Genomic DNA, 57671 nt, shown 5'->3' on the forward strand with positions numbered 1-57671 from the left:
TAAACCGGCAGGACGCCGGTTTAGCCGCGACGGGGCAGGGACGCCCCGTCGCGGCGGCCCGCTTCGTGCTGCCTGCGTTCGGGCACACCGAGCCTAAGCGAGGTGCCGAGTGGTGGGGCAAGAGCGTTTTGCTTACTTTTGCGCTTTTCAAAAGTGAGCCGCTGTAAGAGCGGAACCCATATCAGCAACAACCCAAATAACGGATATGTACTCAACCCCTCAGAGACCCCAAGTCAACCACAGCATTGACCACCCTAGGTACGCCGCAACATCAACGCCGCCACCGCACACGCCGCCAACGCCACACACGCCAGAAAGAACGCATCACTGTAGGCCATCAAAAACGCCTGGTGACGAACACTCTGGTCCAACAGGTTCAACACCACTTGGTGATCCGGCAACTGCTCCTGCAGCACCCCACCATCGGGCAAACGCGCTTGCAGGGCCGGGTCAAACAGCGTCACCGACTCGCCAATGCGCGCCGAATGCACCTTCTCGCGCACCACCACCAATTGCGCCAGCAGCGCTGTACCCACCGCCCCCCCCAGGTTACGCAGCATCGAAAACACCGCCGACGCCGACCCGGCCTGCGCCTTGGCCAGCCCGTGCACCGCCAGCACCGACAACGCCACCATGATCAGCGGCTGCCCCATGCCCCGTACCACGATCGAAGGCACGATCACATTGCTCGCGCTGTCCGCCGACAGGTGCGCCCCCATCCAGCACCCCAGGGCCATGATCGCAAACCCCGAGGCCACCAGCATCTTGGCACTGACCCACTTCATCAGGCGCGGCAGAAACGGCGCCATGATCAGTTGCACCATCCCATACGCGATCAGGCTCACGCCGATTTCGCTGGCGTTGTAGTGCTGCAACTGCGACAGGTAATTGGGCACCAAAAACACCAGGCCATAGGTGCTGGCGCCGAAGATAAACATCGCCACGCTGGCCACGCCAAAGTTGTAGTGCCCCAACAGCCGCAGGTTGATAAAGCTGTGGGCGCCCCACAACTGGCGTGCCACAAAACCGATCAAGCCAACCACCGCCAGCAGCGTCATCCATACGATAAAGTTCGAACCGAACCAGTCCTTGCGCCCGCCCTCCTCCAGCACGATCTGCAACGCACCCAGGCCCAGCACCATGCAGCCGATGCCCAGCCAGTCGCCCTGGCGCAACAGGCCCAGTTGCATCGGCTGGCGGTCGATGGACCAGGCCACCGCCGCCAGCAACGCGATCCCCGGGAACAGTTGCAGGTAGAAGATCCAGCGCCAGGAATAAGCGTCGGTCAGCCAGCCGCCAATCGACGGCCCGGCGGCCTGGGCAACGCTGTTGGCCAGGCTGAACAAGGCCATGCCCAAGGGGATCTTGCTGGCCGGCAGTTCGGTGATGATCAGCTGGAATGACAGCGGAATCAGCACCGCCCCGGCCGCGCCTTGCACCACCCGGATCAGGATCATCACTTGCAGGTTCGGCGACAGTGAGCACGCCACCGAGGCCACCAGGAATATCCCCGAGCCCCACAGCATCACCCGGCGCAGGGAGAACACCTGCACCAGCCACGCCGTGAGGGGAATCATGATGATTTCGGCCACCAGGTAGGCGGTGGAAATCCACGAGCCTTCCTCGAAGGTTGCCCCCAGTGCGCCTTCGATTTCCGGCAGTGCGGCGCTGGTGACGTGCACGTTCATCCCGGCCATGAAGCAGCCGAACAGCCCGCCGATCACCGCGACCCAGGCGCGAAACGACACACGCCCTTCAGCCTCCATGAACGTGCTCCTGGCGGGCGGCCGGGCGGGTGTTCACCGTGGCAATCACCGACATGCCCGGCAGCACCCGCGCCTCGCCGGGCTCCAGGCGGATCTTCACCGGGAACCGCTGGACGACCTTGGTGAAGTTGCCGGTGGCGTTGTCCGGCGGCAACAGCGCGAACACCGCGCCGGAGCCGGGGGCGATGCTTTCCACCTGGCCGTGCCAGTGCGCGCCGGAAAAGCTGTCGACGGCGATCTCCACCGGCTGCCCGGGCGCCATGTGCTGCAACTGGGTTTCCTTGTAGTTGGCAATCACATACGCCTGCTCCACCGGCACCACCGCCAACAGCGGCAGGCCGGGCATCACGTATTGCTGGCGCCGCACCTTGCGCTGGCCCACCACACCGTCAAACGGCGCGCGGATCTCGGTGTCCTTCAGCGCATTACGGGCCAGGGCCAGGTTGGACTCGGCTTCGCCAACGCGCGCCTGATACTCAAGGATCTGCGCCTGGGCCTGTTGCCGACGCGCCTGCAAGACCTGCAACTGCGCCTGCTGGCGCGCTACCTGGGCGTTCGCTTGCGCCATCGCCGCCTGGGCCTTCGCCTGGCTGGCGCTGACGGTTTCCAGGTGCTGGGCGCTGGCCACCTGTTGCGCGACCAATTCACGATAACGCTGGTAATCGAGCCTCGCGCGCCGGGCTTCGGCCTCGCCACTGCTCAAGGCGGCCCGCGCCTGGGTGATGCGTTGCTGCTGCTCGCTCATTTGCGCGTCGAGGGTTTTCACCGAGGCCTGTTGTGCAGTAGCGGCTGCCTGCGCCTGTTGCAGTTGCGCCTGGGCGCTGTTGAGGCGCTCGGTGAAATCTCGGTCGTCGATACGCACCAACACATCTCCCGCCTTGACCGGCTGGTTGTCTTCCACCAGCACCTGGGCCACATACCCGGCGATCCGTGGGCTGATGGCGACCCAATCGGCACGCACATAGGCGTCGTCGGTTTCTTCGAGAAAGCGCCCCCACTGCCACCAATACCCGGCAAAGGCGGCGAGCCCTACCAGCGTAGCGAGAGAGGCAGTGGTCACCAGGGCGCGACGATGACGTTGCATAACGGTCAGGCGAATAGGTTCAACAGCCTGGTTCATGGTGTGGCTCCATTGACAGCGACAGATAAGGGGGCGGTTGGATCGTCACGCTGCCAGCCGCCACCGAGGGCCTGGAACAGGTCGATCTGGCGGTTGATCAAACGCAGGTCGGACTCGGCCACGCGGGCTTCAAGGCCCACCAGGCTGCGTTCGCTGTCCAGCAGTTGCAGGGCATCCAGCGCGCCGGCGTGGTAGCCGCGGGACGCCAGGTCAAAGGCGCGACGGTTGTTGTCCAGGGCAGCGGCCAGCGCCTGGCGACGCTGCTGCTCGCCCTTGTACAAGGCCATGGCCTGCTCCACCTGCTTCAGCGCGTTGAGCACCGTACCGTCAAACCGTGCCAGGGCCTGGCGCGCTTCGGCCTGGCTTTGCTTGACCCGCGCCTTGGCGATCTGCCGATTGGGAAAGCGCCAGGACACCAACGGGCCGACGGAATAAACGGTCGCGTAATGGTCACCCAGTTTGCCCAGGCTGCTGGCAGACGAACCGAGCATCGCACCGAAGGTAATCCGCGGATAAAGCTCGGCACGGGACAAGCCCACCGTCGATGTGGCTGAGCGCAACTGGCCCTCGGCGCGGCGGATATCCGGCCGCCGTTGCACCAGCGCCCAGCCCTCGCCCACCGGCAACGGCGCCTGCAGTTGCGGGCTTTGGGCGCAGCTGTGAGGCGTGACCTGCTCCGGCGGCAACCCGCTGAGCACGGCCAACTCATACAAGGCACTGCTGCGCCGGGCCGTGAACATCGGCAACGGCGCGCGGGTTTCTTGCAGCAGGCCTTGCAGGCGACTCAAGTCCAGCTCCGTCGCCGCGCCGGCTTTTTGCAGCTTTTGCGTGACCGCGACGCTTTGCTCCAGCAACTGCACCGAGTGCGACTGCACCTGTTCCTGCAAGCCGTAGACGCAGGCCTGGGCATAGGCACGTGCGATCTGCGCGGCCACCGTCACCCGCAACTCGTCTTCCAGCGCCCGCGCCACTTGGGCATCGGCCCGGGCCGCGGCAATGCGGTAACGCACCTCGCCCCACAGGTCGAGGGTGTAGCTCAGGGAAAATTCGGGGGTGTGGCTCCATTCCGCACCGGCATGGCCGTGGGTGGCCTGGGCCAGGGTCTGGTCATCCCGGCTGCGACCGTAGGCCAGGCCATAGTCCAGCGACGTAGACGGCAGGCGCTCGCCGTCCACCTGTTCCAGCCGCGCCAGCAACGCGTCGACGTGGGCGGCCGCGGCTTCCAGGTCTTTGTTCTGGCGCAGGGCGCGCGCCACCAGAGCGTCCAACTGCGGGTCGCGGTACAGCTGCCACCAACGGGCAGGCAGCGGCTCGGCCGATTCGGCGGAAAGCTGCGGCGCAGGCGTCGCCGTGACCGTCGACGGCTCGCCGGGCACGCCACTGCACCCGGCCAGCACGCTCAACAGGGCGATGGGTATCCATGGATGAAAGGAAGGGCTGTGCATCACAAGGCTCGCTCAAGAAGGAGCCTTGCAGGTTAGGCAGGTGGCCTGTCCGGTTCGCCCGCGTCAGGGCCATGTATCGTCGCTAAACGGACAACAACGTTACATGACGCAACACTACGCCCCCGGCCGGAAATGACTCGGCGGATAACCCAGCGACCGACGAAACATCGCACTGAACGCACTCGGGCTCTGATACCCATGCTCCAGTGCCACCTCCAGGATCGACACGCCCTGGGCCAGTAGCTTCAAACTCAAGGCCAAGCGGGCACGCTTGCGCCATTCGCCAAAGCTCATGCCCAACTCGCGCTGGAACACCCGGCTCAGGGTGCGGGCGCTCATGTTCAGGCTGTCGGCCCAGGATTCCAGGCTGCTGTCGTCGGAGGGGTTGCGGATGAAATGGGTGCACAGCCGGGCCAGCCGCGCCTCGCCGGGCACCGGCACGTGCATCGCCACCACCGGCGCGGCGAGCAGCTCCATGCGGATCAACTCGACCATGGCCTGCAGGCGCGGGCTGCTGTGCCCGGCGATCAGGGTCGCGGCGACGATCAGCTCCCGCAGCAACGCCGACACTTCGATCACCTGGCAGGTACGCCCCAATCCCGGCTCCGCCTCGGGCATCAGGAACAGCGTGCGCATATGCACTTCGCCGGCCATGCGGATTTCGTGCGGGGTGCCGGCGGGCACCCACAGCGCATGCCCGGACGGCACCAGCCAACTGCCCTGGGCGGTGCTGACCACCATCACCCCGGACACCCCGTGGATCAGTTGCGCCTGGGCGTGGCAATGGGGATGCACCACGTCGTCGTTGCGGTAGTTGTCGGCATAGGCTTCAAGCCACGGGCGGGGTTGGCTGTTCATCGGCTCAGGTCTCGCGTCAATCAGGCATTGATTCTAGCGAAAAGCCCTGTGGCGAAAACGATAGATATAGACAGCCATCGTCGCATTTCAGACAGCCGGTGAACTTGTGGCCCACGCCATCAGTCAGCTGATTGGACACTCTGAAAAAGGTTGGGTGGGCGATGCGTATTTCGTTGGAGCAACAAGTGGCGCTGGTGACAGGCGCCAGTTCCGGAATCGGCGCGGGGGCCGCCAAGGCCCTGGCCGAGGCCGGAGCCGCGGTGGTGCTGAACTACAACGCCCAGGCGGCGCCGGCTGAAGCCTTGGCAGCGCAGATCAATGCCAACGGTGGCCGGGCGATTGCGATTGGTGCCGACGTGTCGAAAGAGGCCGATGTGGAACGGCTGTTTGCGCAAACCCTGGAAGCATTCGGGCACCTGGACATTCTGGTGGCCAACTCGGGCATGCAAAAAGACGCCGCCGCCGTCGACATGAGCCTCGACGACTGGAACGCGGTAATCGGCGTCAACCTCACCGGCCAGTTCCTCTGCGCCCGCGCGGCCCTGCGTATCTTCAATCGCCAGGGCATCCGCGAAGGGGTTTCCCGGGCCGCCGGAAAAATCATCCACATGAGTTCGGTGCACCAGGTGATTCCCTGGGCCGGGCACGTGAATTACGCCGCGTCCAAGGGCGGCGTGGAAATGCTGATGCGCACCCTGGCCCAGGAAGTCAGCCAACAGCGCATCCGCATCAACGGCGTGGCGCCGGGGGCGATTCGCACGGCCATCAACCGCGCCGCCACCGAAGGCGCGGCGGAGGTGGAGCTGCTCAAACTGATTCCCTATGGCCGCGTGGGTGACGTCGAAGACGTGGCCAATGCGGTGGTGTGGCTGGCCAGTGATGCCTCCGACTACGTGGTGGGCAGCACCTTGTTTATTGATGGCGGCATGAGCCTTTATCCGGAGTTTCGTGGCAATGGTTGATCTGAAAAACGAACCACAAAGTGCTATCGATGCCCACGGCATCATTGGCGACATGCGCAGTGCGGCGCTGGTGAACGACAAGGGCAGCATCGATTTTTTCTGCTGGCCGGAGTTCGACAGCCCGTCGATCTTTTGCTCGCTGCTGGACTCCCCCGCCGCCGGGATTTTCCAGCTCACGCCAGACCTGCCCGACGCCCGCCGCGAGCAGATCTACCTGCCGGACACCAACGTGCTGCAAACCCGCTGGTTGAGCGATGAGGCGGTGGTGGAAGTCACCGATTTCCTGACCATCAGCGAAGACGTCGACGACCTGCCGATCCTGATCCGCCGCGTGCGGGTGGTCAGCGGCAAGGCGACCCTTCACCTGCGCTGCGCGGTGCGGCATGACTACGCACGCGCCCAGACCCGCGCCACCCTGGATGACGCTGACGTGCGCTTTGAAGCCGACGGCCAACCCGGCCTGCGCCTGGCCGGCAGCCACGCCATGCAGCTCGAGGGCGACGCCGCCATCGCGACCTTTGACCTGGGCCAGGAAGAAGGCGCCGAATTTGTCCTCGGCGGCCTGGACGATGCCCGGGTGAAAAACGACTGTACCGACCTGTGCCTGGAACGCACCCTGAAATTCTGGCGCGGCTGGATAGCCCAGTCCAACTACCGTGGACGCTGGCGCGAGATGGTCAATCGCTCGGCCCTCGCCCTGAAGCTCCTGACCTCGCGCAAACACGGCGCCATCCTTGCCGCCGCCACCTTCGGCCTGCCGGAAACCCCTGGCGGCGAACGCAACTGGGACTACCGCTACACCTGGATCCGCGACGCCTCGTTTACCGTCTACGCCTTTATGCGCCTGGGGTTTATCGAGGAGGCCAACGGCTACATGCGCTGGTTGAAAGGCCGCGTGGGCGACTGCTGCGACCAGCCGATGAAAATCAACATCCTGTACGGCATCGACGGCCGCCAGGAACTGCCGGAAACCGAACTGAGCCACCTCAGCGGCCACGGCGGCGCGCAACCAGTGCGCATCGGCAACGAGGCCTACGACCAGGTGCAACTGGATATCTACGGCGAGCTGATGGACGCGGTGTACCTGGTCAACAAATACGGTGAAGCCATCTCCCACGAGGGCTGGAAACACACGGTGGAAGTGGCGGATCAGGTCTGCGAAACCTGGAACCACAAAGACGTTGGCATTTGGGAAATGCGCGGCGAGCAGCATCATTTTCTGCATTCACGGCTGATGTGCTGGGTGGCCCTGGACCGGGCGATTCGCCTGGCGTCCAAGCGTTCGCTGCCGGCACCGTTTGCCCGCTGGGACCAGACCCGCCAGGCAATCTACGCAGACATCTGGAGCAATTTCTGGAACGAAGAACGCGGGCACTTTGTGCAGCATATCGGCAGCACCGCGCTGGATGGCTCGATGTTGTTGATGCCTTTGGTGCGCTTCGTTGCCGCAACGGACCCGCGCTGGTTATCGACGCTTGAAGCCATCCAGAAAAGCCTGGTACGTGACGGCATGGTGTACCGCTACCGCAACGACGACAGCCAGATCGACGGCCTGCAAGGCACCGAAGGCGCGTTTGCCGCGTGTTCGTTCTGGTACGTGGAATGCCTGGCCCGGGCCGGGCAAGTGGAGAAGGCGCACCTGGAGTTTGAACAGCTGCTGCGCTATGCCAACCCGCTGGGGTTATATGCCGAAGAGTTTGATAACCAGGCACGGCACTTGGGGAACACACCACAGGCGTTGAGCCATTTGGCGCTGATCAGCGCGGCGACCTTCCTGGACCGCAAGTTGAGCGGAGAGAAAACGGTTTGGCAGCCGTAAGGCCGTACCCCCTCTGACCACAAATGAGTAACCCTGTGGGAGCTGGCTTGCCTGCGATGGCGGTGTTTCAGTTATTGATGCATGAGCTGATCCAACGCTATCGCAGGCAAGCCAGCTCCCACGAGGACCGCACCAGACTTGGAGGCCAAGTATTCCCGATGCACAATGCGTAGCCCTTCGATCCATGCCAGGACTCCAATGCGCCAGGTTCTACTGATCATCGACGTACAACCCTCCTTCGCTCCGCCCGACTGGCTGGTGGACGGCATCAACGCCCTGCTGGGCCGGATGCCGTCAGTGGCCACCGTCGAACGCCACGACGAAAGCATCACCCCGTTCGCCCGCCAACTCGGCTGGCAGCCAGCGCCCGACGACAACAGCCTGATTGCCGCCGACTATGTCTTCATCAAACACGGCTACGCCCCCACGCCTGAAACCATCAGCCACCTGAAAAGCCTCGCGCCGGAGCGGGTACTGGTGTGCGGCATCCAGACCGACACCTGTGTATTGGCGGCCGGGTTTGCGTTGTTTGATGCCGGCTTGCAACCCACACTGATCAGCGATTTGACCGTGGGTTCGTCGCTGGACCGTTCGGGAAAACTGGGGGCGGATTTGTGGCGGCATCACTTCAAGCACATCGTCACCCTCGCAGAAATTTAACCCGCCCCCCACTGTGGCGAGGGAGCTTGCTCCCGCTGGGGCGCGAAGCGGCCCCAAACGACTCACCGCCATCTCACAGCAAGAGTACAACCAACAGAACCTGGGGCTGCTGCGCAGCCCAGCGGGAGCAAGCTCCCTCGCCACAGGTTATTTGGCAAAAATCACAAGATATGTGTATATCGATCCTGACGTTACAGCCCCCCTCAATATTCAAGGAAGGAATATGACCCAGCGCATACAACAAAGCATCGACGCAGCCCCACGACCCAACCTGAGCTGGACCGAGACGTGGGAAAGCCACGACAAAGGCTTAATCAAATGCTGGGAAGTTGGCCGACAATTGGCGAAAAAACGCCCCGACCTTTCCCAGGCTTGCCTGGCTGGCGAGCTACCGTCACTTGGGTGGAAAGGTGGTGTCAGTCGCAGCCTGAAAAAGCTCGAAAAATTCGGCTCATTCAACTATTTGGCACAGTGGCAAGGCCTTCGCGGGGAGAACCTTGACGTCGATCCGACTGTGGAAACAGTGATGACCTGTTCACGCACCCACATGATCGTGACCTTCACTCCAGACAAGACAAAGTATTTTAACCAGGCCACTGAAACCGAAGAGTAAGGAGCAAGGACGCATGAATGATCTTCATCAGGAATTCGAACGCAGTCACTTCTTCCACAAGGCGCGAATGGATCGACGCTGTGCCGACGCATTACTTGGCGTCACCGCCGGATTGGTCGCCGACGGGAACATCAATCAGTTGGAAGCCGAGTTTCTTAAGAACTGGATAGAAACCCACCTGCTCCAACTGGAGGACCCGGTGGTAAACATTCTTTATCAGCGCCTTGCCAGCATGCTGAGTGACGGCGTTCTGGACGCGGAAGAATCCGCAGAACTGTTAGAAATGCTGCATCAGTTTTCCGGCGTCTCGGTGGGATCACCTCAACGCCCCTCTGCTGTCACCAGCCTTCCGCTGAACAATCCGGCGCCGACACTGGAGTGGCAGGGCCGGACCTTTTTGTTTACCGGTGTCATGGCGTATGGGCCCCGCAAGGAATGTGAGTCGCTGGTCGTCGAACGCGGCGGCCTTATCGGCAACTCGGTCAGCAAGAAGGTTCATTTCCTCGTGGTCGGGAGTGTTGGCAACGAACAGTGGCTGCATAGCTCATATGGCACGAAGATCAAAAAAGCCGTCGAGCTGAGAAATAGCGGCATTCCGATCGCGATCATCAGTGAAAGCCATTGGCAGCAGGTACTGTTCGGTTGACTCCCATCATCTCCATCCTGATTCACGTCCCTGACTGGCGCACCGCCACAGATTGGTATGCCAAGGCCTTTCCTGGAGCTATCCGCATCTACCACGTGCCCGATGACTTCGGTCATCTGGACGTAGACGGCGTGGCTATTGAAATCGTGAATGCCGACAACAAGGTCGCGAGCGGCGCGGCTGGGTCGGTGGTGTATTGGCGGGTGGCGGACCTGACTCAAGAAGTGCAGCACCTGGTCGCATTGGGCGCCACGTTGTATCGAGGGCCAATGGAAATCCAAGGCGGCGAGTGGATGTGTCAGGTGCGCGACCCATGGGGCAATTGCATCGGCTTGCGCCAAGCCGCTCTAGACAAGTAAAGCAATTGCAGCCTTTCGGATGACGTTTGGTAACTCGTTTGGTCTACAGTTCCACCACTTTCCCTCCATCCTCGGAGCCTCCATGCCCGCCCTCGCTCAGTTGCTGCACGTGCGCACACCAATGCTCGATATCGCCTACGAAGCCCATGGCCCGGGTGGCGAGGGAGCTTGCTCCCGCTGGGGCGCGAAGCGGCCCCAAACGACTCACCGCCATCTCGCAGAAAGAGTACAACCAACAGAACCTGGGGCTGCTGCGCAGCCCAGCGGGAGCAAGCTCCCTCGCCACGGGGTGATCGTCTAGACAAGTAAAGCAATTGCAGCCTTTCGGATGACGTTTGGTCACTCGTTTGGTCTACAGTTCCACCACTTTCCCTCCACCCTCGGAGCCTCCATGCCCGCCCTCGCCCAGTTGCTGCACGTCCGCACACCGATGCTCGACATCGCCTACGAAACCCATGGCCCGGAAGGTGGCGAGGTGGTGATCCTGCTGCACGGTTTCCCCTACGACCCACGCGGCTACGACGCGATCGCCCCGGTAGTCGCCGGGCGTGGCTACCGGGTGCTGGTGCCGTACCTGCGGGGTTATGGCCCGACCCGCTTCATCGACGCCAATGTAATGCGCTCCGGCCAACAAGCGGCGCTGGCCAAGGATCTGCTGGATTTCATGGATGCCCTGTCCATCGAAAAAGCCACGCTGGTGGGCTATGACTGGGGCGGACGCGCCGCCTGTATCGTCGCGGCGTTGTGGCCTGAGCGGGTGCACGGGCTGGTGACCGGCGATGGCTACAACATTCAGGATATTGCCGCCTCGACCCGGCCCCGGGCGCCGGAAACAGAGCATCGGCTGTGGTATCAGTTTTACCTTCACACCCAACGCGGGGTCGATGGCTTGACCGCCAACCGGCGTGAGTTCTGCCAGTTGCTGTGGGCGCTCTGGTCGCCGTCCTGGGCCGAGGGGCCGAGCCTGTATGGCCAGACCGCTCCCTCGTTTGATAACCCGGATTTTGTCGAGGTGGTGGTCCACTCCTACCGCCACCGCTTCATGTACGCACCGGGTGACCCGGCGCTGGAAAGCATCGAGCAGGCGCTGGTGCAACCGCCGCCGATTTCGGTGCCGAGCATCTCGTTGTGCGGCGCCGATGACGGCGTGGGCCCGGCCCCGGTTGAAGATGACGACCTGGAGAACTTCAGCGGGTTTTACCGGCGCGAGGTACTGGCCGGCGTGGGCCACAATATTCCCCAGGAAGCACCCCAGGTCACCCTGGAGGCGATCTTCGAATTGCTGAGCCTTAACCCCCAGCCAAAATCCTGAAGCTGAACACGCTGCCCTGCCCCGCCACGCTTTCGGCCCACAGGGTACCGCCATGGGCTTCGATAATGCCGTGGGAAATGTACAACCCCAGCCCGCTGCCGGTGGGGTTGCCCTCGCGGGAGGTCCAGTAGCGATCGAAGATATACGGCAGTTGCGCCGGGTCGATGCCGATGCCGTTGTCGCACACCCGGAACAACACGTCGTCACCGTCAGCCTCGGCAATCACCTCGATCACACCGCCCGCCGGGGTGAATTTCAGGGCGTTGCCCAACAGGTTGGAAAACACCTGGAACAACCGCTCCGGGTCGGCCTGCACACACAGCCCTGGCGCAGAACGCCATGTCAGGTCAACGCCCTTGGCTGCCGCCAGCGGCTGCCACATCGAGCAGATCTGTTCCTGGGTCGCCGCCACATCCAGCTGTTGCAGCGAAACACTGTAGCGCCCGGCCTCGATGCGCGAGATATCGATCAAGTCTTCCAGCAGCGTGTTCATGCGCGACGTAGCGTTTTGCATGGTCTCAATCGCGCTGGAGAGGCGCCGGCTGGTCTTGTTGTCTGCGGCGGGCAGCATGCTGCGCATCATGCCGCATTGCATCAGCAGGATGGTCAGCGGGCTGCGCAGGTCATGGGAGACTACGGCCACCAGCTCATCACGCGCCCGTACGGCCTCATGTTCGCGCTGCACCTGGCGCGCGAGGTCGTGCTCCAGGGCGTTGCGACGCAGGTTTTCCACCGCCTGCAATTGCGACAGTGTCCAATACAGCGCCTTGCCGTCAACCTGCTGCTTCCACAGTTCAAACGACAGGCGCGGGCTTAACGTCGTGCCGCCCGGTTCCTGGTGTTTGATCGGCTGGCCGCTCCACTCCACCGTCGACTGAACCTCCGGGCGAAACCACATCACCGCGTTGTCCACCGGCTTGGGCAGGCAGAACGCCAACAGGCCACTGGCATGGGCCTGATAGGCCGCCGCCGGGGGAAAGTCCGCAGACAGCTGATGGCTGTGCACCACGCCTTTGCCTTGCCCGCGCACCCACCGGTACAGCTCGTGGATCTCAGCCCGCGTGGGGCAAACACCGAACACATGCAGGCGCTCTTCCACCAGAATCGCCAGGCCACCGGCGGCAGTCAGGTTCAGCAGCGATTGCGCATACGGCAGCAGGCTTTCCATTACATCGCACTGATCTGCCGTCATGGCCGCCACCAACTCTTCAACCATGGCGGCCTTTTCGCGTTGCTGGCCGCGCTCCTGCTTCTCCTGGAGCAAAGTGATCTGCATCGACAGCAACTGGCCGACGCTGGTGCACGCGGTGCGCAGTTCATGGGGCACGCGCAACGGCTCACGGTGACCACAGGTGATCAGGCCCCAGAGCTGGTCATCCTTGAGCAGCGAAATGCTCATGGAGGACCGCACGCCCATGTTCTTCAAATAGTGGCAGTGCACCGGGGACACGCTGCGCAACACGGCGAAGCTGAGGTCCAGGGGCTGGCCGGTGTCGGGGCGCAGGGCCGGCAGGATCGGCACCGGCTGGTACTCGGCGTCGGGGATCGCTCGGATCCAGTTCAGCCGGTACAACTCGCGGGCCTGGGGCGGGATGTCCGAGGCAGGGAAACACAGCCCCAAGTAAGGTTGCATGCCGTCGCTGAGGGCTTCGCCGATGACCTTGCCGTGGCCTTCCTGCTCGAAGCGGTACAAGGTGACCCGGTCATAGCCGGTCAGGGCGCGAATTTCGGTGACGCAGACCTGGTACAGGCTTTCGAGGGTCTTGGCCGACTGTAGCCGGCGCAGCGTGCGGGCGAGCTGGCTCACGGCGCTGTGCTGAACCGTCAGGGCTCGCTCCAGCTCGAGAAACAGCAGGCCCTGATGGCGGTGCAAAAGGATGTCGTAGGCGTAGCCTTCAAGCGTCAGTTGGTGCAGTTCATCTGCGTCGGCGTCCAGGTCAGCCAAGGCGAGGACGACCTGCGCCGCCGCCTTGCTGCCCAGCACACTGGCCAGGGCCTGGCCCGAGATGCGCTCGGCGTCCAGGCCCAATGCCACGGTCAGGTTGCTGCTGGCTTGCAGCACCTCAAGTGCCGGCTCGCTCAATGTCAACAGCAGGCCGTGGGGCTGGATCGAACCGGGAATGTGGATGGGCTCACTGGCGCAATCGTCTATCAGCGTATCAAGCGTGGTCATCGCAGCACCCCGCAGTGGTCCAGCCACTGCTCGAAACACAGGAAGGTCGACTCGGCGACGCTTACCGCCTCCAGGCGTTCGGCGGGGGCTTGCAGTGGGTACAGGCAGTCGAGGAAGCGCTGCCACAGGGCGCTGGTCTCAGCGCCGTACACATTCATGAACGCGCCACCGTTGGTGGAGCCAACACCAATCTTGATCTCGATCAGGTTGCGCAACACCTGGCCGCCGAGGGTGGCGCCTTCCAGCACGTAGAGGGCGCCCAAGGCTTGGGCCACGTTGGTAATGGCGGGCAGTTCGGGGCATATCGGCAAGGCTTCGACCTGCGGGTTTTCCAGGCCCAGCGCCAGCAAATCCGCCTGCAAATACGGGGTTTTGCTGCGCCGTCCCCATTCCAAGCCAGGGATGATTTCTCCCCACGGCGCCAGGGCGCGCTCCAGCGGTTGATAGAAGCCGTAGTAGGCGCTCATCAGCTCGCGGTAAAGCGCCAGGTCCATGCGGGAAAAAGGCAGCCGGGTATCGAGGCGTCGATGCAGTGCAGCGGTTGCCGCGCGCAATTCAACAAGGACAGGAGGTAGTGAATTCATAAGCAGTGCGTACGCCGGAAGGGTCGAAACCGCGACGTAGAGGCCTGGGATCAAGTCACTGCGCAATGGACTGTGGGTAACATAGCACCTTGATACAAAAACATTCCTATTCGTTCAATTTCGATCAGTTCTAACAGGGGCGGAAAACCGTTCGCGGTAGACCTGGGGCGTGATCGACACCGCCCGCAGGAAGCTGCGGCGCATGGTTTCTTCGCAGCCAAACCCGCAGTGCACGGCAATGCGCTTGATCGACGCGCTGCTGTCCGCCAGTTGCCGGCGGGCGGTTTCCACGCGGATCAGCTCGACGGCCCGCGCAGGGGTCTGGCCGGTTTCGCTGCGGTAGTGGCGCACGAAGCTGCGTTCGCTCATGCCAGCCTGGGCGGCCAGCGTGGCGACGTTCAAATCCAGGGTCAGGTGTTCGGCGATCCAGGCGTGCAATTCTGCAAAACGGTTGCCGCCCTTTTGCAGGGACAACGTCACGCTGAACTGCGATTGCCCACCGGGGCGCTTGAGAAACACCACCAGGTGCCGCGCCACTTCCAGGGCCACGGCGCGGCCCAGGTCCTCTTCCACCAGTGCCAGGCACAAGTCGATGCCGGCAGTCACCCCGGCGGAAGTCCACAGGTTGCCCTGCTGGATGAAAATCGGGTTGGCTTCCACCGTCAGCTGTGGGTATTTGCGCGCTAGCTCTTCGCAACGGGTCCAGTGAGTCGCCACGCGGCAGCCGTCGAGCAAACCGCTGGCGGCCAGCAAAAAGGCGCCGGTGCACACCGAAGTCATGCGCCGTGACAGCGTGGCTTTTTGGCGCACCCAGTCCACCAGGGCCGGGTCTTCGGCGGCACCGTACACGCCCCAGCCGCCGGCGATCACCAGGGTGTCGCACGGTGCGTCGGCGGCCGGCAGCGGCTCGGCCACCAGGGCCAGGCCCGCCGAAGTCATCACCGGCTCGGCCTGGGCGGCGATCACACTCACCGCATAGGGCAAGGGCAAACCTTGCTGGCGCGCCAGGTCATTGGCCGAGGCAAACACTTGCAAAGGCCCGGTGACGTCCAGCACCTGCACATTGGGGAACGCGAGTACGTTGATGATTCTGGGCATGTTTGGCGTGATTCGTGGGTTGAATGGCGTATGCGCCAAAGCCTAGGTGACTAGAGTGAAGCCGTCCATCCCTTTATCAGGAGCAGTCCCCATGACCTTGCAGATCGGCTTTTTGTTGTTCCCCGGCATCCAGCAACTGGACCTCACCGGGCCCTACGACGTGTTGGGATCGCTGCCGGATGTGAAGCTGCATCTGGTGTGGAAGGACCTCGCGCCGGTCACCTCCAGCACCGGGCTGGTATTTACTCCCAGCACCACTTATGAGGCGTGCCCGACGCTGGATGTGATCTGCGTGCCCGGCGGCTCGGGGGTTGGGGCATTGATGGAAGATGAACCAACCCTGGCGTTTCTCAAGGCCCAAGCGCAAACCGCGCGTTATGTGACCTCGGTGTGCACCGGTTCCCTGGTGCTGGGGGCGGCGGGCTTGCTGCGCGGGCGCCGCGCGACCACCCACTGGGCCTACCACGACATGCTGGCCCCGCTCGGCGCGATCCCGGTGCAGGAGCGCGTGGTGCGTGACGGCAACCTGTTGACCGGTGGCGGGATCACCGCCGGGATCGATTTCGCCCTGACCCTGGCGGCCGAGCTGTACAGCGAAGCGGCGGCGCAACTGGTGCAGTTGCAGATTGAATATGCCCCGGCCCCGCCGTTCAACGCAGGCCGGCCGGAGACCGCACCGGCCCACGTGCTGGAAGAAGCCCGCAAACGCACCGCCGAGTCGCGCAAGACCCGGGGCGAAATCGTGGCCCGGGCGGCGGCGCGGCTGGGTTAAGCGTTCGCGTGCCCGTGGCGGTCGGCGGGCACCAGATGCCCGATCGTGCCGTCGCCATACGCCCGTTCCACCTTGGAAATCACCACGTGATAACCGCCGTACCAGCGGCGGTACAGGCGCTTGGCTTCCAAGTGGGTCGGGTGGCTGGCAAAGGCGCGGATCGACGCTTCATCGCGCCAGTAATAACTGGCGTTGATCAACCCGCCATCCGCCGAGCGCCACGACTCGGCCCCCACATATCCCGGCAGCCTTGCCGCCAGTGCGTCGATCAAATCCGTGAGGCGCTGGAACTCATCATCCCGTTCACCGGGCTTGTAGATAAAGGCTGCGATGTACATGGGTAACGTCCTTTTATAAGTGGTTTATCACGCTGGCCGAGACATCAGCGCCAACCGCACGGCCAGCACCATCAGCACGGTGGCCAGGCCCCATTTCTGTAAGCCTGCGCTACCCGGTTTGCCGGCAAAAAACCGGCTCACCGCCCCGCCAAAAATCCCCAGCACGGCATGAAATACGCCGCTGATCAGCGTCAGGATCACCCCAAGTTGCACCAGTTGCAGCGCGATCGGCCCCGCCTCGGGGCTGACGAATTGCGGCAGGAACACCATGAAAAACAGCAACGCCTTGGGGTTGAGCACACTGTTGAGCATCGCCCGCACAAACACCCGGCCCAGGGGTACGCGGGTGACGTGGGCGGTGTCCAGGGCCGGTGTTTTTTGTAGGGTCTTGAACACCAGCCACAGCAGGTACACCACCCCGGCATAGCGGATCAGGTCGAAGGCCGGCGGCCAGCTGGCGACCAGTGCGGTGACGCCGGTCGCGGTCAGGGCCGTGAGCAGCAGGTCCGCCACGCTGATGCCCAGCCCCGACGCCACACCGCCACGCCAGCCATAGGTCACACCGTGGCTGATGACGAAGGCCATGTTCGGGCCCGGCGATAACAACAGCAGCAGGACTGCACCAGAGAAAACAGCCAGGGTTGCGAGGTCGATCATGCTCAAGCCATCCACCGGGAAAGCCTGTAGATTAATCAGCTCACCTGATACAAACAAAAAATTGATCTAGATACGCTTTGCACAGGAACGCGCCATGGCTCAGGTCCGCTACAAACTGATCGTCGATGAACTGGCCACGCGGATTCGTGCCGGAAAGTTACCGCCGGGCACCCAGTTACCGACCGTGCGCAACCTGATGAACAGCCATCGCATCGCCCTGGCCACCGCCTTGCGGGTGTACAGCGAACTGGAGGCCAGCGGCCTGGTGGTAGGTGAGCCGGGGCGCGGCACTTTTGTGCGCGACACCACGTTGCTGCGAGGCATGGGCCTGGTGCAACAGCCGCTGCAACCGGGCACCGTAGACCTGAGCCTCAACTACCCTTCGCTGCCCGGCCAGGCCGACATGCTGCGCGACGGTTTACGCGCCATCGCCGCCTCGGGCGACCTCGATGCGCTGCTGCATTCCGCCCCCCAGGGTGGCCGCGCCCATGAACGGCAGACGGCGGCACGGCACCTGCGTAATCGGCAGATTCGCGTAGGGGGCGAGCAGGTATTGATCGTCAATGGCGCACAACAAGGCCTGTCCGTGAGCCTGATGGCGCTGCTGCAACCGGGGGATGTGCTGGCGGTAGATGCGCTGACGTATCCCGGGTTGAAAACCTTGGCCCAGTCCCAACGCATCGACCTGGAGCCACTGCCACAACCGGCTGGCCATACGGACCTGGATGCGCTGGAGGCCTTGTGCAAACGGCGCCCGGTGCGAGCGTTTTATTGCATGCCCACGTTGCACAATCCGCTGGGCACGGTGATGGGCGAAGCTGACCGCGAGCGCCTTGCCGCGTTGGCTGAGCGCTACGATTTTCTACTGATCGAAGACGGCGCCTACGCCTTTCTCGCCGAGCCCGCACCCAAGCCGTTGTTCACCTATGCGCCGTTGCGCACGGTGTATGTGTCCGGCCTTTCGAAGAGCGTGGCGTCGGGGTTGCGGGTGGGGTTTATCGTGGCGCCCAAGGCGTTGGTGCCGGCGCTGGAGCAAGCGATTCGCGTTGCAACCTGGAGCACGCCGACACTCACGGTCAACCTGGCGTGCCGCTGGATCGAATCCGGCGCGGTGGATGCGCTGGAAGAGCACAAGCGCCAGGATGCGCGCCAACGTCAGATGTTGGCCCGGGAGGTATTGCGAGGGTGCGAGGTGATTGCGCACGCGGCGTCGTATTACCTGTGGCTGGTGTTGCCTGAGGGTTTGCGGGCGGATGCGGTGGTGGCCGCGCTTGAGGGCCAGGGTGTGCGGGTGACCAGTGCCGAGCCGTTTGCCTGTACGGCCCATGTACCCCATGCGTTGCGGGTGGCGTTGGGGTCGATTGATATGGCGACGCTACGGGTGGCTTTAGGGAAGATTCGCGAGGCCATTCGGATATGAATAAAGGGCCAGCAGGGTAAATCCCTTTAATTTGAGGGACGTTTCCGAGACAATCTTTCGGCCTTGTGCCTGTCGGAACCGCTGGCTAGTCTTCGCCCCTTCACTGCTCATCAGTGAACGGGTTTAGTCGCCCGGTTCTGAAAAGGCGCATGGTCCCATCATGAGGTTTTATGGTGGCTGTGCGCAGGGCACCTTCGGGTGCGCCGGGTTTTTCCTTTTCGGCCGGTCGACTAACCTGCGTACAGCCGCCACCCTACGTTTAGTCGCGAAGGGATCGGCTCCTTAATCGAAAAGGAGTTACACCATGAATAAACCCGTCCCCGACCCACCCATCGACCATTTCAAAAACCGCGCCGCCTTCAATCGCGCCCTCGAACACTACCTGCCCACCCAGGGTTTCCACACCGTGAACGAAGACCTGAGCTTCGAAGACTCCCTGCTCTACACTGCCAGCCTGCTGAGCAGCGCCTCGGCCACCGCGCTCGATTGCGGCGAACTGCTGCGAAGCCCCGAGCGGGCGAAGTTATTAGCGGTGTGGCACTTGTTGGAAATAGCCAAGACCACGGTTGACCGATCAATCGAGTGCCTGCACCTGCGCAAGGCTTAACAACAACGCGGTCAAAACTGTGGGAGCGGGCTTGCTCGCGAAAGCGGCGTATCAGTCAACGCATGCATTGACTTGAAAACCGCTTTCGCGAGCGACCTTGATCCAGAACCGACCTACACCAAAGCAGGAAGTGTCCGACTACTCACTTCTTCTCCTCTCCCCTAGCGTGCCCTGTCCTGAACATTACAAAAGGACACATCAGGGATGAAGCGTTATCACATCACCGTAGGCGCAAAGACCACCGCCGACGGCACCGTACGCACCGGTTGCGCAGATTGCACCATTGACGACGTGCCCCAGTCTGTTGAAGGCGACGAGATTGATTGCCCGGCTTGCGGAACCACCGGGGTCATCGTGTGCGATGGCCCGCGTCTGGGGGACACCATCAATGGACGCAACGCCGCACTGGAGGACGACCTCTGCCACTGCCAATGCACCCCATGGCCCCGACTGATCGCCAATCAAAACCAAAGCTCACAGACCATTGAAGTTGACGCCCCACCACAGGCGAGGGCCGCAGCGTCTGCCGTTTCCCAACCCAAAGCAGCAGCGGCGCGATCTACACAGCGCCCGCCCACGCAATTCTTTACCCCGCAGCAGGTACCCACCTGTGAAAACACCTGGCGCACATACCAGGACCAGGCCGAAGCCATCGTGGCGCCGGGCGGCACGCTGATAGCCGATCCCAAGGCGCGCAACCGGGCAATCAACGTGGCTTATGCACAGTTGTGGCGGCTGGATAACCGCTTTCAGTGGGCGGGGCTCGCAGCGTTCGCGTCCAAGCAAGTGGGGTGTGGTTTGTTGCATGCGTCTGAGTCGATGGAAAAGATTCAGGCTGAACATGAAGCGGCACAAGCGCTGCGCAAGGGTGCAAGGGACGGGTTCTGGAGCTTGTTCAACCCTCTTGAAACACAGCGACAGGCGAAGTTGCTGGAGTACGAACAACGGCAGTTTGAGTATGAACGGGCCATTCGCAACAACCCCTTGCCCGGTATTGATTGGCGGCGCGACGGCGAGCCGTTTTCAGCAGTGCAGCAGCTTTACCGGCATGTGTACGAGATGATGGCGATGGGGAATACGACGTTGTTTTTGGATGTGTATCCGTTGCATGTTTTTTATATGGAACGGGGGTTGAGGTTGTTTGAGAGTTGCTTGTCTTCGCGCCAGAACATTTATGGGGGTGGCCGCCCTTCGGTGTTGTGGCCGGCAGGGCATGAGCAGTTGAGATTTGGCACTGATCACGAGGCAATCCTGCAAGCCTTCGAGGCCATCAACGCTGGCAATATCGCCGGAAGTGTTGAGTATCTCGCTGACCACGAACAACGAAATATCCTTCAACCAACAATGTACCGTGACTCAAAACTGGTAGCCCTACTTCGTGGCAACCATCTCTCCTACGTCACTGGCATGCCGTCCGGTGCAGCCCAAGCCATTGAGCTGACGCTGGCAAACCAATGCCGCCCCGTTGAAGACGGCCGAACCATTGAATTCAGCAAAAATCCCATCGCCAATTTGGCCGATATCGACCAACGCATGACCTTCGTCCTGAGAGCTGCGGCGCAGTTTGATACGCTGCTGCGTAGCAATGAGCGACAGCGAATCGAACAGGCGCTAGAAGATATCGCTGAAGGCCGGGGTGTCCAATGAGCCGGATCATGCAGTTCTTGTGTCCTTCTGCTGCGAGCTGACCGCATAGGGTGCCATTTCGCCCCCAGCTGGAACCGACCCGATTAATGTGAGATCACGGGTAGCGTCAGTCGCAGCTAATCTGAGTCGAAAATCGCGTTGATTGCGAGCACGGCTGTTTTCGATCGCAAGCCCTTACACTTAGGAAACGGTATGCCAGCCCCATCAAACGCCCTTCGCTCTGCACTAGTGCTTTGGTTGTACGCCGCGGCCCTAGTGCATCTACTAGTCAGCCTCGCGCTGACCTGGGCCGGCCATTCGGGATTACTCGACGGTTACCTACAAACCATCGAACAAGCCTTCTGGGCAATCGACGCCGTACCCATCGCCGCCCGCGCCCAACAAGTATGGTGGGTCGCCTTATTCGGCGCCACGCTGCAAAGCTACTCCCTCTACATGCTCGCCCTCGTGCGCATCGGCCATCGACTGAGAAGTCCCATGGCCTGGGGCTGGTTAATCGCCGGCATCGTGCTGTGGGCGCCGCAAGACATGTGGGTCTCCGCCCAGGCTCGTGTCTGGTCACACCTGTGGTTCGACAGCCTCGCGCTGCTCACCCTGCTGCCGCCGCTGTTCTGGCTCTATCGCCATGACCGCGGCACCGCCCCTTCAAACAACACGCCGAGTGACGCCAACCATGTCTGATTTTTCTCTCCTGGATTGGGCGGTCGCGCTGCTTGTTGCCCAAGCCATTCTCGGGGCGCTGGATACCCTCTATCACCACGAACTCACTGTCGCGTTGCCTTATCGGCACAGCGCTCGGCTGGAGTTGTCGATCCACGCGCTGCGGTCGTGTTTCTACGGGATTCTGTTTCTGGGCATGGCGCATCTGGCGTTTCAGGGCACGTGGGCGATTGTGATTGCGTTGCTGTTCGCACTGGAGATCGGCCTGACTCTGTGGGATTTCGTGGTCGAGGATCGCAGCCGCAAACTGCCGGCCATCGAGCGGATCATGCACACCGTGTTGGCGGTGAATGGCGGGGCGTTTTTTGCCTTGTACGGGGTGCAACTGGCGCAGTGGGCGAGTCTGCCGACGGGCCTGAGCGCGATCGATTTCGGCTGGCGCGGCTGGTTGCTGACGTTGTTCGCTGTCGGCGTGACGGCCTCGGGCATTCGCGATGGATTGGCAGCGCTGCGCATGCAGCGCGAAGGCAAGCCGTCGAACCCGTTCGCGGGCGGCGCTTATAAGCGCGTGCTGGTGACCGGTGGCACCGGGTTTATCGGTGAAGTGCTGGTCAATCAATTGCTCGACGCCGGTCACACCGTCAGCGTGCTGGCTCGCGATCCGCTGAAAGCGGCGTACCTGTTTGATGGCCGCGCCCGGTGCCTGCGTTCGCTGAGCAAACTGGGCTACAACGAAACCTTCGACGTGGTGATCAATTTGGCCGGTGCGCCGGTGGCGGGGCCACGCTGGAGTGCCAAGCGCCAGGCGCAACTGATCGCCAGTCGGGTCAACACCACTGAAACATTGATCAGCTGGCTGAAGAACGTCCGGCGTAAACCGGCGCTGTGGGTTCAGGCCTCGGCCATTGGTTTTTACGGCGTGCGCGATGCTAGCGAAAGTCTTGATGAACGCGCCAGCAAGGGTGACGGATTCATGGCGCAGTTGTGCGCAAAATGGGAAGCCGCCGCGCAACCGGCCATCGAATTCGGCGTGCGTCAGGTGGTGCTGCGTCTGGGGGTGGTGTTCGGCCCCGGCGGCGCGTTGTTGCCGTTGCTGATTCCGTTCCGCCTGGGGTTTGGCGGGCGGATGGGCGATGGCCAACAGATCATGAGTTGGGTGCACCGCGATGATGTGATTCAAGTGATCGCCCGCGCATTCGCCGACGACAACCTGAGCGGCACCTACAACCTGGTGGCGCCGGACGCGGTCAGTCAGGCGGTGTTCGCCGAGCGTGTCGGTAAAGTCTTGAAGCGCCCGGTGTGGTTCCACATTCCGGCCACGCCGGTACGCGCATTGGCCGGCGAAATGGCGCAGTTGTTCTTCGACGGTCAGCGCGTAGTGCCCCGCCGTCTGACCGAGGCGGGTTACACGTTCCGTTACCCGACCCTCGACGCTGCCCTGCGCGATCTAGCCTGAGGACAACCCATGAGCAAGCCCCTGATGTACCTGCTGGCCGGCAACGGTGGTGCCGCCGATTGGTGGGATGACGCGTTGCCGCACTTTCAGCGCTATCAGGTGGTACCACTGGAACTACCAGGCTTCGGCAATAATCCTCAAGCCCCGTGCGAAGACCTTGCCGCCTACGCTCAGGCCCTGGTGACGGCGACTGTCAAAGGCAGCGCGATCATGGCGGTCGGGGTGAATGCGTTGCTGGTGTTGCATGCGCTACAACGTCAGCCGGGGCACTTTTGCCGCAGTGTTTTGTTGGCGCCGGTGGGGGCGTTTTTGTGGCAACGACGGCTGCCGGCATTGATGTCGCCGCTGCCCATTCGCAAAACCATTCACTGGCTACTGTCGAACAAGCCCGCGCTGTTTGCGCGCAAGTTTTCCAACCGGACCTGGACGCCCGCGCAGTACCAGCGCATGGGCGCCGGCTATGCACGCTGCCGCGCATTTGTGCCGCACTGGGACCTGGTGCGGGCGGACACCGCGTTGCCATTGCTGGAGTGGATCACCGATCCGGTCGAGTTGGTCTGGGGCGATCAGGACAATGTGCTGGGCATCGAGCAGGCTGCCGCTTGGTCGGCGATTCTGGCTCGCGCTGATCTGACTATCAGCCTGAAAACCGGTTGGGGGCATTACCCATGGATCGACTCGCCGGCCGAGTTCGCTGAGTGGCTGGAGTCGGGTGAGTGCGGATTCGTCGCTCACACCAAGGGTGGTCGGTTGCGTCTGGCCGAGTTGGCCGGGCAAGCGGTGCCGCCAGCGCTGTCACTCAATGACTGCGATGATTCACGCTTGCCGGCGTTCCTCGCCAGCCAACCGGGCGCCACGTGGGCGGTGCGTTCCTCCAGTTACGGCGAGGATCAGGCCGATGCGGCGAATGCGGGTTTGAGCACTACGTTCCTGCGCGAATCGACTTCGAACGTGCCGGCTCGTATTACCGAATTGAGCGCCGCGGGTGTTGAAGAAGTGGTGGTGCAGCGTTTCATCACACCGCAGCTGTCCGGCATCGCTTTCGTGCGTCACCTGTCGGTGGAACTGGAATGGGTGGAAGGGCATCTTGAGTCACTGGCCGATGGTCAGGTGAGTCCCGAGCGCGCAATCATTTCCCGCCTCGGCGCCTCCTGGAGCAGCGACACCTTCAAGCCTTCACTCGGCTTGACCGCTGACCTGTTGTGGCGCTTTCTACAAGACGTTTTGCGGGTCTTTCACTACGTGCCTGGCGACGTTGAATGGGCCTGGGACGGTACGAAGCTGTGGCTGTTGCAATACCGGCCGATCAGCGACTACGGTTGGCGTCGTCACCTGACGGCCGCCAACATCGCCGAAATCCTGCCACCACAACCGAGCGTTTTCGTGGAGTACGCCCAGCGACGTGCGGCGGCGAGTATTCCGGCGATCATGGCGCGTTGGGATTCGCGGGTGTTGCAGGATAACGAGCCGTTCACCGCTGTGTTTGACGGCGCGTCGTACATCAACAATGATCTGTTTCTCGCCCGATTGGCCGACTGGGGGATCTCTGCCAGCCGCTACGCCGGTGAAGTCGGCGGCGCGACCCCGCATCTGCCTTGGCGACCGCTGCGAATGCTGCGCTCGTTGCCGTTGTTCCTGCGTATGCAGCGTATCGCGCGCGGGCATTTGCTGACGTTAGAAAAGCGCTTACGCCGTTTCGACGAAGAACTGTCCGAGCTGATCGCCCAAGGCGCTGACGGCCAACAACTGGCCGACTGGTTCACCCGGTTTTATGTGTTCGTGGTGCAAGGCAACTTGTGCATCGCCACCTCACTGGCCAGCAGCGGCGGCGACCTGCTGGGCCGGCCGCCGACGGCTTATGACGACCTTGAAAACAGCCCGCATCGACTGCCCTGGGAAACCGATCCGGCCAAGCCGCGCCCGGCCCCAACGGATCTGCCATTACAGGCCTTCCCCCAATGGCCGGGGTTTATCCGCTTAGCCCATTCGACCGGCTTGCCGGGCCTGCGTGGTTACTACCTGCAAGTGCGCGAATGGTATCGCGACAACCTGATGCGGATCTTTTTTCGCCTGCACCACGCCATGCCGATGGCGGATCGAGCGCATTGGTTTGCGCCTCATCCAGACATTCGCAGCCGCGACGGCAGCTTCTGGCAGGACGGTCGCGAAGGCACCGAACAAGCCACCGGTTTCATGATTTATCCGGGGCAGGTGCAAGGGGTTCTGGGCGACGACATTTTACTCGAAGACACCCTCGATCCGGGGCAACATGCACACTACCAAGCGGCGCGGGCGGTGATTGCGCGGATGGGCGGGCGCTTGTCCCACGGCTCGACGTTGTTGCGCGAGTTGCGCAAACCTTCAGCGATACTGCCTCAAGTAGATGTGGCGTGGTTAGGGTGTGAGGTGCTGTATCGCGATGGTGAGTTGACGTTGGTGAAGCCTCTCCATGGGACCGCCATGACGCAAAACTCAGTCCGACAACCGCCTGAGCTGGTTCGGTTAACCACTTCCCAACCTCCCAGCCCACCTAAGCATTAAAGGCAACCCCAAAGCCTAGTACCGCGCCGACGTGGTGAAGGATTCATCTCTTCACCACTCGTCGCTTGTCCCCAAAAACCCCCGCATCCCACCTCCGTCAAAAAAAGGTTTTCCTCCTCGGCAGGAAAATTCTCAAATTTGTTCCTACACTCCAAAACGCCAGCATTTTGTTCTCATAAAACCCGGGAACCCGACCAGGACAGTCAACAATCTGTCACGACTAATAATACCTGGAGCGTCTAGGACAATACTCTTATAAGAAAGTCAAAACCTTGACGAATCGAATAAATGGAACCATCATTTAGCCATTACCCCGCAAATTCCCTGCAGATAGATAGGTAATTGCGTTTTACCCAGCGAAGCGAGCCGTTCGTCTGGCGCCACTTATAAAGCAAGCCCTGCCTTTATGGATGAGCAGCCGAACAAGGAAGCCCTGGTGTGCAATGAGGGATGTTTTTATGCGCGAGAAGTCGTCAGTCGACAGCCTGTTTTTGACCCGGGCCGGTTTCATTGAGTTTTTTGTGGTTTTCGTAAAATTGATGCATGGCTTCACCGCCGTTTTACCAGCACTGATCCTGCTGTTTTATCCAGACCCGATGGCTCCTGAGCTGCGCGCCCACTTTCTCGGCCTGCTGCTGTTTTTCGCGATCCTGACGATTATTCTGTTCCAGGCCATGGGGGTTTACTCCGAGGAGCTGTTCAGCAACCGTCTGCGGTTTCGCACCATGCTGGTGGCCTGGTCTTCGGCCTTTTGCATCCTGCTGTTCATGTACCAGATTCTGCTGATGTTTCCGCAGTTGAGCCCACGCAACCTGGCGTTCTGGTTTGTCACCAGCCTGGGGTTGTTCGGGCTGGAGCGGATGGTGATGCTGCGCCTGTTCCGCAACCTGATGGCCAGCGGCAAATACCTGCAACGCACGGTGATTCTCGGCTTCACCGACACCGCGGTGCACGTGGCCGACCACTTGCAGCGCAACGGTGATATTCGCTCCGGCCTGATCGGTTTTATCGATGACCGCACCGAACGCATCCCCAAGGAATTGAGCAACCTGCCGCTGCTGGGCAACACCCGCGACCTGGAAAAACTGATCCGCTCCGAGCAGGTCAACCAGGTGATGATCACCCTGCCCTGGGCCGCCGAACAGCGGATCAACGGGCTGGTGAAGCGCCTGCGGCAGATGTCGGTCAACGTGATGCTGGTGCCCGACATGGCCGCCCTGCGTTATGGCCACAGCCGCATCACCGATGTGGGCGGCATCCTGATGTTCAATACCTCCCATGTGCCGCTGCGGGGCTGGTCGCCGTTTATCAAGCGCTGCGAAGACTTGATTCTGGCGGCCCTGGGCCTGGTGGCGTTGTCGCCGATCATGCTGATCACCGCCATTGCCATCAAGCTCGACTCCAAGGGCCCGGTGCTGTTTCGCCAGAACCGGTTTGGCTACAACGACAATGTGATCCGGGTGTTCAAGTTCCGCTCGATGTACGCCGAGATGAGCGACTTCAACGCCGACCGCCAGACCACCCGCGGCGACCCGCGCATCACCCGCGTGGGCCGGATCATTCGCAAGACCAGCATCGATGAGCTGCCGCAGCTGTTCAACGTGCTGCTGGGCAACATGTCCATGGTCGGCCCGCGCCCCCACGCCACCGCGACCAAGGCCGCCGGGGTGCCCTACGAAGTGGCCGTCAGCGAGTACAGCTCGCGGCACCGGGTGAAGCCGGGCATCACTGGCTGGGCGCAAATCAACGGCTATCGTGGTGAGACCGACACCCTGTTCAAGATTCAGAAACGCGTTGAGTACGACTTGGAGTACATCTCGAAGTGGTCGGTGTGGCTCGACTTGTACATCGTTTTCATGACGGTCCCGGCCGTCCTTTCGACCAAGGAAGTCTATTGATGAACACCCTCAACGGATTAATTCCCTGCATCATTTCCGGTGGTTCGGGCACCCGCCTGTGGCCGGTGTCGCGGCAGAACATGCCCAAGCCCTTCATGCGCATGCGTGATGACCAGAGCCTGTTGCAGAAAACGTTCCTGCGGGCCAGCCACTTGCCGGGCGTGGAAAGCGTGCTGACGGTGACCAACCGCGACCTGTTGTTTCGCACCCTCGATGACTACAGGGTGGTCAACAAGACCCACCTGGCCCTCGACCTGCTGCTGGAGCCGTTCGGGCGCAATACTGCCGCCGCGATCGCTGTGGCCGCCCTGCATGTGCAGGAAAATTTCGGCGGCGAGGCGCAGTTGCTGATACTGCCCGCCGACCACCTGATTCTTGATGAAAGCGCCTTCGCCGAGGCTGTCACTCAGGCCCGTGACCTGGCGGAAGCCGGTTACCTGGTGACCTTCGGCATCCAGCCCGACCACCCGGAAACCGGCTTCGGCTATATCGAGCAAGGTGAAGCACTGGGCCAAGGCTTCCGGGTCAAGCGCTTCGTCGAGAAGCCCGACCTGGCCACCGCCCAGGGTTATCTGGACGGCGGCAAGCACCTGTGGAATGCCGGGATGTTCTGCTTCAAGGCCGCCACCCTGCTGGAGGAGCTGGCCCTGCACGCGCCCGCCGTACTGGACGCCGCCAAAGCCGCCCTCGACCACAGCCACAGCCTGAATAACAACAACTGCCGCCAGCGCGAGCTGAACGCCGAAGGCTTCGGTGCGGCGCCTGATATCTCGATCGACGTAGCGCTGATGGAAAAATCCGCGCAAGTGGCCGTGGTGCCCTGCGACATCGGCTGGAGCGATATCGGTTCCTGGGACGCGGTGCGCCAACTCACGCCGAGCGACGCCAACGGCAACCAGGTCAATGGCGAAGCGATCCTGCATGACGTGCACAACTGCTACATCGACTCACCCAAGCGCGTACTGGGTGCGGTGGGCGTGAGCGACCTGATCATCGTCGACACTCCGGACGCGATCCTGATTGCCGACGCCCGCCGCAGCCAGGACGTGCGCTACATCGTCGCCGAGCTCAAGCGCCAGGACCATCCGGCGTTCAGCCTGCACCGCACCGTGACCCGGCCGTGGGGCACCTACACCGTGCTGGAAGAAAGCAGCCGCTTCAAGATCAAGCGCATCGTGGTCAAGCCACAGGCCTCGCTGTCGTTGCAGATGCACCATCACCGCAGCGAACACTGGGTAGTGGTCAGCGGCGCGGCGATGATTACCAACGGCGACCGGGAGTTCCTGATCAACGCCAACGAGTCCACCTACATTCCCGCCGGGCACAAACACCGCCTGACCAACCCCGGCATCATCGACCTGGTGATGATCGAGGTGCAGAGCGGCGAGTACCTGGGCGAAGACGACATCGTGCGTTTTGACGACATCTACGGCCGGGCTCCGGCCGAAGTGAAGAAGTGATGCGTACCGCCCTGATCATCCCGACCCGCAACGCGTCCAGCCACCTCGACCGGCTGCTGCCGGCGCTGCGCATGCAAACCCTGCAACCGGACGAAACCCTGGTGGTCGACAGTGCCTCCAGCGATGACACCGTGGCACGTTTTCGCGAGTTCGGCGTACGGGTCGAAGTGATCGATGCCAAGGATTTCAACCACGGCGGCACCCGCCGCTGGGCCAGCGAACAAGTCGACGGCGACGTGCTGATCGTGATGACCCAGGACGCGATTCCCGCCGAGCCCGAGACCTTCGCCAACCTGGTGGGCGAGCTGCAGCTGGACCCGCTCAATGGCGTCGCGTATGGCCGCCAGTTGCCGCACCCGGATGCCGGTGTGCTGGGCGCCCAGTCGCGCCACTTCAATTACCCGCCACAAAGCAGAAGCAAAAGCCTGGCGGATGCGCCGGAGCTCGGGATCAAGACCTGCTTCAGCTCGGATTCGTTTTCGGTGTACCGGCGCAGCGCCCTGCAAGCCGTCGGTGGCTTCCCCGCGGATGTGATCGGCAGCGAGGACGCCTACGTCGCCGCCCGCATGCTGCTGGAAGGCTACAAGGTGCGCTATGCCGCCACCGCCCTGGTCTATCACTCCCACGATTACCGTCTCATGGATGAGTTTCACCGCTACTTCGACATTGGCGTTTTCTACGGCCGCGAGCCGTGGATTCGCCAGGCTTTTGGCGATGCCGGCGGTGAAGGTAAACGCTATGTACTGGCCGAGCTTCGAGCATTACGCGAAGCCGGTGCATTGCACCGCGTACCCGAAGTACTGGTGCGCAGCGCGTTCAAATTGCTCGGCTACCGGCTGGGCCATCTGGAGCGCCAGCTCCCCCTCGCCCTTAAGCGGCGCATCAGCATGTTCCCCGGTTATTGGAGGTGAGCATCATGACCTACAGGAAGACCCCTTTGATGAAACGAACCTTGCTCGTCCTGGCCATGATGGCATTGGCCGCCTGCAATACCCCGGCGCGGATCGTCGCGCCCGACGGGAAAACGGTGGATGAGGGCAAGCAGGCCCTCGACCGCATGGCCCAGTTGCCGCCGGCGGTGGAACGTATCCGCATCGGCGACCAGCTGCGCATCGTGCGCGATGCCGGGGAAATGCCGACCCTGTCGGCGTTCAACGTCAGCACGATTTACGAGCTGACGCTGTACACCGTGCAGAACGACGGCAAGATCAACTACCCCTTCCTGGGGCCGATCCAGGTGGCGCGGCGAACGCCGGCGGAAGTGGCCGCCGAGCTGAGCCAGAAGCTCGCACCGGTGTATCGCGAGCCGCGGGTGACGGTGAACATCAACCAGGCACCGGGTAACACGGTGATTGTCGGCGGCGCGGTGTTAAACCCGTCGGCGATCTCCATCGCCACCGCCCCGACCATGGAGCAGGCGATTCTCGGTGCCGGCGGCGTGAGCTCGGTGGGCAACGCGAGCATGGTGGCCCTGTTGCGTGAAGATGGCCAAGGCATCTACCACGCCTACTTTCTCGATTTCAGCCAGTACCTGAAGAACGGCGCACTGGGCCGCAAGCCCGTGGCGCTGCAACGCGGTGACGTGGTGTTTGTACCCAAGTCCAACGTCGGCGAACGGATCCAGGGCGTGGACACTTACCTGAACCAGCTGATTCCCTTCACCAAATCCATTGGTGTGGGCTACAGCTACACCACGAACCACTAAAGGAGCGACATCCCATGATCGAGATCCGTTCTTTTCGTGATCTTCTGCGTCTGTTCTTCATCTTCAAGCACGAGTTCAAACTGGCGGCGCTTGCCGCGCTGGTGATTATTTTGCTGGGGGCGTTTTTGCTGCCGGCCAAGTATGAATCCACCGCGCGGCTGCTGGTAAAACCGGGGCGTGACTCGACGATGCCGATCGAGGTCGACAACCGTCAGCCGATCGTCATGCCGAGCACCCAGCGCGACCCGATTGTCGACGAAGAACGCCTGCTGACCGGGCGCCCCATCGTGCGCGCCGTGGCCGAGCATTACCTGGACGTGATGGACAAGATGCAACCGCCGGAAGGCGTGTGGAAGCGCACCAAGTGGTACGTCAAAAAAGGCATCAGTGCGGTGTTTGACGGGGTGCGAGTGGTGCTGGAAACCGTCGGTATCGTCGAAGAAACCACCCCGGTGGAACGCCTGGCGAAAAGCCTGGAGAAAAACTTCGAAGTAACCCACGCCGTCGGCTCTACGGTGATGGACATCAGCTTCCGTTGGGATGACCCGCAAATCGCCCAGGCGGTGGTCAAGGATTGGGTCGAAACCTACATCGACGAACGCACCCAGGCGTTGGGCCGCAAGAGCCTGTACGCGTTCTATGAAGGCCAGGTGTCTTCCAGCGCTGCCCAGATCAAGAGCTACAAGGACCAGATCCTCACGCACTTGAACGAGATCGGCGCGTCGAGCATCACCGATCGCCTGGAAGACTTGTCCGAGCGGATCAACGTGCTGCGTGGCGAAGTGTTCAACTCCACTCGCCTGATCGCTTCTTCCGACGTGGCGTTGCAGAGCACCCGTGACCAACTCAAGGGCCAGCCCAAAGAGGTGACCACGGTTCGCCAGATCGCGTTGAACCCGCAGCAACAAGACTTGCGTCGCCTGCTGAACCAGAAGCTCCTGGAAAAAGCCGACATGATGCGTACCTACACGGATAACGCGCCGCCGGTCAAAGCCCTGGACGCTTCGATCCGCGCCATGCAGGCCCAGGTTGCCGGTGAAAGCGACACGGTGCAAAGCTCCGAGAACCGCGCGCCGAACACCCTAGAAATCCACTTGCAACGGGTGCTGCTGGATGAAACCAGCCGCAATCAGTCACTGCGTACACAGTTGGTGCAACAGCAAAAACAACTGACGGAACTGGAAGCCCAACGCAAGGACGCCCTGGCCATCGAGCCGGAACTGGCGCGCCTGGCCCGTGAGCTGAACGGCACCGAGAAAAACTACGCGCTGTATGTGGACAGCCTGGAAAAATCGCGCATCGACCGTGAACTGGACAAGAGCCAGATCAGTAACATCGCGGTGATCGAAGAAGCCACCCTCAACCCTGGGCGCGTCTTCCCGAAAACCCTGTTGATGCTGTTGCTGGCGATCCCGTTCTCGATCGTGGTGGGGCTGCTGGTGATCTACCTGTGCTACCTGCTGGATCAACGGATCCACGACGGCGGCCTGGTGGAAGGCAAATTCGGCCTGCCGCTGTGGACCACGCTGCCGGAGCTGGACACCAGCACCGCGCAAAGCACCAACGCCTTCAACGCGAGCATCTATCGCCTGTATGGCTTGCTGCCGCTGGAGCGGATTGCCGAACAGGGCCTGACCCTGGGCCTGACCTCGGCGCGACACGGTGAAGGCGTGAGCTTTATCGTCGAGCAGTTGCGCCAGTTGCTGGAAGAGAATGGTGTGCGGGTGCGGGTCGGCGGGATTGAGCCGGCGATTCCGGGCCAGGTGGTGTTGCTGGATGCCTCGGCGTTGCTGGATAACCGCGATGCGTTCATCAACCTGCGCCGCGCCGACCTGATTGCACTGGTGGTGGAAGCGCAAAAAAGCACGGTGCCGGTGGTGGAACACGCGCTGTCGATCCTCACCACGGCGTTCGGCAAGGTCGATGGCATCATCATCAACCGCCGCAAGTTCGAGGTGCCGGTCAAGGTGCTGAAAACCATCGCCAAATACCGGGGTTCGTTCTGATGCGCATCGCCCTGCTCGCTCCCCTGCCGCCGGAAAAGAACGGGATCGCCGATTACGCGAACCATTTCAAGACGGCACTGGAGCAACTGGGCGTCGATGTGATCACGCCCTTGACGGGCGTGGTCGGCAGCACGGCGGCGATCCAGCAGGCCATTGCCGGTTTCGACTGGCAGGGGGTTGACCTGGTTCACGCCGAGCTGGGCGGTGGGCGGCTGGGGGAGTTTCTGGCCCTGCGCGAATTGCGCAAGGCCTACCCTGCCCTGCCGTTGACGGCCACGGTGCATGACCCGGAACGCATGGTCTGGCGGCGCGAGCAATTGCCCTTTCCGCTGAACCTGCTGGAATCCTTGCCCAGCCCATTGCCTCAGGCGGCGGTGGTGCTGGCCGATCCCTTGACCCTGCGCGAAGAACGTCACGTCGCCCAGGGCCTGACCCGTCTGGTGACCCTCACCCGCCTGGGCGCCGACTGCCTGACGGCGCGCATGCAATTGCCCGCCGGCAAGGTGGCGGTGATCAACCACGCCAACCTGGACATCCCGCCCGTGGCCTTGCCGCCACTGGACACGCTGCACCTGCTGTATTTTGGTTTTATCTACCGTGGCAAAGGCATCGAAGACCTGTTGCAGGCACTGGCCGCCGTCTTCGAAAAAGCCCCCGAATTGCGTGACCGTGTGCGCCTGACCCTGGCCGGTGGCACTGCCGCCGAAATGGCGTTTGGCGCAGGCGGCAATTACCTGGAGCAGTTGAACAGCCAGATCGCCGAACTCGGCCTGGCCGGCTCCATCGACTGGCGGCTGAATTTGCCGGCCAGCGAGATTGCGCAGACGATCCAGGCGCACCATGTGATGGTGCTGCCGTATCGTGAATCGAAAAAACTCGGCCTGCTGGGCCGCCAGCGCGGCACCAGCGGCGCGCTGTCGTGGGCCACCGCTTGCGGACGTGGCGCGATCACCTCTGATGCCCGGGCGTTTGCCGAGGAAGTGGCCACCGGCAACGGCGCTATCTATGCACAAGGCAACGTGGCCGCGTTGAGTGAGCAACTGCTGCTGCTCGCACGCAATCCGCAACAGGCCCGCGACTGGGCCGTACGCGCCACCGAGATTGGTCGCGAACGGCTGTGGCCGTTGACCGCGCAGAAGTTCGCGGCCCTGTTTGAGCACGCCATTGCAGGAGGCAACCATGGCACGTAAACGGACTTACCTGGCGACCCTCGTAGTCGTCGCAGCGTTGGGCTTGACCGCCTTTCTCTGGGGCCGCCCGGCCGATGCCGAGAGCCATGTGCTCAAGGGCAACAAAGAGATCGTGTGGAAGGATTTTCTGGGGGTGAACGCACAGTTCCTGTGGTTCAGCCCCGAGCGTTACCAGAAGCAGATCGACCGGCTCAAGGCCCTGGGCCTGGAATGGGTGCGCCTGGACCTGCACTGGGACCAACTGGAAACCGCCGAGAATCAGTACAACGTCGCGACCCTCGACGAGCTGGTGAACAAGCTGCAGCAGAACCAGATCAAGTCGGTGTTCTACCTGGTGGGCTCGGCGAAGTTCGCCACCACTGCGCCGGCCTCCTCGCCGTATCAGGACCAGTTCCCACCGAAAGACCCGGGCATCTTCGCCAACCGTATGGCGTTGCTGGCCCAGCGTTATCCCAGCGTGGAGGCCTGGCAGGTGTGGAACGAGCCGAACCTGCTGGGTTTCTGGCGCCCCGTGGCCGACCCGGCCGGCTACGCCAACCTGTTGCAAGTCACCGCCGCCGCGCTGCGGGTGGTGAACCCGAACACGCCGGTGGTGGCCGCCGGCATGGCATTCTTCAGTGAAATGCCCAATGGCCAGAACATGCTCGACGGGCTGCTGCAACTGGGCGTGCCGAGCCTGAACACCGTGATGTCCTATCACCCCTACACCCAATTGCCCGAAGGCAACACGCCGTCGAACCTGGACTTTGTCGAAAAGACCAGCGCCCTCAACCAGAAACTGCGGGCGGCCGGGGTCAAGACCCTGTGGAGCACCGAGTGGGGCTGGTCGAACTATAAAGGCCCGAAAGAGGTGCAGGACTTCATCACCCCCCAAGGCCAGGCCGACTACATCGTGCGCCGCGTTGCGCTGATGAGCGCGCTGGATTTCGACAAGATCTTCCTGTTCACCCTGAGCGACCTGGACCAGCGCGCCAGCGTGCGCGACCAGAGTTACGGCTTGCTGGATATCGACACCAACCCGAAGCCGTCGTACACCGCCTTGCAGAATTTCCTCAAGGTGAGCGGGCCCAAATTGACCCCCGGCGACCCACCCACCGCCGACCAGTTGCCCGACGGCCTGTTCAGCATCGGCTGGACCCGTGCCGACGGGCGCAAGGTGTGGTTCTTCTGGTCGGCCCGTGGCGGCAGCGCGCATTTGCCGGGCATGACCACCGCCACCTTGTATGACCCGTTGCGCGGCACCGAAACACCCTTGAGTGGCACCAATGGACTGGATGTACCGGTCAAGCCGAACCTGCAAATTCTGTTATGGGATTGAAGCCACCCATGCGCATCCTCTGGATCCTGCCCTACTCGCCTTGGCCCGCTACCAGCGGTGGCAAGACGCGCCAGTTTCATTTGCTGCGCAGCCTGGCTGCGCGCGGGCACCGGATCACCTTGCTGTTGCATGACAAGCACGCGGTATCGCTCACCGATCGCCAGGTGCTGGAAGCCTTCCTGGAGCAGGTGATCATCCTGCCGCGCCGCCCGCTGCGCAGCCTGAAGACCCTGCTGGCCGGGCTGTTTGCACCGTACCCGTTGCTGGCCAGTGTGAATGGCCTGTCGGGTGCAATACAGGACACCTTCGAACGCTTGCTGGCCGAGCATTGGGACGTGGTGCAGATCGAGCACACCTATACCTTCCAGCCTTATGAAGATGCACTGGCCCGTCGCTCCCAGCCGTTTGTGCTGACCGAACACAACGTCGAATCGTCCCTTGGCGCGGCGACCTACGATCGCCTGCCGGGCTGGGCGCTGCCCTTTATTCGCTACGATCAATGGCGCTACGGCCGCTGGGAACGCCGGGTGATGCGCCAGGCCGCGCAAGTAGTCGCCGTGACTGAAGCCGACGCCCGGACCCTGGCGCAGATTGCCGGCAAGCCGGTGCCGGTGGTGGTCAATGGCGTGGATTGCGCGCACTTCGCCGCCGCCCGCCCGGACCCTGCGACCCGCCGCGTGCTGTTTCTCGGCAACTATGAATACGCGCCCAACGTCGATGCCATCGAGTGGGCCCTGGATGAAATCCTGCCGAAAGTGTGGGCCCGCTGCCCCGATGCGCGCATGAGCGTCTGCGGTTTTGGCATGCCCGAGAGCTGGCGCGAACGCTGGAAGGACGGGCGCATCGAGTGGCAAGGTTTTGTGCCCAACCTGCTGACACTGCAATCGAGCTGCTCGGTGTTTTTGGCACCGTTGCGCCATGGCGGCGGCTCCAAGCTCAAGGTGCTCGAAGCCCTGGCCGCCGGCCTGCCATTGGCCAGTACCGACCAGGGCGTGTCCGGCCTGGACCTGGTGCAAGGCCTGGATTACCTCGGCGGCCAAACCGCTGAAAGCCTGGCTGACGCCGTGGTGCGCCTGCTGCAACAGCCTGAAGTCGCAGCACCGATGGGTGAAGCCGGTCGCGCCTACGTGCGCCGTGCCCATGACTGGAGCGTCGCCGCCAGCCAGCTGGAGCAGGTGTACGCGCAACTGTCGCCCCTGAGCCAAAAGGAGCCGGCATGCGCATAGGCCTCGACTACCGCACCGTCGGCACCTCGCCGCAATCGGGCATCAGCCGCCAGGTGTACGCCCTGGAAGACGCCCTGCGCGCCATGCCCGGTATCGAGCTTGAACGCTTCAGCGTCGCGCCGCTGGGTGACGAGCTGCGCCTGAATGCCCATTGCCCGGAATGGGGCTGTGCCAAGACCGCCATGCACCAGCCCCACCAGCGCCTGCGTTTCGAGGCGGGGTTCTTGCCCAAGGCCCTGCGCGATGAGCGCATCGATCTGTACATCAGCACCTTCAATATGGGCCTGCCGCTGCCGCCCAAACCCAAAGGCCTGCGCACCGTGGTGTTGCTGCATGATCTGTTTCAGATCACCCTGGATAACTACCACGCCAACCGCCTGAAGGCGATGATCTACAAGGCCAGCGATCGCCTGTCGATCACTTATGCGGTGCACACGGCAGACCGGGTGTGGACGCCTTCGCAGTACAGTGCCGATGAAACGGCGCGCCTGTTTCCCAAGGCGGCGAGCAAGATTCGGGTGTTGCCCAATCAAGTGGTGGGCTTTGCCGGCGTGCCGGCGGACCTCACGGCCCGGCAACTGCCCGAGCACTACTGGCTGCTGGTGGGCACCCGGGAACTGCGCAAGAATGTGCCGTTCCTGGTGGACGCCTGGCAGCAAGCGCGCCGCCAATCGCCGAGCGTGCCGGAACTGGTGCTGGTAGGCAGCCTTGATCATTTGCCCGAAGCCCAACGCAGCTATCCCGGGATACGCGCGTTGAGCGGCGTATCCGACGCCGAGTTGCACGGCCTCTACCGCAAGGCCTCGCGCCTGTGGCAGCCTTCTTACGCGGAAGGGTTTGGCTTGCCGGTAATCGAAGCCCTGAGCGTCGGCACCCCGGTCGCGGTGGCCAGCGGTACCTCGCTGGATGAAATCACCCCGCCGTTGGCGCCGCGTTTTTCACCCACCGACGGTGCAGCCCTGGTGCAATTGATGCTGCACCTGGCCGACCAACCCATTGAACAACCGCCTGAACAGTTACGCAGCTGGGCCGAACGCTTCAACCACCAGGCCTACCGTCGGCGCCTGGCCGAACTGATCGAGGAATTGAATTGAGAATCTCACTGGGTAGCCTCGTCGCCATCGTCTTCGGCCTGCTGTTTGGTGGGTTGATCCTCTTTCTTTCCCCGGCCAAGGCCGTGCTGGCGGTGATCGGCCTGGCCGCTGCCGTGACGATTTTGCGGTTCCCGTTCTGGGGGCTGCTGCTGTTCGCCCTGGTGGCTACGTTCATGCCCTACTCCACCCTCAACCTGGGGATTCGCAGTACGGTCAGCGAAGCGTTGATCGCCCTGACGTGGGCGGCGGTGATCTGGCATGGTTTCCTCTCGCGCCTGCCGGCTGCGCCACCGCTGTCCCGGCGCCCCACCGACCGCATGTTGATGTGGCTGATGATCTTTACCGTGGTGCCGTTTATTGTCGGCCAGGTCAGCATCACCGCCGAGGCCAGCGGCCTGGCGAACTGGTTGCGCTGGTTGTTGAACCTGTCGGTGCTGTTCCTTGCCGCCAAGCTGCTGGTTGAGCAGAAAAACCGCGAAGCCCTGGTGATCGCGCTGTTGCTGGGCACCCTGGCGATGCTGGTGATGTCCATCGGCGTGTTTATCCGCTCGCGCTCGGCCTCGGGCATGCTGCCGATCCTGACCTTGATGAACTACGGCAGCCTCGACACCCTGTCCCTCGGCTTGGGGGCGATGGCCTCGCGGATGGGTTCGCCATGGATGCACCCCAATGCCACCGGCGGGATCATGGCGTTGCTGCTGCCGTTGGCGTTCTGCTACGGCATCACCAACACCGGCTGGAAACGCGGCCTCGGCCTGGGCGTTGCCTGCCTGGGCGCGGCAGCCCTGCTGTTGGCCAGTAGCCGGGGCGCGATGGTCAGCCTCGCGCTGGTACTGATCTGGATGGCATCGCGGCGGGTGCCGTACACCGGGCGTTTGCTGATGATCGGCGTGGCGCTGGCCGTGGCGCTGGTGCTGTCGTATCCACCGTTGCAGGAACGTCTGGCGACGATCTTCTCGGCCCAGAACGCGAGTACCGAAGTGCGCTTCGACGAATACCGGATGTTCCCCCAGGCCGTGGCCAGTTACCCGCTGGGTATTGGCTTCAAGGTAGACCCGCCGGTGCCGGGCACGCACCTGCTGGGGATTTCCAACCTGTGGCTGAACTTCGTCTACAAGACCGGCGTGATCAGCATGCTGCTGTTTATCGCCGTGACCTGGCGCTGGTGGCGCGAGTCCCGGCCGGAGATCGGCCCGATCCGCCTGACCAAGGACAACGCGATCTGGCTGGGCAGCACGGCGGGGATTCTGTCGGCACTGGTCAGCGGCTTTTTTGACCACTATTTCAGCTTCGCGCTGGTGATGATTGCGCTGTTCTGGCTGATGGTGGGGATCAACGTGCTGGAGGCGCGGCGCCTGTTCCCGGCGCGCCTGCCAAAGGCCAAGACCGTGTCCTACCGCAAGCCCGTGCTCGATAGCGTCGGGCCCTAGGCATGCTCGGATCGGCGTTCTGGTTGACCCTGGCGACCCTGCTGGGGCTGTGCCTCGGGTTTGCCCGTGAGTGGTTGTTGGTAGCGGCCTGGGGTGCGGGCGAGCGCAGCGATGCGTTCCTGATCGCGCTGTTTTTGCCCGAAGCGTTGCGTATGTCCCTGGCCGGAGGCGTGCTGAGTGCCGCCGCCTTGCCGCTGTACCTGCAACGCAAGGACGGCGAGCGCCTGGACTGGCTGGCGGTGTTGTTCCCGGCGCTGCTGTTGATTGCGCTGGTGACCAGCCTGCTCCTGACGTTGCTCGCGCCATGGCTGGTGCAACTGCTCGGCCCGGGCCTGGCGGCGACGGCCACCAGCCTTGCCAGCAGCAATTTGCAGATCCTCGCCTGGAGCGTGCCGGGCTTGATGCTGCATGCGCTGTTCAGTATTCCGTTGCAGGCCAACGAGCGCTTTGTGGTCGCGGGGCTCGGCTCGTTGCTGTTCAACCTGCCGCCGGTGACCTACCTCGCCCTCGCCGGTACCGCCACGCAACCGCATTCGCTGGCGTTGGCCTGCCTCACCGGCAGCCTGCTGATGCCCCTGGCGCTGCTGCCATCGATGTTGCGCCTGGGCTGGCGGCCGTGGCGGCTGCGAGCGTCGACCCTGGAATTGCGCGAACTGGGCGGGCGCATCGGGCCGTTGCTGCTGAGCAACGGCGCCAGCCAGGGCTTGGCATTGATTGAACGATTGGTGGCGTCGTTGCTGGGTGAAGGCGCCGTGACCTGGGTCAACCTGGCCCGCAAGCTGATGAACCTGCCGCTGATTGCCCTGATGAGCCTCAACCAGGTGCTGCTGGGCATGATGAGCCGGCGCCAGGGCGATGAGCGCCTGGCCCTGCTCAAGCGCGGTCTGGAAACCGCCAGCCTGCTGACCCTGCCCGCCGGCGTCGGCCTGGTGGCGGCGGCGCCGAGCCTGGTGGCGTTGCTGCTGCCGAAGCAGTCGGTGGATTCGCCGTTGCCGCTGCTGCTGGCCTGGTTTGCCGTGCCGCTGGTATTTGGCGCCTGGAACGCCCTGCTGGCGCGCTATGCCTACGCCGCTGGCGACACTCGCCAGCCGCTGCGTTGCGAGCTGTTGGGCAGCCTGGTGAACGTGTTGCTGCTGGGCGTGCTGCCGTTTGTGTTTGGCCTGGCGGGCATTCCGCTGGCCGCCCTCGCCGGCGTGCTGTGCACCGCGTTGCTGTTGATGCAACGCCAGGACTTGCTCGGTGCCCTGCCCTGGAAGTGGCACTGGGTATTGAGTGGGCTGGTGATGGGTTTGGCCGCGTTGGTGTTGTTTCGAATTCAAGGTATCTGGCTGCAGCTGGGGTTGAGCACCCTGGCTGGAGCCGTGGTGTTGCTGGGCATGGGCCTGTGGCTCAAGCCGTGGCGCAAGGCAGGTTTATAGAGTGGGAGCAGTCAGGTGAAAAAACGCTGGATTCAAATGGATATTGCCAAGGGCATTGGCATCCTGATCATCGTGTTCGGGCACGGCTGGTTCGTGGAGCATTCCCCGAACTTGCTGTACCCGATACTCGCGGTCTTCATCCTGCCGCTGTTCTTCTTCCTGTCCGGGGTGTTCTTCAAGCCCGAGCAGCCGTTTGTTGAAATGGCGGTGCGCAAGGCCGATGCCCTGCTCAAGCCGTTCTTCACCACGATGCTGGTGTACGTATTGGTGCGCGACCTCCTGCGTGGCCAACCGCTGCTGCCCGACATTGGCGGCGTGCTGTACGCCTCGGTGGATACCCTGCCCTGGCAGGCCTTGTGGTTCCTGCCACATTTCTGGGCGGCGATCCTGTTTGCCTGGGTGATGCTGCGGCTGATGCAACGCCTGGGCCTGTCCCTGGTGTGGAGCTGCGTGGTGGTGGGCGTGCAGTTGCTGCTGGGGGTCTGGACCCTGGACTGGTTCTGGCAGGTACCGATCACCGTCGGCGGCCAGACCTGGACGATGCCGGGGCTGCCCTTCAGCCTGGATGTGACGTTGATCAGCAGCACCTATTTCATCCTCGGCTATCTGCTGCGGGACGTGCTGCGCAGACACCAGAGTTCGCTGTTGAGCATGGTGGTGGCGCTGGTGGTGTACTTCGCGATTTTCATCCCGACCTGGGACACCATGGACCTGGCCCAGCGCCGCTATGACCATTGGCTGTGGACCAGTGCCCTGGCGGTGATCGGTGTGTACATCTGCTGGGCGCTGGCCGGGTTGATGATGACGTCGGCGGTATTGACCCGTGCCATGACCTACATCGGGCAGTCGACGCTGATCCTGTTGATTTTCCACGGCGAGATCCAGCACAAGACCATCGCCCTGCTGCAGCACCTGGGGTTGCCGGATGTGGCGGCGGCGTTTATCGGGCTGGTGGTGGCGGTGGTGGTGCCGTTGATGATCGGCGAGGTGATCAAGCGGGTGGCGTTCCTGCGGTTCTTCTACTTCCCGTTCCCGGTGCGCAAGGCGCCGGTGGTGGCCGGGGAGAAGCCTGGGGCATAAACCCCAGGCCTACGGCCGCTAGAAGTCGTACTTGAGGCTGGTCATCAGGTTACGCGGCGCACCATACATCCCATGGTTGCCCGCGTAGCTGAGGTACTCCCGGTCAAACAGGTTGTTGAGGTTGACCGAGGTGCTCAGCTTGGGCGTTATGTCATAGCGCACCAGCAGGTTGGCAATCGCATAGCTGCCCTGGCTGAAGGTGTGCAGGTCCTCGCCGACCTTGCTCTGCCAGTTCACCCCACCGCCCACGGTGACCTTGTTCAAGTCGCCCGGCAGGCGGTACGTGGTGAAGGTCTTCAAACTCTGGCGCGGCAAGGTGGTGACGATGCGCTTGTCGTCCGCATCGGTGCTCACCGCGTACGCGTAGCCGGCAGAGGCTTGCCAGCCTTCGGCGAGTTCACCGCTGAGTTCCAGCTCCACGCCTTCGGTGGTGGTGCCTTTCTCGTTGCGATAGGTGTTGCCGCCCGGGATGTCGATCCAGATCGCCAGGTTGTCCTGCTCCAGCTTGAACAATGCCAGGCTGGTGTTGAGCTGTTCATCGAAGAAGCTGCCCTTGAGCCCCACCTCGTAGCCTTTGCCCTCCATCGGCTCCAGCGGTTTATTGTTGATGTCCCGCACCCAGGTCGCCTGAGGGTTGAAGATCTTGGTGTAGCTGGCATACGCCGACCAGTTATCGGTCAGGTCATACACCACCCCGGCGTAAGGAATGTAGACCCCGGTTTGTGATTCATCGGTACGCGTGGCGTCGCCCACATACGGACGGTCCTGGGTTTCACGCTTCCAGTCGATCACCCGGCTGCCGAGGATCACGCTGAGGTCATCGGTGACCCGCAACCGCGTGCTCAGGTAGGCCGCGTACTGGCTCTCATCCGCCGAGGACTTGCCGGTGACGTTGAAGTCGGGCTTCGCCGAATGCCCATCCCAGGTGAACAGGTTGTCGATCGCACCGGCCGGCGAACCGGAATAGTCGTAGTGCCAGCCTCCATAGCTGGGCACGCTTTCGCGGTATTTGGACAGGGTCACGCCGGCGATCAACTCATGCTCACGCCCCAGCAAGTCGAACGGCCCGGTGGCGTAGAGGTCGAGGTTGTCCTGGCGCGGTGTGCCGGAGAAACGCACCGGCAATTGAGTGGTGCCGCTGCCGTCACGATTGAGGGAGCCGTTGACGTAGTTGAAGACCTCGTCGAACTGGTTTTCGCTGTGGGTGAATTCGGCCTTGGCGCTCCAGCCGTTATCGAACGTCTGCTCGATGGAGGTGAAGAAACTGGTCTGTTCATGGTCGTTATAGGACCAGGCCGGCGCGGTGTTCAGCGAACGACTGAGGTTGGTTCGCGAGCCGTCGGTAAAACGTGTGGGCAAGCCGGAACGGGCCGGCGAGTCGACGTCGGTGCGCAGGTAACTGAAGCCCATGGTCAACAGGGTGTCTTCGCTCAGGTCGAATTCGGTGATGCCGTAGAGCAGTTGGGTTTCCTGTTTGTAGCGGTCGATCCAGGCGTGTTCGGTCTTGTAGTCCGCCACCAGCCGCCCGCGCACGTTGCCGGTCTCGGTCAGCGGGCCGGACACGTCGAAGCCGCTGCCATAACGGTCCCAGTTACCCGCCTCGGCCGTCACGCTGGCCCGGGCTTGCGCCGTCGGGCGTTTGCGAATCAGGTTGATGGTGGCCGCTGGGTTGCCCATGCCGCTGATCAGGCCGGTGGCGCCGCGCACGATTTCCACCCGGTCGTACATGGCCATGCTTTGGGTGTAATTGTCCATGCGGGTGACGGTGGGCACGCCGTCGATTTCGAAGTTCTGGACCTGGAAGCCCCGGGAGAAATAACTGTCGCTTTCCGAGCCCAGGCCGTCACGCAGCACGATGATGCCGGGGGTGGCGTCGAGGGTATCGCTGAGGGTGCTCAGGCGCTGGTCATCCAGGCGTTGGCGGGTCATCACTGTCAGCGATTGCGGGGTTTCCCTGGGCGTGAGGTTCAGGCGCGTCGAGCTGCTGGAGGACTGGGTGGTGTAGGAGCCGGTGCCCTCGGTGGTCGAGCCCGGGGCCTTGCCGGAGATCGACACCGTGCCCAGTTGCAAGGCTCCGCCGGTGGGGCGCGGTTCCAGGGAATAGCTGTCGGCACTGCCGTGCACAGCTTGCAGGTCGGTGTTGCCCAGCAGAATCGCCAGGCCGCTGTCCAAGTCATGCCGCCCTTGCAGGCCGGGGCTGGTTTTGCCCTCGGTGAGCACCGCCGGGTACGACAGCAGGATATGCGTGACTTGGCCAAACTGGTTCAGCGCACCCGCCAGGGAGCCCGGTTTGATATCAAACCTGTATTGCTCAGCCGCCTGCACCCACGCCGGCGCCAGCAGCACCGGTGCTGCCATGGTCAGGCCGGCAATGCCCCGGACCACCGCAACGGCCAGTGTCTTTTTCAATGTGGTACGTATCGGTTGTCGCGCTTGCATGCCCTGCTCCCCAGTAAAGTTGGCTTCTGGGGATACGAGTCTCGTGAGAAACGCAAACGGACCACCCTCGGGCAAAAATAAATTCAGGCCAGGTTACGACGCGGCTTGAGGGTGACCCAGAACCGTGTGAAATGCTCCACGTCCAGCTTGAGGGTTTGCCCCAGGGTGGTGAGGATGCGGTCGGTGTCGCCCAGCGGGAACGTGCCGGACACCCGCAGGTCACTCACGGCCGGATCACAGGCCAGATGGCCGCGCCGGTAGCGGCTCAGCTCGTGAAGGAAGTCTTCCAGGCGCCGCCCCTGTGCGACCAGCATGCCGCGACTCCAGGCCAGCTCGCCGTCGCGCTGGGGCCTGCGGGCCAGCAGTGTATTGGTGTCAAAGCTGATGATTTCCCCGGGTTGCAGGCTGATGGTGCCCATGGGGATTTGCGCCGACAGCACGCCCTGGTCGGCGCCCAGTTGGGTGAAGCCGCCACGCTGACGAATGCTGAAGCGGTTGGCGGTGGCACGGGTCAGGCCTTCGGCGGTTTTGACCCAGAGCGGGCGCGTGTCCGCCGGGTTGGGCAACACCAGGATTTCGCCCCGCAGCAGGCTGATCTGCCGAACATCCTCGGTGTATTTCACGTCGATGGCGGTGTCGGTATTGAGCTGGACTTCCGTGTTGTCCGCCAGGTCGATGCGCCATTGTTCGCCGACACCAGTGCTGTAGTCACTGGTCCAGTGCTGCACCAAGGGGGTATCCCGGGCGGTCCACGCCACACTGCCGGCTGCCAGCAGCAGCGCGAGGTTCTTGATCACCCGGCGCCGCGACAATGCCGGCAGCAGTGCCGCACTCACCAATGCCTGATGAGCCGGCGCGCGCACGTCGTGCATCCGCTGGAAAAACCGTTGGGAATGCTGCCACGCCAGTTCATGTGCCGGGTCTTGCTGGCGCCAGGCAAGCCAGTCGTTACGGGTCTGTTCACTGACATCCGGCGACTGCAACTCCAGTTGCCAATGCATGGCCTGCTCGGCCGCTTCCAGGGACAGTGGCGACGGCTTCATCAACGCTGGCTGTCCAGCAGGATGCACTGGGCGCCCGCCTTGACGATGTAGCGCTTGACCGTGGTGATGCTCGCGCCAAGGCGCTCGGCAATTTCGCCATGGCTGAGGCCGTCGAGCTGCGACCAGAGGAACGCCTGGCGCACCGGCAGTGCCAGGCGGCTGAGGACTTCGTCGAGGGCAGCCAGGGTTTCCAGGAGGATCCACTGGGTTTCAGCGCTGGGGGCCGACTCTTCCGGCAACAGGGCCAGGGCCTGCATATAGGCCCTTTCGAGCTTTTGCCGGCGGAAGTGATTGGACAGCACGCTCTGCGCGACCTTCGCCAGAAAGCTGCGGGGTGCCAGGACTTCAACGGGCTGGTTCTTGGCGAGCAAACGCAGGAAGGTATCCTGGGCCAGGTCGGCAGCGCTCTGCGAGCAGTTCAAACGACGCCACAGCCACTGCTGCAACCAGCGGTGTTGCTGCTGGTAAAGCGTGGCCAGGTCAGTGGGAGTTGCCGCAGAAGTCGGGGACATGAAAGGCGCGCAGAGTGCAAATGATAACGCTTATCATATGACTCATGACGCCAGTGCTGCAAGTTTCTACCGCAAGGCCGGCTGGCCAGCTCTTGCGGGGGTTCAATCATCCAGTGCAGGTTGGGGCGCTGGATGCTTGGTGTTCTTGCCAGCCTTGGCGCCAGGCTTGGCAGCCGCTGGAGCCGCAGGCTCAGGCTCAGCCGGTGCGGCAAGGTCCTTTTCAGCCTGGGGCATCTGGTCAATCGCGCTGAAGAAATCCGCCAGGTTGAGGGTATCCGGTGGCACGGTCTTCTCGAGTTTCTTCTCGCCGTCCTTGCCCACCAGAATCACTTTGGTGCCACTGCCGGCGCCCAGCTTGAGCGCGCGGATCAGTGCGTTGGTTTCAGGCGGTGCGAGCTTCTTGTTGTCCTTGGCATCCTTGGCGAACTTCTCGCCCTCGGCACCAATGCTGCCGAAAGATACGGTGTAGAGCACCATGTTGCGCTCTTCAAAGGACTGCTTGTTGGCAGGCTCGTCCAGCTGTTTCTTGAGAGTGGTCAACGTCGGGTTACCGGAGTCGAGTTCCACCACCACCAACGGGCGTGACTTGCCCAGGTCCTGCTTGAGCGGATTGAGATCATCCGCGGCCAGCAGCGGCCCCGTAAAAGCCATCAAGGTAGCCAGGGTCAGCGACCGGATGAGCATGCACACCTCCTTTGAATTCCATGCAGGGTTCTTGAGTTTCATGTCTGCGACAGTCAAATTCAAGGATGATTCCTACGACAGCTTCAGAAAGCGTAGGTCAGGACGCCCGCGAAGCAAGGCGTTTAGCCACCTGACGCCTCATTGTTTCTTTTGATTGCGGATGCCCATCGTGGCCATTGCCAGGGCTCCTGCAGTGGCTTGAGGTGTTAGGCTAGGCCGTTCATTCGTTCAACGGGAAGCCATCATGCACAGCAAACGCGTCACGATCGAAGACTGGGACGGCGACGGCGCCATTCGCCTGCCGGACGAAGCCTTGCAGGAACTGGGGCTGGATGTGGGCGACACGCTGTACATCGTCGAGACCTATGTGGGCACACAGAAAGGCTTTGTGTTGTCGACCACGCCGAAGATTGCCGACCGGATGGATGAGTTGGTGGAAGAGCTGAGCCACAAGCCCTAGCGAGCCAGCCTGGCTTGCAAGCCTGCTTTAACCTGCGGCCATTCCGGATCAATGATGCTGAAGCGCACCGAGTTGCGCTTGCGGCCATCGGGCATGATGCGCTCGTGGCGCACAATGCCTTCCTGTACCGCACCGAGGCGCAGGATCGCGGCCCGGGATTTTTCATTCAGTTCATCGGTGGTGAACTGCACTCGCACACAGTCCATCACTTCAAACGCGTGGGTCAGCAGCAACAGCTTGGCCTCGGTGTTGACCCCGGATTTCTGCACCGACTGGCTGATAAACGTGTGGCCGATCTCCAGCTTGCGGTTGACCCGGTCGACCTTCCAGAACCGCGTACTGCCCACCACCTCGCCGGTATCGCGGCGCACGATCACAAACGGCATCATGGTGCCCGCCTCACGCCCGGCCAGGGCAATGTCCACGTACTTTTCGACGGTGTCGGGGCCGGGCACGTTGGTCACCTTCAGGTTCCACAATTGCCCGTCGGCGGCGGCCTGTACCAGGGCGGCCGAGTGTTCGCGTTGCAGGGGGCGGAGTTCGACCGTGGTGCCGGTCAGGGTGATTTCAGTCATGGGAATGTTGCGCCGTCTGGTGGTCGTCAGTGGCCAAGATTGCAGGCTCTCGCCGCTGCAAGGCAAGCCGTTTTAGAACAGGCCCATCTGGCCACCCACCAGGGTGCCGAAGTCGTCGTTTACGAACGGCAGGATCGCGTCCGCCACCGGCTGCAGTTGCCGGGTAACGTAATGGTCGTAGTCGATCGGCGCCTGGCGTACTTCCAGCGGTTCCGGGCCATTGACGGTAATCACGTAGCTGATCCAGCCACCGTTCTGGTACTGGCGCGGGCGGCCCTGGCGGTCGTTGTATTCGTCGGCCAGGCGTGCGGCGCGCACATGGGGCGGCACGTTGCGTTCGTAGTCGCCCAGTTGCCGGCGCAGGCGTTTGCGGTAGATCAGTAACTCGTCGAGCTCACCGCTCAAGGTGCGGCGCACGTAGTCGCGCACGTAATCCTGATGGGGCTGGCGGTGGAAGATCCGCTGGTAGAGCTCCTGCTGGAATTGCCGGGCCAGGGGCGACCAGTCGCTGCGTACGGTTTCCAGGCCTTTGTAGATCATGTCTTCGCTGCCATCGGCGCGGGTGACCAACCCGGCATAGCGCTTTTTGCTGCCCTCTTCCGCGCCGCGAATGGTCGGCATCAGGAAGCGGCTGAAGTGGGTTTCGTATTGCAACTCCAGGGCGCTCTGCAGGCCGAACTCATTCTGCAGGCGCTCGCGCCACCAGGTGTTGACGTGCTGCACCAGGTCCAGGCCAATGCGCGTGGCGCCTTCCTGGGAGTGGGCGCTGCCAAGCCAGACGAAGGTGGAATCGGTGTCGCCGTAGATCACTTCATAGCCGCGGGCTTCGACCAGTTCGCGGGTCTGGCGCATGATCTGGTGGCCGCGCAGGGTGATGGACGACGCCAGCCGGGTGTCGAAAAACCGGCAACCGCTGGAACCGAGTACGCCGTAGAAGGCGTTCATGATGATCTTCAGGGCCTGGGACAGCGGCGCGTTGTGTTCGCGCTTGGCCACTTCGCGGCCTTCGGAAACCCGCGCGACAATCGATGGCAGGCAATGCCGGGTGCGGGAAAACCGCGCACCGCGAAAGCCTTCCACCGACTCACTGTCTTCGGGGTGACGCAGGCCTTCGATCAGGCCCACCGGGTCGATCAGAAAGCTGCGGATGATCGACGGATAGAGGCTTTTGTAGTCGAGCACCAGCACCGATTCGTAGAGGCCCGGGCGCGAGTCCATGACAAACCCGCCGGGGCTGGCCTGGGGCGGCTTGTCGCCCAGGTTCGGCGCGACGAAACCCTGGCGGTGCATCAGCGGCATGTACAGGTGAGTGAACGCGGCCACCGAACCGCCGTTGCGGTCCGCCGGCAGGCCGGTGACGCTGGCCCGCTCCAGGAGGAATTTCAGCAGCTCGGTCTTCTCGAAAATCCGCGTCACCAGCTCGCAGTCCTTGAGGTTGTAGCGCGCCAGAGCCGGCTTGTCCTCGGCGAACATGCGGTTGATTTCGTCCATGCGCTGGTACGGTGTGGAGATCGATTTGCCTTCGCCGAGCAAGGTCTGGGCGACGTTTTCCAGGCTGAAGGATTCGAAACTCCAAGTGGCCGAACGCAAGGCTTCGATGCCGTCGATGATCAGCCGCCCGGCCGCCGCGGCGAAGTAGTGATTGCGGCTGCCGTGTTCGCGCCAGCCCATCGCATCGCCGCCACGGCCGAGCAGCAGCGGTACGTTCAGGCGCTGGGCGTGTTCGTGCAGGACGCGCAGGTCGAACTGCACCAGGTTCCAGCCGATGATCGCGTCGGGATCATGGGTGGCGAGCCACTGGTTCAGGCGTTCCAGCAGTTCAGCGCGGGTGTCGCAGTAGTCGAGCTTGAAGTCCACCGCATCGGTTTTGTTGGGCGGGCCGAGCATGTACACCTGGCGCTCGCCGCAGCCTTCGAGGGCGATGGAATACAGGTCGCCCTGGGCGGTGGTCTCGATGTCCAGCGACACCAGCTTTAGGGGCGGGCGGTAATCCGGCGCGGGTTTCATCTGCGCCTCCACCAGCATGCCGCCCTCGCCCGGCGTGCCGCCGAACCACACCGGCGCGGTGATGAAGCGCTCCATCATGTAGCGCTCGGGCGGGCGCACATCGCCTTCGTAGACGTCGATGCCGGCTTTGCGCAGGCGCTTTTCCAGGTCCATCAATTGGCGATGCTGTTTGGTGTACAGGCCCAGCACCGGGCGATGGTGGAAGTCGCAAAGCGCCAGGTCGCGCAACTCGATGCCGCGCTCACCCTTGACTTGCAGCTCGGCCGGCTTGCGATGGGCCTGGGGGATGAACATCACGGAGGTCTGCACCGGCAGGCGCACGAACCTTGGGCCTTGATCGGTGGCCAGCCAGAAACTGACCTCCGTGCCCGCCGGGGTGTCGCGCCAATGCCGGGTCAGGACAAACCCCTGCTGTAAATCCACCTTGCCACACCTCAAGAATCACTTTCAGGGCGTGATTCTACTCGGCCTGTGACAAGGCGCGGCGATTTAACGGAAATGACCTACGAACACGCAGCGAGCAGTCTCACAAAACTGTTGCAGAACATTAATGACAATCACTATCATTCGCACTGGAGTCGTATCCGCGCAGCGAGGACGCGCAACGTTGTTGCCCTTTTCCTCACAGTGACGGTTCGCCGTCAGGATCGACCATGCCCATTTCCACCCGCTTGGCTGTGCCGTTTCGCCCTACCCTGCTCGCCCTTTGCTGCTCCCTGAGCCTCGCCGCTCACGCCGCAACTCCAGAAACCCCGCAGGATGCGAACACCCGTCAGGATGGCAAGGCTCTGGAATTGGGCGCCACCACCATCAACGCCGACGCGGCCACGCCCAGCGCCCTGCCCCCGGTGTACGCCGGCGGCCAGGTGGCTCGCGGCGGGCAACTGGGGGTGCTGGGCAACCAGGACATCATGGACGTGCCGTTCAGCATGTCTTCCTACACTGAAAAACTGATCCGTGACCAGCAGGCCGAAAACGTCGGCGATGTGCTGCTCAACGATTCGTCCGTGCGCCAGGCGTCGGGTTATGCCAACCAGGCCCAGGCCTTTGTGATTCGCGGCCTGCCGCTGAATGGCGACGATATTTCGTTCAACGGTTTGTACGGCATCCTGCCGCGCCAGATCATGTCCACCGACGCGCTGGAACGGGTTGAAGTGTTCAAGGGCCCCAACGCCTTTATCAACGGCGTGACGCCGGGCGGCTCCGGGATTGGCGGCGGTGTGAACCTGCAACCCAAACGCGCCGATGATGTGCCGCTTCGCCGTTTCAGCACCGATATCAGCAGCGATGGCCGGGTCGGCGAGCATCTGGATATCGGGCAACGTTTTGGCGAGGACAATCGGTTTGGCGCACGGGTGAATATCTCCCAGCGTGAGGGCGATACCGGGATTGATGATGAAAGCCAGCGCTCGAAGCTGTTTGCGGTCGGCCTGGATTATCGCGGTGATGCACTGCGCCTGTCGGGGGATTTTGTCTACTCGAAACAGCAGATCAATGGCGGGCGCAACACCGTGCTGATTGGCCAGAACCTGACCCACATCCCCAACGCGCCTTCGGCTGACACCAACTACGCGCCGAGCTGGGGCACCAGCAGCCTGGAAGACACCTTCGGCATGCTGCGCGCCGAGTACGACCTCAACGACAACTGGACGGCCTACATCGCCGGCGGCGCCAAGCACACCAACGAGATCGGCCGTTACTCGTCGGTGACGCTGAATGACACCCTGGGCAACGCCACCGTCAGCGGCTCGCGCATCGCCCACCAGGAAGACAACACCAGCCTGATGGCGGGCCTGAACGGCAAGTTCCAGACCGGCGCTGTCAGCCACAAACTTAACCTCGGGCTGACCGGGATCTGGGCCCAGACGCGCAACGCCTATGACTTCGATCTCACCGGCCACGCCAGCAATATCTATAATCCGGTGGACGTTGCCGGGCCGGCCAAGGGCGGCTTCGTGGGCGGCGACCTGAACGACCCGGGCATCACCGCCAAGACCTTCGCCCGCAGTGCAGCGATCTCCGACACCCTGGGCTTTATGGATGATCGCTTGCTGGTGACTGCCGGTTTGCGCCGCCAGGAACTGGTGGTTCAGGGCTTTGCCTACGGCACCGGCACTCGCACTGCCGACTACGACAAGTCGATCACCACACCGGTGTACGGCCTGGTGTTCAAGCCGTGGGACCATGTGTCGTTCTATGCCAACCATATTGAAGGTTTGGCACAGGGGCCGACCGCGCCTCAGACCGCCGGCACGAAAACACTCACCAACGCCGGCCAGGCCTACGCCCCGGCGCGCTCGAAACAGACCGAAGCCGGGGTCAAGGTCGACATGGGTACCTATGGCGCAACCCTGGGCGTGTATCGCATCGAGCAACCAACCGACGGTTACTCACAACTTAGTGCCGACGGGTTAAGCGCCACGTATGTTCGCCAGGGCGAGCAAGTCAACAAAGGCGTAGAACTCAACGTGTTCGGCGAACCCATCGCCGGCCTGCGCCTGCTGGGCGGCGCCACCATCATCCACACCGAAGTCCACGGCACCCAGAACGGCGCCAACGACGGCAACCGCGCCATCGGCGTACCGACCTTCCAGCTGAATGCCGGCGTGGATTGGGATGTACCGGGCCTGCAAGGCGTGACGGTTAACGGCCGCATGCTGCGCACCGGCGGCCAATATGCCGACGCGGCCAACAACCTCAGCCTGCCCGCCTGGAACCGCTTCGACGTGGGCGCACGCTACACCTTCAAGGTGGACCAGCGTGACGTCACCCTCGGCGCCACCGTGGAGAACGTCGCCAACACCAAGTACTGGGAATCGGCACTCGGTGGTTACCTGACCCAAGGTGACCCGCGCGTGGCGAAGTTGTCGGCCAGCATCGACTTCTAACCCCAACCAATGTGGGAGCTGGCTTGCCTGCGATGCAGGCACCTCGGTGTGTCAGATGCACCTCGGTGACGCTATCGCAGGCAAGCCAGCGCCTACAGAAATGCAGATCTGCTTTCAGCCCTTTTGTTTGCCGGATATTGGACAGCCGCGTGCCAACTGCGTAGTTTTTCACCCACTGCGCACAAGGACCCCGGCATGTCCCCCGACCTCACTTCCATCGAGCTGTTCCTCAAGGCGGTCAAGCTGGGCAACCTGTCCCGGGCGGCCGAGCAATCCCACCTCTCCCTCTCTGCCGCCAGCCGGCGCCTGTCGCTGCTGGAGCAGCACTTCAAGGTGGCCCTGCTGACCCGCACCTCCACCGGCGTTTCGCCGACGGCGGCCGGGGACGTGTTGGCCCAGCATGCGCAGTCGATCCTGCGGGCGGTGGACGGCATGCACGCCGACCTCGCCGACTACGCCAAGGGCGCCACCGGCCGGGTGTGCCTGTACGCCAACAGTTCGGCGATGAGCCAGGAACTGCCGCGCCAACTGACCCAATGGAATACCTTGCACCCGGGCATCCGCCTGGATATTCGCGAAGAGCGCAGCCGGGAAATTCTCCAGGCCGTACGTGAAGGCGTGGCGGATGTGGGCATCGTCACCACCCGCTCCAGCGGCGAAGAGCTGCGCTTTGAGCCCTACTGCCAGGATCGCCTGTGCCTGATCGTACCCAATGATCATCCGTTGAAAATGCGCCATGCGCGTTTTGAGGATTTACTCGGCTATGACTTTGTCGGGCTGGAAGACAACGCCGCCATCACCCCGTTGATCAGCGAAGCCGCCGCCGCCATCGGCATGCCGTTGCGGCTGCGGATGCAGGTGCGCAGTTTCGAAGCAGTGTGCCGCTTGATCGCTGCCGGCCAGGGCGTGGGCGTGCTGCCACAAGGGGCGGTGCAGATTTTCCGTAAGGAGATGGCCTTGCGCTTTATCGAAATCGACGACAGTTGGGCCGACCGACAGATGTACCTGTGCATGCGCAAGGAACAGCCTTCACTGACCAGCCTGGCGCTGTTCGACTACCTCAGCGCCAACCCGGCGTAAATCTTCGGCCTTCGAATTTTGCGAAGGCCGATTCCACAATTAGCAATTCCCCTGTTGCTGCAGCTGTGCCAAGAATGCCCTCGCCAGACCTTCCTATAAAAACAACACAGGAGACACGGCGTGTCCCATTCCAACACCCGCTCCACCCACCGCATCGCCGTGATTCCCGGCGACGGCATCGGCCGCGAAGTGGTGCCCGAAGGCCTGCGGGTACTGGAGGCCGTCAGCCGGCGCTTCGGTATTCACTTTCACTTCGACCACTTTGCCTGGTGCAGCGAGCACTACCTGGCCCACGGCACGATGATGCCCGACGACTGGGCCGAGCAGATCGGCAGCCATGACGCGATCTTCTTCGGCGCCGTCGGTGCGCCCGACATCGTTGCCGACCACACCGCCGTGTGGGAGTCGCTGCTGAAGATCCGCCGTCAGTTCGATCAATACGTGAATATCCGCCCCGTACGCCTGATGCCCGGCGTGCCCTGCCCGCTGGTCGGCCGCGTGCCGGGAGACATCGATTTTATCGTGGTGCGGGAAAACACCGAAGGCGAATACTCCAGTGTTGGCGGGCGCATGTGGGAAGGCACTTCGCGGGAAATTGCGGTGCAGGAGTCGATCTTCTCCCGCGAAGGCGTGGACCGCGTGGTGGACTACGCCTTCAAGCTCGCGCAACAGCGGCCCCGGAAAAACCTGGTGGCGGCGACCAAATCCAATGGCATTTCGATCACCATGCCGTTCTGGGACGAGCGGGTGAACGAAATTGCCCGGCGCTACCCGGACGTGAAAACGGCCAAGTTCCACATCGACATTCTGTGTGCGCACTTCGTGCAGCATCCCGACTGGTTCGATGTGGTGGTGGCCTCCAATCTGTTTGGCGACATCCTTTCCGACCTGGGCCCGGCGTGCACCGGCACCATCGGTATTGCACCGTCGGCCAACCTCAATCCGGAGCGGCGCTACCCGTCGTTGTTTGAACCGGTGCACGGCTCGGCGCCGGACATTGCCGGCCTCGGCGTTGCCAATCCCATCGGGCAGATCTGGTCGGCAGCGCTGATGATCGAACACCTCGGCGACGGCAATCCGCTGTACCAGGAAGCGGCGGCGGCCATCGTGTCCGCCATCGAAACGGTGCTTGCCGAAGGCCCGCGCACCCGGGAAATGGGCGGCAGCGCCAGCACCGTCGAACTGGGCCGCGCCATCGCCGAATGCGTCGCAGGGAACAGGAGCTGAACATGACCAACGCACATTACATCGCCAACCAATGGCAGACGTCGACCTCGCGGGAAGACATTCCGGTGATCGACCCGAGCACCGGCGAAACCTATTCGAGCATTGCCCGTGGCACGGCCGCCGATATCGATGCGGCGATCAGTGCCGCACGGCAGGCGCTGGGGGAAACCTTCGATGGGCCGTGGGGAACGTTGTCTGCCGTGGAGCGCAGTCGCCTGCTGGCCAGGCTCGGCGCGGCCGTGCTGGAGCATCATGAGGAACTGGCGCAGATCGAAGCGCGGGACACCGGTAAGGCCTTGAAAGTCGCCCGCGCCGATGCCACCGCCCTCGCCCGTTATTTCGAGTACTACGCCGGTGCCGCCGACAAGTTGCACGGCGAAACCTTGCCGTATCAAGCGGGCTACACCGTGCTGACGGTACGCGAACCCCATGGCGTGACCGGGCATATCATCCCGTGGAATTATCCGATGCAGATTTTCGGGCGCAGTGTCGGCGCCTCGCTGGCGGCGGGCAATGCCTGTGTGATCAAGCCGGCGGAAGATGCCAGTTTGTCGTTGCTGCGCCTGGCGCAGATTGCTGCCGAAGTGGGCTTTCCGGCCGGCGCGATCAATGTGGTCACCGGTTATGGCTACGAAGCCGGCGCGGCGTTGTGCGCGCACCCGGGCATCGATCACATCTCCTTCACCGGCTCAACTGCTACCGGCACGGCGGTGTCGAAAGCCGCCGCCGAGCGCCACTGCCCGGTGACCCTGGAGTTGGGCGGCAAGTCGCCCCAACTGGTGTTCGCCGACGCCGACCTGGATGAAGCGCTGCCGGTGCTGGTCAATGCCATCGTGCAGAACTGTGGGCAAACCTGCTCCGCCGGCAGCCGCTTGCTGGTGGAGCGCAGCATTTACGAAAGCCTGATTACGCGCCTCAGCCAGCGTTTTTCCGAGCTGCGTGCCGGGCCTTCGGCGCTGGACCTGGACATGGGCCCGCTGATCAACCAGAAGCAGCAACGCCAGGTGCGCGAGTTCATTCGCGAAGCCGAACAGGCCGGGATCACCGTCGCTGCCCGCGGCACGGTGGTGGCCGAGGCTGGCAGCGGTGGGTATTTCCAGGAGGCGGTACTGTTTCGCGACGTGCCGCCAGACAGTCGCCTGGCGCAACAGGAAGTGTTCGGCCCGGTGCTGGCGGTGATGCCTTTCGACGACGAAGCCGAAGCCGTTCGCCTGGCCAACGGTACCGAGTTCGGCCTGGTGGCCGGCGTGTGGACCCGCGACGGCGCCCGCCAAATGCGCCTGGCCCGCAAGCTGCGCTGCGGCCAGGTGTTCATCAATAACTACGGGGCCGGGGGCGGCGTCGAACTGCCATTCGGCGGCGTGAAGGCCAGCGGTTATGGCCGGGAAAAAGGCTTCGAGGCGCTGCTGGGCTTTACCACCTTGAAGACCATTGCGATCAAACACGGTTGATTCCTCACAACAACAAGAACGGAGAACACACCATGCGTTTAGCCAATAAAGTTGCGATCGTCACCGGCGCCGGCTCGGGTTTTGGCGAGGGCATCGCCAAGACTTTTGCCCGCCAGGGCGCCAAGGTCATCGTCGCCGACATGAATGCCGTCGGTGGCGAGCGGGTGGTCAATGAAATCGCCGAAAGCGGCGGCCATGCGCATTTCATCGAGGTCAACGTAGCCAATGATGAAAGCATGGGCGCCCTGCTGCGCGGCACCCTGGAACAGTTCGGCGGCCTGGATATCGTCATCAACAACGCTGGCACCACCCACCGCAACCGGCCCATGCTGGAAGTCGACGAGGCCGAGTTCGACCGGGTATTTGCAGTCAACGTCAAAAGCATCTTCCTCAGCGCCAAGCATTTTGTGCCGCACTTTCGCGGCCAGGGCGCCGGTGTGTTCGTCAACATTGCCTCGACGGCGGCGATCCGTCCGCGTCCGGGACTGGTCTGGTATAACGGCAGCAAGGGTGCAGTGGTGGTCATGAGCAAGACCATGGCGGCAGAGCTGGGACCGGACAATATCCGCGTCAACTGCGTGAATCCGGTAGTGGGTGCCACGGCCTTGCTCAGCGAATTCATGGGCGTGCCGGACACCCCGGAAAACCGCCAGAAGTTCATGGCGACCATTCCCCTGGGGCGCTTTTCCACCCCGCAAGATGTGGCCAACGCCTGCCTGTACCTGGCGTCGGACGAAGCGGCGTTCATCACCGGCACGTGCCTTGAAGTCGATGGCGGGCGCTGCGTGTAACTCACTCTCACAGGGACCGGAATTGCTATGTGTGATCTTCATAATAAGAACGAGCCGAACACCCGGGAATTGCTTGAAGGCCTGCCAAAGAACTGGGGTAAATGGGGACCGGACGACGAAGTCGGCGCCCTCAATTACCTGACTGAAGCCGAAGTACTGCGGGGCGTTGCTTCGGTACGCCAGGGCAAGACGTTTACCCTGCAAGTGCAGATCGGCCACCCGGACGGTGACCCGATGTGGCCCGCGCGCAACCCGTCGATGCGCTTCAACACCCTCGACCACAGCCATTACCACTTCGGCAAACAGCCGCACATGACCGGCGGCGCGGCGTATTCCGACGATGTGATCTTCATGCAGCTGCAAGGCTCGACCCAGTACGACGCCCTCGGCCACGCCTGGTACGACAATCAACTGTGGAACGGCTACGACGCCCAGACCACCGTCGGCGGCATGGCCAAGGCCAGCGTGCTGGCGATTGCCGAACGCGGCGTGGTGGGCCGCGCCGTACTGATCGACATGGCCCGCCATCGCGGCAAGAAGTGCCTGGGCCGCGGCGAAACCTTCAACCACCTGGACTTGCTTGAAGCCGCCAAAGCCCAGGGCGTAACCATTGAAAAGCGCGACATCCTGATCATCCGCACCGGCTCCATGGGGGCGTTTTATGAACTGGGTAAAGCCGAGTTCTTCAAGGACCTGATGGAGCCGGGGCTGACCTACAGCCGGGAACTGGTGGAGTGGTTCCACGACATGGAAATCCCCAACCTTGTGACCGACACCATCGCCAACGAAGTGATCACCGACCCGGTGTCCGGGGTGCAGATTCCGCTGCATTGCGCGCTGATGCGCAACCTGGGGATCGCCTTCACCGAAATCGTGTTGCTGGAGGAACTGGCCGCCGACTGTGCGGACGACGGCCAGTGGAAATTCCTCTACACCGCCGCACCGTTGAAGATTGTCGGAGGCAGTGGTGCGCCGGTGAATCCGGTGGTGATCAAGTAGCTCACCAGTCGTAGGTAACGGCCAGGGACGCGGTGCGCTCCTGGCCGTAGTAACAACCGAAGGCGTAGTTGCAGGACGAAACGTAATCGCGGTTGAACACGTTCTGCACGTTGAGGCTGGCTTCAGCGCCCTTGAAGGTGGGGCTGACGCGGCTCAGGTCGTAGCTGACCGTGGCGT

General features: G+C 62.7%; 48 protein-coding genes and 1 pseudogene (1 of these 49 running past the window's edge). 33 read left to right on the forward strand and 16 right to left on the reverse strand.

Annotated elements, in window-relative coordinates; genetic code table 11:
* Positions 1–254: 254 nt before the first annotated feature.
* The 4 genes from M2400_RS26645 to M2400_RS26660 form a co-directional block, all read right to left on the reverse strand.
* Positions 255–1766, reverse strand: a complete 1512-nt coding sequence (locus M2400_RS26645; protein ID WP_177048712.1) for a DHA2 family efflux MFS transporter permease subunit — start codon at positions 1764–1766, stop codon at positions 255–257.
* Positions 1756–2886, reverse strand: coding sequence for an HlyD family secretion protein (locus tag M2400_RS26650; protein ID WP_259198938.1), 1131 nt, complete (start codon positions 2884–2886; stop codon positions 1756–1758). Before M2400_RS26650 ends, M2400_RS26645 begins: the two co-directional genes overlap by 11 nt.
* The gene (locus M2400_RS26655) at positions 2883–4331 is read right to left on the reverse strand and encodes an efflux transporter outer membrane subunit (RefSeq protein WP_177115629.1); all 1449 of its coding nucleotides are present in this window, start codon (positions 4329–4331) and stop codon (positions 2883–2885) included. Before M2400_RS26655 ends, M2400_RS26650 begins: the two co-directional genes overlap by 4 nt.
* A gap of 114 nt (positions 4332–4445) precedes the next feature.
* Positions 4446–5189: a helix-turn-helix domain-containing protein gene (locus tag M2400_RS26660; RefSeq protein ID WP_177048718.1), complete on the reverse strand. Its 744-nt coding sequence runs from the start codon at positions 5187–5189 to the stop codon at positions 4446–4448.
* A 161-nt stretch (positions 5190–5350) separates the two neighbouring features.
* On the opposite strand from M2400_RS26660, the gene M2400_RS26665 reads away from it, so the two are divergent.
* The 7 genes from M2400_RS26665 (at position 5351) to M2400_RS26695 (ending at position 11560) form a co-directional block, all read left to right on the forward strand.
* Entirely contained in the window at positions 5351–6151 is an 801-nt protein-coding gene (locus M2400_RS26665) for an SDR family oxidoreductase (RefSeq protein WP_177078190.1), read from the forward strand.
* Positions 6144–7970: a glycoside hydrolase family 15 protein gene (locus M2400_RS26670; protein WP_259198939.1), complete on the forward strand. Its 1827-nt coding sequence runs from the start codon at positions 6144–6146 to the stop codon at positions 7968–7970. The genes M2400_RS26665 and M2400_RS26670 overlap by 8 nt, the downstream gene beginning before the upstream one ends.
* Positions 7971–8168: 198 nt before the next feature.
* Entirely contained in the window at positions 8169–8630 is a 462-nt protein-coding gene (locus M2400_RS26675) for a cysteine hydrolase family protein (RefSeq protein WP_259198940.1), read from the forward strand.
* 223 nt (positions 8631–8853) lie between these two features.
* Positions 8854–9243 carry a hypothetical protein gene (locus M2400_RS26680; RefSeq protein ID WP_259198941.1) on the forward strand — a complete coding sequence of 130 codons (390 nt, stop codon included), beginning with the start codon at positions 8854–8856 and terminating at the stop codon, positions 9241–9243.
* Between the two features lie 13 nt (positions 9244–9256).
* A complete protein-coding gene (locus tag M2400_RS26685) occupies positions 9257–9889 on the forward strand; it encodes a BRCT domain-containing protein (RefSeq protein WP_177115633.1) in 633 nt (210 codons plus the stop codon).
* Positions 9886–10248: a VOC family protein gene (locus M2400_RS26690; protein ID WP_259198942.1), complete on the forward strand. Its 363-nt coding sequence runs from the start codon at positions 9886–9888 to the stop codon at positions 10246–10248. The genes M2400_RS26685 and M2400_RS26690 overlap by 4 nt, the downstream gene beginning before the upstream one ends.
* Positions 10249–10639: 391 nt before the next feature.
* Positions 10640–11560, forward strand: coding sequence for an alpha/beta fold hydrolase (locus tag M2400_RS26695; protein ID WP_259198943.1), 921 nt, complete (start codon positions 10640–10642; stop codon positions 11558–11560).
* Here M2400_RS26695 and M2400_RS26700 read toward each other — a convergent pair.
* From M2400_RS26700 to M2400_RS26710, 3 genes are all read right to left on the reverse strand, one after another.
* Positions 11538–13733 carry an ATP-binding protein gene (locus M2400_RS26700; protein ID WP_177048725.1) on the reverse strand — a complete coding sequence of 732 codons (2196 nt, stop codon included), beginning with the start codon at positions 13731–13733 and terminating at the stop codon, positions 11538–11540. The two genes, M2400_RS26695 and M2400_RS26700, sit on opposite strands and share 23 nt — an antisense overlap.
* Positions 13730–14317 carry a biliverdin-producing heme oxygenase gene (locus tag M2400_RS26705; protein WP_259198944.1) on the reverse strand — a complete coding sequence of 196 codons (588 nt, stop codon included), beginning with the start codon at positions 14315–14317 and terminating at the stop codon, positions 13730–13732. The genes M2400_RS26700 and M2400_RS26705 overlap by 4 nt, the downstream gene beginning before the upstream one ends.
* A 114-nt stretch (positions 14318–14431) precedes the next feature.
* Entirely contained in the window at positions 14432–15415 is a 984-nt protein-coding gene (locus M2400_RS26710) for a GlxA family transcriptional regulator (RefSeq protein ID WP_177116232.1), read from the reverse strand.
* A gap of 91 nt (positions 15416–15506) precedes the next feature.
* On the opposite strand from M2400_RS26710, the gene inhA reads away from it, so the two are divergent.
* A complete protein-coding gene (gene inhA / locus M2400_RS26715; protein ID WP_177048730.1) occupies positions 15507–16187 on the forward strand; it encodes an isonitrile hydratase in 681 nt (226 codons plus the stop codon).
* Here the strand turns inward: inhA and M2400_RS26720 are convergent.
* Positions 16184–16525 carry an antibiotic biosynthesis monooxygenase gene (locus M2400_RS26720; protein WP_177048732.1) on the reverse strand — a complete coding sequence of 114 codons (342 nt, stop codon included), beginning with the start codon at positions 16523–16525 and terminating at the stop codon, positions 16184–16186. The genes inhA and M2400_RS26720 overlap by 4 nt on opposite strands.
* A gap of 27 nt (positions 16526–16552) precedes the next feature.
* Complete coding sequence (locus M2400_RS26725; RefSeq protein ID WP_177078176.1) at positions 16553–17182, reverse strand: LysE family translocator; 630 nt, start codon at positions 17180–17182, stop codon at positions 16553–16555.
* Between the two features lie 94 nt (positions 17183–17276).
* Between M2400_RS26725 and M2400_RS26730 the strand changes: the two genes are divergently transcribed.
* The 18 genes and pseudogenes from M2400_RS26730 (at position 17277) to M2400_RS26815 (ending at position 41338) form a co-directional block, all read left to right on the forward strand.
* Positions 17277–18602 carry a PLP-dependent aminotransferase family protein gene (locus M2400_RS26730; RefSeq protein WP_259198945.1) on the forward strand — a complete coding sequence of 442 codons (1326 nt, stop codon included), beginning with the start codon at positions 17277–17279 and terminating at the stop codon, positions 18600–18602.
* A gap of 304 nt (positions 18603–18906) precedes the next feature.
* Complete coding sequence (locus M2400_RS26735; protein ID WP_177120098.1) at positions 18907–19209, forward strand: DUF6124 family protein; 303 nt, start codon at positions 18907–18909, stop codon at positions 19207–19209.
* A gap of 204 nt (positions 19210–19413) precedes the next feature.
* Complete coding sequence (locus tag M2400_RS26740) at positions 19414–20856, forward strand: PAAR domain-containing protein (protein WP_259198946.1); 1443 nt, start codon at positions 19414–19416, stop codon at positions 20854–20856.
* A gap of 192 nt (positions 20857–21048) precedes the next feature.
* The gene (locus M2400_RS26745; RefSeq protein ID WP_177048740.1) at positions 21049–21537 is read left to right on the forward strand and encodes a cell division protein; all 489 of its coding nucleotides are present in this window, start codon (positions 21049–21051) and stop codon (positions 21535–21537) included.
* Entirely contained in the window at positions 21530–22972 is a 1443-nt protein-coding gene (locus M2400_RS26750) for a TIGR01777 family oxidoreductase (RefSeq protein WP_177048742.1), read from the forward strand. The genes M2400_RS26745 and M2400_RS26750 overlap by 8 nt, the downstream gene beginning before the upstream one ends.
* A gap of 9 nt (positions 22973–22981) precedes the next feature.
* Positions 22982–25414 (forward strand): annotated as a pseudogene (locus tag M2400_RS26755) (alpha/beta hydrolase); the annotation flags it as partial.
* A gap of 557 nt (positions 25415–25971) precedes the next feature.
* Positions 25972–27411, forward strand: coding sequence for an undecaprenyl-phosphate glucose phosphotransferase (locus M2400_RS26760; RefSeq protein WP_177048747.1), 1440 nt, complete (start codon positions 25972–25974; stop codon positions 27409–27411).
* The gene (locus tag M2400_RS26765; RefSeq protein ID WP_177116227.1) at positions 27411–28871 is read left to right on the forward strand and encodes a mannose-1-phosphate guanylyltransferase/mannose-6-phosphate isomerase; all 1461 of its coding nucleotides are present in this window, start codon (positions 27411–27413) and stop codon (positions 28869–28871) included. Before M2400_RS26760 ends, M2400_RS26765 begins: the two co-directional genes overlap by 1 nt.
* Positions 28871–29782 (forward strand): glycosyltransferase family 2 protein, encoded by a 912-nt coding sequence (locus tag M2400_RS26770; RefSeq protein ID WP_177048751.1) that lies wholly within the window; start codon positions 28871–28873, stop codon positions 29780–29782. Before M2400_RS26765 ends, M2400_RS26770 begins: the two co-directional genes overlap by 1 nt.
* A gap of 29 nt (positions 29783–29811) precedes the next feature.
* Entirely contained in the window at positions 29812–30576 is a 765-nt protein-coding gene (locus M2400_RS26775; protein ID WP_177078168.1) for a polysaccharide biosynthesis/export family protein, read from the forward strand.
* A gap of 14 nt (positions 30577–30590) precedes the next feature.
* Positions 30591–32582: an exopolysaccharide transport family protein gene (locus M2400_RS26780; RefSeq protein ID WP_177048755.1), complete on the forward strand. Its 1992-nt coding sequence runs from the start codon at positions 30591–30593 to the stop codon at positions 32580–32582.
* Positions 32582–33772, forward strand: coding sequence for a glycosyltransferase (locus tag M2400_RS26785; protein WP_177134851.1), 1191 nt, complete (start codon positions 32582–32584; stop codon positions 33770–33772). Before M2400_RS26780 ends, M2400_RS26785 begins: the two co-directional genes overlap by 1 nt.
* The gene (locus M2400_RS26790) at positions 33762–35090 is read left to right on the forward strand and encodes a GH39 family glycosyl hydrolase (protein WP_177048757.1); all 1329 of its coding nucleotides are present in this window, start codon (positions 33762–33764) and stop codon (positions 35088–35090) included. The genes M2400_RS26785 and M2400_RS26790 overlap by 11 nt, the downstream gene beginning before the upstream one ends.
* A gap of 8 nt (positions 35091–35098) precedes the next feature.
* Positions 35099–36316, forward strand: a complete 1218-nt coding sequence (locus tag M2400_RS26795; protein ID WP_177048758.1) for a glycosyltransferase family 4 protein — start codon at positions 35099–35101, stop codon at positions 36314–36316.
* The gene (locus M2400_RS26800; protein ID WP_177048759.1) at positions 36307–37410 is read left to right on the forward strand and encodes a glycosyltransferase family 1 protein; all 1104 of its coding nucleotides are present in this window, start codon (positions 36307–36309) and stop codon (positions 37408–37410) included. The genes M2400_RS26795 and M2400_RS26800 overlap by 10 nt, the downstream gene beginning before the upstream one ends.
* Before the next feature lie 2 nt (positions 37411–37412).
* The gene (locus M2400_RS26805) at positions 37413–38840 is read left to right on the forward strand and encodes an O-antigen ligase (RefSeq protein WP_177048793.1); all 1428 of its coding nucleotides are present in this window, start codon (positions 37413–37415) and stop codon (positions 38838–38840) included.
* A gap of 2 nt (positions 38841–38842) precedes the next feature.
* The gene (locus M2400_RS26810) at positions 38843–40258 is read left to right on the forward strand and encodes a lipid II flippase MurJ (protein ID WP_177048760.1); all 1416 of its coding nucleotides are present in this window, start codon (positions 38843–38845) and stop codon (positions 40256–40258) included.
* 15 nt (positions 40259–40273) lie between these two features.
* The gene (locus tag M2400_RS26815) at positions 40274–41338 is read left to right on the forward strand and encodes an acyltransferase family protein (protein ID WP_371318598.1); all 1065 of its coding nucleotides are present in this window, start codon (positions 40274–40276) and stop codon (positions 41336–41338) included.
* An 18-nt stretch (positions 41339–41356) separates the two neighbouring features.
* Here the strand turns inward: M2400_RS26815 and M2400_RS26820 are convergent, their stop codons facing one another.
* The 4 genes from M2400_RS26820 to M2400_RS26835 all read right to left on the reverse strand — a co-directional run bounded on the left by M2400_RS26820 (position 41357) and on the right by M2400_RS26835 (position 46016).
* Positions 41357–43777 (reverse strand): TonB-dependent receptor, encoded by a 2421-nt coding sequence (locus tag M2400_RS26820; protein WP_259198948.1) that lies wholly within the window; start codon positions 43775–43777, stop codon positions 41357–41359.
* Positions 43778–43860: 83 nt separating this feature from the next.
* Positions 43861–44820 (reverse strand): FecR domain-containing protein, encoded by a 960-nt coding sequence (locus tag M2400_RS26825; protein WP_177078165.1) that lies wholly within the window; start codon positions 44818–44820, stop codon positions 43861–43863.
* Entirely contained in the window at positions 44820–45332 is a 513-nt protein-coding gene (locus M2400_RS26830) for a sigma-70 family RNA polymerase sigma factor (protein ID WP_177048763.1), read from the reverse strand. Before M2400_RS26830 ends, M2400_RS26825 begins: the two co-directional genes overlap by 1 nt.
* Positions 45333–45434: 102 nt before the next feature.
* Positions 45435–46016, reverse strand: a complete 582-nt coding sequence (locus tag M2400_RS26835) for a DUF4174 domain-containing protein (RefSeq protein WP_259198949.1) — start codon at positions 46014–46016, stop codon at positions 45435–45437.
* 244 nt (positions 46017–46260) lie between these two features.
* Here M2400_RS26835 and M2400_RS26840 point away from each other — a divergent pair, with 244 nt between their 5' ends.
* On the forward strand, positions 46261–46476 hold the full coding sequence (locus tag M2400_RS26840; protein WP_003208231.1) for an AbrB/MazE/SpoVT family DNA-binding domain-containing protein: 216 nt from the start codon (positions 46261–46263) through the stop codon (positions 46474–46476).
* On the opposite strand, the gene M2400_RS26845 is transcribed toward M2400_RS26840, so the two are convergent.
* Together M2400_RS26845 and M2400_RS26850 are read right to left on the reverse strand one after the other, a co-directional pair.
* On the reverse strand, positions 46473–47051 hold the full coding sequence (locus M2400_RS26845) for a GNAT family N-acetyltransferase (protein ID WP_177116225.1): 579 nt from the start codon (positions 47049–47051) through the stop codon (positions 46473–46475). The two genes, M2400_RS26840 and M2400_RS26845, sit on opposite strands and share 4 nt — an antisense overlap.
* A gap of 72 nt (positions 47052–47123) precedes the next feature.
* Positions 47124–49481, reverse strand: coding sequence for a DNA polymerase II (locus tag M2400_RS26850; RefSeq protein ID WP_259198950.1), 2358 nt, complete (start codon positions 49479–49481; stop codon positions 47124–47126).
* 230 nt (positions 49482–49711) lie between these two features.
* On the opposite strand from M2400_RS26850, the gene M2400_RS26855 reads away from it, so the two are divergent.
* From M2400_RS26855 to M2400_RS26880, 6 genes are all read left to right on the forward strand, one after another.
* Positions 49712–51946 carry a TonB-dependent siderophore receptor gene (locus tag M2400_RS26855; RefSeq protein ID WP_259198951.1) on the forward strand — a complete coding sequence of 745 codons (2235 nt, stop codon included), beginning with the start codon at positions 49712–49714 and terminating at the stop codon, positions 51944–51946.
* Between the two features lie 195 nt (positions 51947–52141).
* Positions 52142–53026 (forward strand): LysR family transcriptional regulator, encoded by an 885-nt coding sequence (locus M2400_RS26860; RefSeq protein ID WP_177078155.1) that lies wholly within the window; start codon positions 52142–52144, stop codon positions 53024–53026.
* A gap of 120 nt (positions 53027–53146) precedes the next feature.
* Positions 53147–54253 (forward strand): tartrate dehydrogenase, encoded by a 1107-nt coding sequence (locus M2400_RS26865; RefSeq protein ID WP_259198952.1) that lies wholly within the window; start codon positions 53147–53149, stop codon positions 54251–54253.
* 2 nt (positions 54254–54255) lie between these two features.
* Entirely contained in the window at positions 54256–55704 is a 1449-nt protein-coding gene (locus M2400_RS26870; protein ID WP_259198953.1) for an aldehyde dehydrogenase family protein, read from the forward strand.
* 32 nt (positions 55705–55736) lie between these two features.
* Complete coding sequence (locus M2400_RS26875; protein ID WP_259198954.1) at positions 55737–56495, forward strand: SDR family oxidoreductase; 759 nt, start codon at positions 55737–55739, stop codon at positions 56493–56495.
* A 27-nt stretch (positions 56496–56522) separates the two neighbouring features.
* Entirely contained in the window at positions 56523–57494 is a 972-nt protein-coding gene (locus M2400_RS26880) for a cyclase family protein (RefSeq protein WP_177048780.1), read from the forward strand.
* Position 57495: 1 nt separating this feature from the next.
* Here M2400_RS26880 and M2400_RS26885 read toward each other — a convergent pair whose 3' ends face one another.
* On the reverse strand, positions 57496–57671 hold the 3' portion of the coding sequence (locus M2400_RS26885; protein WP_259198955.1) for a TonB-dependent siderophore receptor. The gene runs 2254 nt beyond the window's last position; the window shows 176 of its 2430 coding nt (coding positions 2255–2430); its start codon lies off the right edge, out of view; it ends in the stop codon at positions 57496–57498.

The organism is Pseudomonas sp. BIGb0558, from assembly GCF_024807515.1.
In the GTDB taxonomy this organism is placed as follows: Bacteria; Pseudomonadota; Gammaproteobacteria; order Pseudomonadales; family Pseudomonadaceae; genus Aquipseudomonas; species Aquipseudomonas yamanorum_A.

Bases quoted from the DNA above. Each gene is read 5' to 3' on its own strand.
- M2400_RS26645 (WP_177048712.1), bottom strand. From the start codon at position 1,766: ATGGAGGCTGAAGGGCGTGTGTCGTTTCGCGCCTGGGTCGCGGTGATC.
- M2400_RS26650 (WP_259198938.1), bottom strand. From the start codon at position 2,886: ATGAACCAGGCTGTTGAACCTATTCGCCTGACCGTTATGCAACGTCAT.
- M2400_RS26655 (WP_177115629.1), bottom strand. From the start codon at position 4,331: ATGCACAGCCCTTCCTTTCATCCATGGATACCCATCGCCCTGTTGAGC.
- M2400_RS26660 (WP_177048718.1), bottom strand. From the start codon at position 5,189: ATGAACAGCCAACCCCGCCCGTGGCTTGAAGCCTATGCCGACAACTAC.
- M2400_RS26665 (WP_177078190.1), top strand. From the start codon at position 5,351: ATGCGTATTTCGTTGGAGCAACAAGTGGCGCTGGTGACAGGCGCCAGT.
- M2400_RS26670 (WP_259198939.1), top strand. From the start codon at position 6,144: ATGGTTGATCTGAAAAACGAACCACAAAGTGCTATCGATGCCCACGGC.
- M2400_RS26675 (WP_259198940.1), top strand. From the start codon at position 8,169: ATGCGCCAGGTTCTACTGATCATCGACGTACAACCCTCCTTCGCTCCG.
- M2400_RS26680 (WP_259198941.1), top strand. From the start codon at position 8,854: ATGACCCAGCGCATACAACAAAGCATCGACGCAGCCCCACGACCCAAC.
- M2400_RS26685 (WP_177115633.1), top strand. From the start codon at position 9,257: ATGAATGATCTTCATCAGGAATTCGAACGCAGTCACTTCTTCCACAAG.
- M2400_RS26695 (WP_259198943.1), top strand. From the start codon at position 10,640: ATGCCCGCCCTCGCCCAGTTGCTGCACGTCCGCACACCGATGCTCGAC.
- M2400_RS26700 (WP_177048725.1), bottom strand. From the start codon at position 13,733: ATGACCACGCTTGATACGCTGATAGACGATTGCGCCAGTGAGCCCATC.
- M2400_RS26705 (WP_259198944.1), bottom strand. From the start codon at position 14,317: ATGAATTCACTACCTCCTGTCCTTGTTGAATTGCGCGCGGCAACCGCT.
- M2400_RS26710 (WP_177116232.1), bottom strand. From the start codon at position 15,415: ATGCCCAGAATCATCAACGTACTCGCGTTCCCCAATGTGCAGGTGCTG.
- inhA (WP_177048730.1), top strand. From the start codon at position 15,507: ATGACCTTGCAGATCGGCTTTTTGTTGTTCCCCGGCATCCAGCAACTG.
- M2400_RS26720 (WP_177048732.1), bottom strand. From the start codon at position 16,525: ATGTACATCGCAGCCTTTATCTACAAGCCCGGTGAACGGGATGATGAG.
- M2400_RS26725 (WP_177078176.1), bottom strand. From the start codon at position 17,182: ATGATCGACCTCGCAACCCTGGCTGTTTTCTCTGGTGCAGTCCTGCTG.
- M2400_RS26730 (WP_259198945.1), top strand. From the start codon at position 17,277: ATGGCTCAGGTCCGCTACAAACTGATCGTCGATGAACTGGCCACGCGG.
- M2400_RS26735 (WP_177120098.1), top strand. From the start codon at position 18,907: ATGAATAAACCCGTCCCCGACCCACCCATCGACCATTTCAAAAACCGC.
- M2400_RS26740 (WP_259198946.1), top strand. From the start codon at position 19,414: ATGAAGCGTTATCACATCACCGTAGGCGCAAAGACCACCGCCGACGGC.
- M2400_RS26745 (WP_177048740.1), top strand. From the start codon at position 21,049: ATGCCAGCCCCATCAAACGCCCTTCGCTCTGCACTAGTGCTTTGGTTG.
- M2400_RS26750 (WP_177048742.1), top strand. From the start codon at position 21,530: ATGTCTGATTTTTCTCTCCTGGATTGGGCGGTCGCGCTGCTTGTTGCC.
- M2400_RS26760 (WP_177048747.1), top strand. From the start codon at position 25,972: ATGCGCGAGAAGTCGTCAGTCGACAGCCTGTTTTTGACCCGGGCCGGT.
- M2400_RS26765 (WP_177116227.1), top strand. From the start codon at position 27,411: ATGAACACCCTCAACGGATTAATTCCCTGCATCATTTCCGGTGGTTCG.
- M2400_RS26770 (WP_177048751.1), top strand. From the start codon at position 28,871: ATGCGTACCGCCCTGATCATCCCGACCCGCAACGCGTCCAGCCACCTC.
- M2400_RS26775 (WP_177078168.1), top strand. From the start codon at position 29,812: ATGAAACGAACCTTGCTCGTCCTGGCCATGATGGCATTGGCCGCCTGC.
- M2400_RS26780 (WP_177048755.1), top strand. From the start codon at position 30,591: ATGATCGAGATCCGTTCTTTTCGTGATCTTCTGCGTCTGTTCTTCATC.
- M2400_RS26785 (WP_177134851.1), top strand. From the start codon at position 32,582: ATGCGCATCGCCCTGCTCGCTCCCCTGCCGCCGGAAAAGAACGGGATC.
- M2400_RS26790 (WP_177048757.1), top strand. From the start codon at position 33,762: ATGGCACGTAAACGGACTTACCTGGCGACCCTCGTAGTCGTCGCAGCG.
- M2400_RS26795 (WP_177048758.1), top strand. From the start codon at position 35,099: ATGCGCATCCTCTGGATCCTGCCCTACTCGCCTTGGCCCGCTACCAGC.
- M2400_RS26800 (WP_177048759.1), top strand. From the start codon at position 36,307: ATGCGCATAGGCCTCGACTACCGCACCGTCGGCACCTCGCCGCAATCG.
- M2400_RS26810 (WP_177048760.1), top strand. From the start codon at position 38,843: ATGCTCGGATCGGCGTTCTGGTTGACCCTGGCGACCCTGCTGGGGCTG.
- M2400_RS26820 (WP_259198948.1), bottom strand. From the start codon at position 43,777: ATGCAAGCGCGACAACCGATACGTACCACATTGAAAAAGACACTGGCC.
- M2400_RS26825 (WP_177078165.1), bottom strand. From the start codon at position 44,820: ATGAAGCCGTCGCCACTGTCCCTGGAAGCGGCCGAGCAGGCCATGCAT.
- M2400_RS26830 (WP_177048763.1), bottom strand. From the start codon at position 45,332: ATGTCCCCGACTTCTGCGGCAACTCCCACTGACCTGGCCACGCTTTAC.
- M2400_RS26835 (WP_259198949.1), bottom strand. From the start codon at position 46,016: ATGCTCATCCGGTCGCTGACCCTGGCTACCTTGATGGCTTTTACGGGG.
- M2400_RS26840 (WP_003208231.1), top strand. From the start codon at position 46,261: ATGCACAGCAAACGCGTCACGATCGAAGACTGGGACGGCGACGGCGCC.
- M2400_RS26845 (WP_177116225.1), bottom strand. From the start codon at position 47,051: ATGACTGAAATCACCCTGACCGGCACCACGGTCGAACTCCGCCCCCTG.
- M2400_RS26855 (WP_259198951.1), top strand. From the start codon at position 49,712: ATGCCCATTTCCACCCGCTTGGCTGTGCCGTTTCGCCCTACCCTGCTC.
- M2400_RS26860 (WP_177078155.1), top strand. From the start codon at position 52,142: ATGTCCCCCGACCTCACTTCCATCGAGCTGTTCCTCAAGGCGGTCAAG.
- M2400_RS26870 (WP_259198953.1), top strand. From the start codon at position 54,256: ATGACCAACGCACATTACATCGCCAACCAATGGCAGACGTCGACCTCG.
- M2400_RS26875 (WP_259198954.1), top strand. From the start codon at position 55,737: ATGCGTTTAGCCAATAAAGTTGCGATCGTCACCGGCGCCGGCTCGGGT.
- M2400_RS26880 (WP_177048780.1), top strand. From the start codon at position 56,523: ATGTGTGATCTTCATAATAAGAACGAGCCGAACACCCGGGAATTGCTT.